Genomic DNA, 54,441 nt, shown 5'->3' on the forward strand with positions numbered 1-54,441 from the left:
GGCGCGGTCCGCCAACGGGTTCGCGGCGGCCCGGCGCCATCGGCCCAGGCACTCCAGGGCGCGCGCCCGCAGCTCCCCGTCCGAGGCGTCCCCTCCGGCCATCCCCAGCCGCTCCGCCGGCGTGTCGCCGCCTCCACCCACAAGGCGCCCCGCCTCGGCGGCAAGCCACGGTTCCACGGGCAGCCGGCCTCCGTGCACCCGGGCCGCGGTCCGCAGTTCCGGAAAGTCCTGGGCGTTGGCCCGGACGCGTTCGAGCGACTCGGCCAGCCGGATCGCTCCGGGGCGCGGGCGCGTCCGGAGCAGGGCCTCGATGCCGTCCAGGACCGCGCACGCCTTCAACCGGCTCCCCTGTGCCACGAAGCCGGCCGAAATGAGCTCCAGCAGGCCGGCCAGCCCGCTGCGCCGGGCGAGTTCGCGGGACAGCGGAAGCGGCCTGTCGGTTCCCCCGCGGATCAGGGCGGCGGCCAACCTGATGCCAAACAGGCCGAACCGTTCCAGGAGCCGGGCCCGCAGGTCCGGGTCCATATCCTCCGGCCCGTCCGAGCGGACGAACCGGTCCGCGGAGAGCAGAAGCCGCTCCCGCGCGCTTCGGTCGAGGCCGGCCAGTTGCACCAACGCACCGAATTCCTCCCGGTGCAGGGTGCGGGCCGCCCGGGCCAGCAGGCCGGCAACCGGGACCACCCCCAGGGCCAGGTCGCGCAGTGCGCCCCCGCGGGCATACTGTTCGGCACAGGCGCCCGCGGAGATGAGCGAGCCGATCCGGCCCGCGCCAATTTCGTCGGCCCGGGAAAGCACCACCAGGACGTTGGCGGCGCCGGCGCCGGGGGCGGCCGCATCCCGCAGCGCCCGCAAGTGGTCCAGGTCCGCCTCGCGCGGGTGGCGCATGAGGTACACGACGGCATCGGCCTCTGCGGCCACGCGCGGGGGAAAGGGAAGGCCGCCCGGTGCGGCGGGTTCGGGCAGGCCGGCGGGTTCAAGCGGGCGGGTGGGGTTCGGGTCCGGCGGCGAGGCCGGACCCGGGGTGTCGATCAGGGTCAGGGAGCGCAGCCCCTCCGCGGGCCACTCGATGACCAGGCGTTCCACCTCCTGCGCGGCCGGTCCGCCCAGGTCCACGACCAGCCGGCCGTCCCTTCGGTCCAGGCGCAGCGGGCGGGATTGGCCGGAAAAGGAATGGGCCGTGGCCCGGGGGGCGGGGCCATAGCGGTACCACACCACCAGGTGCGGGTGCCGGCGGGCCTCCTCCAGGGCGATCCCCTCGCCCACGATGGCGTTCAGCAGCGTGGTCTTGCCGGACTTGGCCAGCCCCGCCAGGGCAACCCTCACCGGCTCCCCCATCCGTTCGGCGTACCCGCGCAGCAGGGCGCACGCGGCCGGATCGTCCCGGTAGACCTCCAGCGTGTCCCGGATGAGCCCGCCCACCGCCGCCCTGACCGCGGCGTTCGTGCCTACCGCGTGCGTACCCGTTCCGTTCATGCCCGCCCCGCTCCGGCCCGCTCCGGCCCGCCGTGTTCCTGTGTGCCGTGTTCTTGGAGGCCCTGTTCCTGGAGGCCCCGTTCCGCTTCTTCCGTCCCGAGCCCCTGCGGCCCGTCCCCCGGGTTCGCGTCGGCCGCCGCCAGGCGGGCGTCCAGCGCGTCAAGGCGTCCCAGCCGGTCCCGGATCTGCCGGATGCGCCCGTCGCGTTCGGCGGCGAAGGTGGCCGCGGCCTCCTGGGCGGCGTGGGAGGAGTCGGTCAGGGACCGGTGGTGCTCTTCCGCGATGTCCGTGAAGTGGTCCCGGGTCTCGCGCTGGACCAGCCGGAGCCTGTCCTTGAGCTGCTTGCCCACCTGGAAGACGACGTCGTCGATGTGGCGGCGCACCAGGGTCTTGGCGTCGCCCTGGCGGCGCTTGAGGCGGGCCTGCCGGTCCTCCTGGTATCCCTTGGCCCCCAGCAGCACCCCGGCGCCCACGGAGATGGGGTTGATCAGCGGCATTCCGGCCAGTCCGGTGAGGAGGCCGAACATCAGGACACCTCCGTAGGAACCGCGCATGCCGATCAGCACCTTCTGGAAGAAGCCGACGTATCCGCGGTCCAGGTCGGGCACGGGGGCGACGGGGTCCAGCACGCTGCCCGTGTCGCCGACGCGCAGTTCCGGCAGGGCCACGCCGTCCGCGGCGAAATGCTCGGCCACCTCGCGGGCCAGCCACGCCGCGCGGCCGTCGGTCCACACGAAGGTGTCCGATACCGCCGCTGCGACCCGCTGCTGAAGCCACGCGGAGAAATCGGACCAGACGGGGCCGGGATCGCCCTGGTCGATCGCCGTTTCGGCTTCCCGCTGGATGTGCCGCAGCCGGTCCCGGAGGTCGTGCTCGAGGTCCGCGATCAGGTCGCCGACGCCGTCGTTGAGCGTGGTTTGCCACCGGGCCGAACGGCGGCGCAGTTCGTCGGCCCGCTGCCTGGCCGCCTCCAGCTCGGCAAGGCGCCGGGGCGTTCCGGACGGGTTCTCCAGGGCGTCCAGCTCGGTCCGCAGGGACAGCCGCAGCTGGTCGATGACGGACCGAAGGTCCTGGGCGGCCCGTCGCTGGCGGGTGCGCCGGGCCTTCCCGACCACCTCCCCGCGCAGGTATGCCACCAGCGGTCCGTATCCGGATTCGGCGTGCAGCTCGCTGTCCTGCAGCCGGGCCGCGTGCAGCCGCAGTTCGGCGGAGACGGGAAACAGGGGAATGGCCGGGTCAATGCGGTCCAGGTGGTCCCTGTCCGCGACGGCCACTTCGCGCCAGTGGGGATAGATGTCGGTCTTGGTCACCACGCAGGCTACGTGGGGCGTCAGCTGCAGCCCCTGGCGCAGGAACCGGAGCTCGGACTCGGTAAGTTCCTGCGAGGCATCGGTGACCAGCAGCATCGCGTCCGCGCTGCCCAGGGCGACCAGGGCCGCCAGCTCGTGGGCCGAATGCACGCCCCCCACGCCGGGAGAATCCACGATGACCAGTCCGTCGGCCAGGAGGTGGCGCGGGACCCGGACCTCGGCCCCCAGCAACCGCATGCGGTTTCCGGCGTTGCCCTTCGCGGACACATAGGTCCCGATCTCCTCCAGGCCCACGGGCCGGCGCTCGGCGGTGGCCGCTCCGTCCCCGAACGGGTCACCGTCCTGCGGGACCAGGACTGTCGCGGACGGGGTCTCCCCGTGGCGGACCACGGTGGGCACGGAGGTGGCCAGGACATCGTCCACCGGGCAGGCGGGGGCGTTGACCAGGGCGTTGACCAGTTGGCTCTTCCCCTGCTTGAACTCCCCGACCACGACCACGCGGACGTCCCGCTCCAGGAGCCTGCGGCGCGTGTTTTCCAGGCGGCGGCGCAGGTCCGGCCGGCCGGCCGGTTCCGCCTCGGCAATGCCGTCCCCGAGCAGGTCAACCAGTTCAGCCACGTTTCCTCCTTGCGCTTGCGGACAGGCCCCGCGGGGGCCTGTCCGGCGGGGCGGCGCCCCCGGCCGGACAGGCAGGGGCCCGCGGGCCCCTGCCCGGGCGGCTGGCGCCGGGGTGCTGTTCCCTACGGTGCGTCCACGCCGCCTGCCGCGGGCAGGTCCACGTCGAGGTCGACGTCGTTCTCCTGTACCACGACCGAATCGTCGATGTCGGTGAACTCGGGCTCGTAGCGTTCGATCTCCACGTTGACCGAGTTGTCCTCCACCTTCGTGCGCGAGGTGCCGGCGGTGACGTTGTTGTTGCTGCCTCCGGAATGCACCTCGGTCGAGGCATCGGTCCTGACGTCGGCCCTGGAGCTGCCGCTGACGGCTGCGGACCCGGCGCCGGAGGACGACGCCGAGTGGTCGCCCGAGGTCACCACCGATTCGTTGTCGAAGTTCTGGGTAACGTCGCCGTTGGCCCAAATGTTCTGGTTCACGGACTGGTCCGTGATCGTGTCGCGGTCATCGACCTTCGAGGTGTAGGAGTACTCGTTCACGATCCGGGTGATGTGCTCCACGGCGCGGTCGTAGTCGCCGCCGCTTCCCCCACTGCCCCCGCTCCCGCCGCTTCCTCCACTGCCCCCGCTGCCGCCGGCGCTGAAAGCACCAATGCCGCCGCCACCCCCACCGCCGCCGCCGCCGGCACCGCCGCCGCCCCAGCCAAGGTCGCTGACGCGCCCGCTCAGGTCGAAGTCGGACTCGGGGTCGTTGCCCTCGATCGTCGAGTCGTTGCCGCCGGTGTCATAGTCGCGGTCGAATGAGACATCGGAGAAGTCAACGAGGCTGGGCAGGACCGCGTCCACGTCGGAGGAGCAGACATTGCCCAGGCCGGCGGCACCAAGGGACCGGTCGGGGTCCTCCTGGAAGGCCTTCACGGCTCCCGGGTCCTTGAAAAGGTTCATCATGAAGTCGAGCAGAACGGTCGAAACGTTCGTCATGCGAGGCTCCTTCAGGCCGAAAATTCTTCGGATGTGCAGTCTGTCGGACAAGTGCCCGGCACCCCTAACCTATGCGGGCCACACCGGCCCCGCATCGGGACTCATCCCCTAATGGCGGATCCCCCTATAGGGGGTCCCGCCCCGCGGGCCGGGGGGAAACTGGGGGCACTTGAGGGGGCACTTGAGGGGCGCCAGGGGTTGACAGCTGCCCTCGGAAGTGCGCCGCGCAATGGGCCGCCGGGCTGCGTCGGGGAAAACCGGCGGGCACGGACGGCAGGGAATCGGGGACGTAACGGCACGCGCGGGACAGGGACCCGGAAAAGGGACCGGAAGGGGCGCCCTGGCAGGGGGTGGCCCGTCATCTGGCCCCAACAGGGGCGGCGTCCCCGCCCCCGGCCGCCGCCCCGGTTTCCCCGCCGTCAAGGACCAGCCGGAGCCGGGCCAGCAGTTCCGGGCGCGTGGCCGCCCCCAGCCGGTGCCGGATGCGGGCGATGTGGTGCTCCGCGGTGCGGGGAGAGATGAACATCGCCTCCCCGATCTCGCGGTAGGTCTTGCCCTGGAGGACCAGCCGGGCGACGTCCCGTTCCCGGGGGCTGAGCGCCGCCGCAGAGGGTGCCGGCCCGGCGGGCGCCTCCCGGGCAGGCTCTCCGCCGGCGGAGGCCCCGCCGGTGGACGCTCCCGATCCCCCGGGCGGGGGGGCTGCCGCAAAACCCTCTGCCGCCGCAGGGCCCTCTGCCGCCGCGTGGGCTCCGCGGCGCAGGTCCCGGGCGCAGGAGAGCAGCCGGTGCATGTCCCTGCGGTCATCCGCCCGGCCCGCGGCGTGTCCGGCCAGCCGCGCGCCCTCCCATGCCAGGCCGGCGCCGGCCAGGCCGTTCGCGGCGGATTCGACGGCGGCGGCGTCGACTTCCCCCGCCAGGACGGCGACCCAGGCCTTCCCCGCGGTGGCCAGCCGCGAAGCCAGCCGGGACACCGGCCCGTCCAGCGACGCGGCGCGGGCCAGCGCGGCGGCATGCGGGGCAAGGTCGTGCGGGCGTTCGGCCAGGAGCGCTGCCTGCATCGAATACCAGTGCAGCGGGACCGCCCACAGCGGCGGGTCTCCCAGCCGTCCCAGCACGGCCCAGGCTTCCTCCAGTTGCGGCTGCAACGGACCGTCGTCGCGCAACCGTGCGCCGGCTACCGCCAGCTCACCCAGCGGCAGGAGGCAGTAGAGATCCGCAACAACATGCATCTGGTGCTCCCGGGCCTTGCGCCAGGCGCGCACGAGGGCCGGGAGGTCGTCGGCGCGCCGGGCCAGGCCGACGGCGAGCGCGTGCAGGAACAGCTTGTCGCGGGGGGTCGCCGGATGGGCGCCCCCGGTGGCCTCGGCCATGAGGGCACGGGCCCGCTCCGGGCGGTCCAGCAGCATGTGGGACCACGCCTGCAGCAGCAGCATGCGGGGCCGGGCAGCCTTCCCTCCCTGTCCTCCGGCCAGTGCGGCGGCAAGGATCGATTCCGCCGTGCCGGGTTTTCCGCAGTGCAGGGCCACCAGGGCGGCCAGCACCGCGGGCAGTTCCGGCAGCGGCACCAGGGCGCCGGCGGCCGTGAGGGTGTCCGAGGCCCGGACCAGCGCCGACAGCGCCTCGGCGGCCCGTCCTTCCGCCGCGTCCAGGCAGCCCTGTCCCATCAGCGCCGCGGCCACGGAGTGGAGGGTGGGCGAACCGGACCGCACCGCGGTTTCCAGCATGCTCCGCGCCCCGGCCAGGTCCCCGACGCCGACCAGGGCCACGGCGGCCAGGGAGGAGGATTCCCCGGTCCTGGCCGGGCCCAGCCAGCGGTACGCGTCGGCGCCCCGGGCCAGCAGTCCGCGCCGGGACCATATGGCGGCGGCGGTGTTGGCCACCCGCTCCGCGTCCGGAGGACTGTCCAGGGCAAGGAGCCCGTCGACAATCCGCCCCGCCCCCTCCAGGTCTCCTCCCGCCAGTGCCGCCTGGGCCCGACGGGGTGCCAGGAGCACCCCGTCGGCACCGGCGGTTTTCGCTTCGTCGTACAGTTGCAGCGCGCGGGCGGGGTCGGTGCCCAGCACGCCGTCCCCCGCCTGCTCCAGGGCGCGGGCCACCCGGATATCCCGCACCCCGCTGCGGGCCAGGTCCCGGGCGACGCCCTCGAGGGCGCATCCGGTGGCCACGTAGCCATCAACCAGCGCCCGCTGGAGGCTGCGCAGCCGGAACCGCGGCATGGTGCCGATCAGGGCCTGGCGCACCAGCGGGATGAGGCGGCCGTCGGGCAGCAGCAGCCCGGCGGTACGGGCCTCGTCCACCAGTTCGTCAATGGTTTGGCCCGCGAAATCCGGCCATGGGGGTTCCACCTCGGCGGAGTCGAAGCCGGCGGCGAGCGAAAGGAGCACGTGGCGCAGGCCCTCATCGACCCTCTGCAGGTCGCGGCCGAGCTGCTCCGCCACGGCCTGCATCCCCTGGGGATCGAGCGCGACGGCGTCCCCGTCACCCAGGGCCGGCAGCGTCCGCGCGACCAGCCACGCCATGCCTCCGGTTTTGTCCAGCACGTCGGCCACCAGCGCCGGGGGCGCGGGGGCCCCGGTCACGGCCGCGATCCGGGCCTGGACCTCCCCGGGGCCCAGCGGGTCCAGGACCACCTGTGGCCGGTGCCGTTCAAGGGCCCGCACCAGCCTGTCCAGGGCCGGGGTGCGGGACGAGCTGCGGTAGGCGACCACAAGGTCGGCATGGTCGCCGTCGACCATCGACTGCAGGCGGCCCAGTTCCGTTTCGCCGAGCCGGTGGGCGTCATCGACCAGTACGGCCGACGGGACCGCATGTCCGGCAGGATCCGCGGGACTGGCAGGATACACGGCGGCGTGGTCGCGGCTGACGGGGATGCCGCGGGCCCGGTATGTCGCCTCCAGGCGGTCCAGCAGGGCGGTTTTGCCCGACCCTCCGGCACCTGCGATGCCGACCAGCAGACGTTCCTTGGGGCGCGCCGAGACGTCCGCGAACAGGGTGGCCGCATGCGTCCGGTCCAGTGGGCGCGCCGCGGCCATCGGATGGGTTTCCCGCTCCATGCCGGATCACGCCCCCGGCCGGGAGGCGCCGGACGCCGCGGTCATCCCCGTGCCGGCCGCGATCCGCTGCCGGGTCCGGGGCACGGGGATGTAGAGGACCCCGCCGGCCTCCACCGTCGGGGGGGCGGGGAGCAGCAGGCCAAGGTCGTCCGGATGGGGCCGGACCGCAGTTCCATGGACCCTCAAGACGCTGGCCACGACGGCCTCCGTGCCCACGCCGGCCTTGAGGTGGCCGGCCGCGGCCAGTGCTGCGCCCCGGGCGGTCACGGAGGCGGGATCGGCATCGGCCGCGACTGCCCCGGGAGCTTCTTCGGCGAGGATCCGCGCCGCGAGGGGAATGGCGGCCGTTCCCCCGGTGAGGATGACCGCAGCCAGGTCCCGGACGGACACCCTGGCCGAGCGCAGCGCCTGGCCCAGGATGTCCGCGGCCCCGCGCAGGAGGTTCCCGGCCAGTGCCTCGAACTCCTCCGGGGTGATCCGCACCTGCTTTCGCGCCCCGGGCAGGACCACCTTGACGGTGGCTTCGGCGCCTCCGGCGAGCGCCTCCTTGGCTGTGGCGCATTCGCGCCGAACCTGCGCCAGCGCGGACGCGACGCGGGGATCTCCGGTGTCCGGCTCCCCGGCCGGCCCGCCCAGCGCGTCGAGGACATGCGCGAACACGGCCTCGTCCAGCTCGGCGCCCAGGTCCCGGGCGGGGCCGCCGGAACGGCCCAGGGTCTCGAAGTCCGCGGCCCCGCGGTCCGTTCCCGCGCCCCTGCGCAGGACGGTGGCCTCAACGCTGCCGCCGAGGTTGCACACTGCCACCATGGCGCCCGGATCCAGCGGAGTCCCGGCGGCGTGGTGCAGCGCGGCCGCTTCCGGTTCGCTGAGCAGGAGCGCATGGGCCAGCCCTGCCTCCGCCAGCGCCCGCCGGGCGACCGACACCCGGTACCCGCCCCACCCGCGCGGGTGGGTCAGGGCCACCGCTGCCGCGGGAGCCCCCTCGCGGGCCTCCACGGTGGTGACCACCCAGCGGGCCAGCGCCGCGTACAGTTCCTCCGCCGGGACCAGGGCCTCCCCCACGGCCAGCGGGACCGAGTCCCCCACCCGGGCCTTGAATCCCCGGGCCAGGCGTTCCGGGCATTCCCAGCCCCGGGATTCGGCGGCATCCCCGGCCAGGACGCGGCCATCCGCGGCCAGGAACAGGGCGCTTGCGGCCCTGGGGGTGTGCACACCGAGGCCCAGCGGGGCGGGATCCTCCCCGCTGCCGGGCCGGAGAATCGCGGCTCCGGTAGAGCACGCGCCCAGGTCAATGCCAAGAACATATGTCACGTTTCCCCCAAGAAGTGACTTGAACCGCCGCCCGCACGAACCTGGCCGGGCGCGCTCAGGCTAGCATCCGGTTTCGCGCACCGGAATGGGTGCGGCTTCCCGGCCCTCTTCCTGCTGCCCGGGAAATACGGGCGCGCGGGTCTGCGCGGGGCGTGCCCTCACGGTACGGACCGGCGGGATTGCGCAGCGAACCGTGGAGTCCGGACCAGGCAGGATCGGCAGCGGCGCTGCCATGGGTGTCAGTTGTTCCGCGGACCGGAACGGCGCGCTTCGGGCACGGTTCCCGCGGCCCCGCGTACCGCGCTGCGCGGGGCAGGGGCGTTGCCCCGCACTGCCGCCTAGCCGCTAGTGTGGGTTTCACGACAAGGGCCCGGCAGGGCAGCATGTACCACCCACAGCGCATTGGTTTGGAGAGTTCATGGAAGTTTGGCCCGGCAACGCTTACCCACTGGGTGCCACCTACGACGGCACCGGCACTAACTTCGCCCTGTACAGCGAAGTCGCCGAAGCCGTTCAGTTGTGCCTGTTCGACGACGAGGGCAAGGAGACCCGGGTCGACCTCACCGAGGTCGACGGGTACGTCTGGCACTGCTACTTGCCCCAGATCATCCCCGGACAACGCTACGGCTACCGGGTCCACGGCCCGTACGATCCCGCCCAGGGCCTGCGGTGCAACCCCAACAAGCTGTTGCTGGATCCCTACGCCAAGGCCGTCGAAGGGCAGGTCAGCTGGGACCAGGCCCTGTTCGGCTACAACTTCGGGGACGAGGATTCCCGCAACGACGAGGATTCCGCGCCGCACATGATGCTTGGCGTCGTGGTGAGCCCGTTCTTCGACTGGGACGGGGACCGCAGCCCGCGCACCCCCTACCACCAGTCGGTCATCTACGAGGCGCACGTCAAGGGCCTGACGCAGATGCACCCCGAAATCCCCGAGGACCAGCGCGGCACCTACGCCGGCGTCGCCCACCCGGCCGTGATCGCGCACCTGCAAAAGCTCGGGGTCACGGCGATCGAACTGATGCCCGTTCACCAGTTCGTCAACGACTCGACCCTGCAGGACAAGGGGCTCTCCAACTACTGGGGATACAACACGATCGGCTTCTTCGCCCCGCAGAACACCTACAGCTCCACGGGCGACCAGGGCCAGCAGGTCCAGGAGTTCAAGGCGATGGTGCGCACGCTGCACCTGGCCGGGATCGAGGTCATCCTCGACGTGGTCTACAACCACACGGCGGAGGGAAACCACATGGGCCCCACGCTCTCCTTCCGCGGCATCGACAACGCGTCCTACTACCGGCTGATGGAGGAGGACAAGAAGTACTACATGGACTACACCGGCACCGGCAACTCGCTGAACGTCCGCAGTCCGCACTCGCTCCAGCTGCTCATGGACTCCCTGCGCTACTGGGTCACGGAGATGCACGTGGACGGGTTCCGCTTCGACCTCGCCTCCACCCTGGCCCGGGAGTTCTACGACGTCGACAAGCTCTCCACCTTCTTCGAACTCATCCAGCAGGATCCGGTCGTGTCCCAGGTCAAGCTCATCGCCGAACCCTGGGACATCGGGCCCGGCGGCTACCAGGTCGGCAACTTCCCGCCCCAGTGGACCGAATGGAACGGCAAGTACCGGGACACGGTGCGCGACTTCTGGCGCGGCGTGCCCTCCACCCTGGGCGAGTTCGCCTCCCGCATCACCGGCTCGGCGGACCTGTATGAGCACTCCGGGCGGCGCCCGGTGGCGTCGATCAACTTCGTCACGGCCCACGACGGCTTCACCCTGCGGGACCTGGTCTCCTACAACGAGAAGCACAACGAGGCCAACGGCGAGGACAACAACGACGGCGAGTCCCACAACCGCTCCTGGAACTGCGGGGCGGAGGGCCCCACGGACGATCCGGAGGTCCAGGCGCTGCGGGCCCGCCAGCAGCGCAACTTCATCGCCACGCTGCTGCTCTCCCAGGGCGTGCCGATGATCGCCCACGGGGACGAACTGGGCCGCACCCAGCTGGGCAACAACAACACCTACGCCCACGACTCGGAGCTGAGCTGGATCCACTGGGAGACGGCCGACCAGCCGCTGCTGGAGTTCACGGCCGCGGTGAGCAAGCTGCGGGCGGAACACCCGACCTTCCGCCGCCGCAGGTTCTTCGACGGGCGCCCCGTCGAGCACCCCGACGGCACCAAGCTTCCGGACATCGTCTGGCTCGGGGCCGACGGCAAGGCCATGAAGCCCGAGGACTGGGACGCGGACGTGGCCCTGTCGATCGGGGTCTTCCTCAATGGCCAGGGCATCGGCGGAACCGACTCCCGTGGCCAGCGCGTCACCGACCTGAACTTCCTGCTGTTCTTCAACCCCCACCATGAGGATGTCGAGTTCAGGCTCCCGGCCGAGAAGTACGGGGCCAAGTGGGAGCAGGTCATCGACACGGCCGGCAGCTACGCGGACTCCCCGGCGGTGGCGGCGGAGAGCGCGCTCACCGTGCGCGGCCGCTCGATGGTCGTGCTGCGGGCGGAGAACCAGGAGGAGGAGCCGGCGCCGGACCACTCGGTCGCGGCTTCGCTCGCGGCGCTGGCGGGGGCCAAGACGCGCGAGACGATGGTCTGACCGGCAGCGCCATGGACCGGGCAGCTGGAATGGAAACAACCGATTCGGGGGATCGAATGCATTCGCTCAACAAAACGCCGGTTTCGACCTACCGGCTGCAGATCAGGCCGTCTTTCACGCTGCATGACGCCGCCGACCTGGTTCCCTACCTCAGGGACCTGGGCGTGGACTGGCTCTACCTTTCACCGATCCTCACCGCGGAAAAGGGGTCCGACCACGGTTACGACGTCGTCGATCCCACCTCCGTGGACCCGGACCGGGGCGGGCGCGAGGGGCTGGTCCGCCTCTCCACCGCGGCCCACGCCGCGGGCATGGGCCTGCTCGTGGACATCGTGCCCAACCACATGGGGGTCGCCACGCCGCGCGCCAACAGCTGGTGGTGGTCGCTGCTGCGCGAGGGCCGCGCCTCGCGATACGCCGAGGCCTTCGACGTGGACTGGGACGCGGGACGGGGCAGGCTGCGCCTGCCCGTGCTGGGCGACGGGGATTCCGAGGAGTCCTCGCTGCGCCTGGTGCGGGACGACGACGGCGGATTCGAGCTGCACTACTTCGACCACGCCTTCCCGGTTGCCCCGGGCACCGCCGCGGACGGCGACGACCCCGCCGCCGTCCATGCCCGCCAGCACTACGAGCTGGTGAACTGGCGCCGGGCCGATGCGGAGTTGAACTACCGCCGCTTCTTCGGCGTCAATTCGCTGGCGGGGCTGCGCGTGGAGGTGGACTGGGTCTTCGACGAAGCCCACGCGGAGGTCAGGTCCTGGTTCGAGGACGGGCTGGTGGACGGGCTGCGCATCGACCACCCCGACGGCCTCGCGGACCCGGCGGGCTACCTGCGCCGGCTGCACGAGCTGACCGGCGGAGCCTACGTGCTGGTGGAGAAGATCCTCGAGCCCGGAGAGAAGCTCCCGCCCGACTGGGCCTGCGCGGGGACCACGGGCTATGACGCCCTCGCGGACGTCGACCGGCTCTTCGTGGACCCGCGGGGCCGCGAAGCGCTCAGCGACGTGGTGCCCGGGGATGACTCCTACCGGCAGATGATCCACGACACCAAGCGGGCCATCGCGGACGGACTGCTGCACTCCGAGGTCCAGCGGCTCACGCGCCTGGTCCCCGCGGACGCCGGGCTGGACCCCTCTTCCGCCGCCGACGCCCTGGCCGAGATCCTCAGCTGTTTCCCCGTCTACCGCAGCTACCTTCCGCACGGACGGGAGTACCTGGACCAGGCCGTGATCGCGGCCCGCGTGCACCGGCCCGACCTGGCCGAGGCGATCACGGTGCTGCATCCGCTGCTGGGACCGGCCGGGGACGCCGCGGCAACCGAACTGGCCGTGCGCTTCCAGCAGACCAGCGGCATGGTCATGGCCAAGGGCGTCGAGGACACAGCGTTCTACCGCTATACAAGGCTGACGTCCCTGAACGAGGTGGGGGCCGACCCCTCGGAGTTCGCGGTGGAGCCGTTCGAGCTGCACACCCGCTTCGCCGTGCGCCAGCTCGAACTGCCCGACTCGATGACGACCCTCTCCACCCACGACACCAAGCGCTCCGAGGACACGCGCGCACGGATCAGCGTGCTCAGCGAGGCGGCGGAGGCGTGGGCCGAGTTCCTGCCGCGGTTCGAAAGCAAGGTCCCCGTGGAAGACCTGGCCTTTGCCGACCTGCTGTGGCAGGCCGCGATCGGGGCCTGGCCGCTCAGCCGGGAACGGGCCCACGCCTACGCGGAAAAGGCCGCCCGCGAGGCCGGAAACAGCACCTCCTGGACGGACCCGAACACCGGGTTCGAGGAGGGCATGCACGCGGCAATCGACCAGGCCTTCGACGATCCGGCGGTCAACGAGGCGGTCTCCGCCATGGCGGCCGGCCTCGCTCCGGCCGGGCGGTCCAATTCGCTGGCCGCCAAGCTGGTCCAGCTGACCATGCCCGGCGTCCCCGACGTCTACCAGGGCACCGAGTTCTGGGACTACTCTCTCGTGGACCCCGACAACCGGCGCCCGGTGGACTTCGCGGCCCGTGCCGCCGCGCTCGCCGAGCTCGACGCCGGTGCGGCCCTGCCGCCGGTGGAGGCGGACGGGCGGGCCAAGCTGCTGCTGGTCAGCAGGGCGCTGCGGCTGCGACGCGGCCGCCCCGAGCTGTTCACCGGCTACGAGGCCGTGGCGGTGGAGGGAGAGGACGAACAGCACCTGTTCGGCTTTGACCGGGGCGGGGCCATCACCCTGGTGACCCGGCTTCCGCTGGGACTGGCGGAAGGCGGCGGCTGGCACGACACCGCCGCGCTGCTGGCCCCCGGATCCTACCGGGACGTGGTCACCGGCCGGCTGCTGGAAAGCGACGGACGGCTGTACGCCAGGGAGGTCTTCGCCGTCTACCCGGCGGCACTGCTGGTAAGGGAGGATGCGTAGCATGGATACCCGCTTCGACGTCTGGGCGCCGCGCGCCCGCACGGTGGAACTGGCCCTCGGCGGGGACCTCCTGCCGATGGAGGACCGCGGCGGAGGCTGGTGGCGGCCCGCCGCCGCAGTCCCCGCGGGCGAGGCCGACTACGGCTATGTGCTCGACGGCGGAGGGACGCCGCTGCCGGACCCGCGCTCGCGGCGCCAGCCCGACGGAGTCCACGGGCTCTCCCGCACCTTCGACCCCTCCGGGCACCAGTGGCAGGACAGCGGCTGGGTTTCCCCGGGCCTGGCCGGAGGGGCGATCTACGAGATGCACGTGGGCACCTTCACCCCGGAGGGCACCCTCGACGCCGCCGCGGCGCGGCTGGGTTACCTGGCGGACCTGGGCGTGCAGCATGTGGAACTGCTCCCGGTGAACGGCTTCAACGGCGTGCACAACTGGGGCTACGACGGCGTGCTCTGGTACACCGTGCACGAGGCCTACGGCGGGCCCGCCGCCTACCAGCGCTTCGTCGACGCGGCCCACCGGCACGGCCTGGGCGTGGTGCAGGATGTCGTCTACAACCACCTTGGCCCCAGCGGCAACTACCTGCCGCGCTTCGGCCCGTACCTGGTGGAGGGCAACGCCAACACCTGGGGCGACGCGGTCAACCTCGACAAGGAGGGATCGGACGAGGTCCGCGCCTACATCGTCGAGAACGCCCTGATGTGGATGCGCGACTACCACGTCGACGGGTTGCGTCTGGACGCCGTCCACGCCTTCCGCGACGAGCGGGCGGTGCACCTGCTGGAGGAGCTTGCCGCCGCCACCGACGAGTTGTCCGCGCGCAGCGGGCGGCCGCTGTTCCTGGTTGCCGAATCGGACCTGAACAACGACCGGCTGATCCATCCGCGCGACATCAACGGCCATGGCCTGGCCGGCCAGTGGAGCGACGACTTCCACCATGCGGTCCACTCCAACCTGACCGGCGAGGACGGGGGCTACTACACGGACTTCGCCTCCGTGGGTGCCCTGGCCAAGGTGCTGCGTGACGGTTTCTTCCACGACGGCAGCTATTCCTCGTTCCGGGGCCGCCACCACGGCCGCCCGGTCAACCACGCCCGCGTGGAGCCGCGCCAGCTGGTGGTCTGCACGCAAAACCACGACCAGATCGGCAACCGCGCCGCCGGGGACCGGATCACCGCCACCCTGGGCTTCGACCAGCTGGTCCAGGCTGCCGTGCTGAACCTGACCTCGCCCTTCACGCCCATGCTCTTCATGGGCGAGGAGTTCGCCGCGTCGACGCCGTGGGCGTTCTTCACCTCCCACCCCGAGCCCGAACTCGGCAAGGCCACCGCCGAGGGCCGGCTGCTGGAGTTCGAGCGGATGGGGTGGGACCCGGACCAGGTACCGGACCCCCAGGACCCGCAGACGTTCGAGCGCTCGAAGCTGAACTGGAGCGAGGCGGAACACGGCGACCACGCGCGGATGCTCGAGGTCTACCGGCGCCTGCTGAAACTGCGGGCCACCGAGCCGGACCTCGCGGCGACCCGCTGGCCCGACGCCGTCGAGCACCACGAGCAGGAGCGGTGGCTGTCCCTCCGCCGCGGCTCCCTGGCCATCCTGGCCAACCTTTCCGGGGACGAGCGGAAGGTCCCGCTGGGCGGGACCGCCGGGGAGGTGCTCTTCGGAACCGAAGGGATCGGCCACCCCGGGCCCGACGGCACGGACCTGGTGCTGCCTCCGGCCGGGGCCGCCGTCGTCCGCCTGGGCCGCGTGCGGCCGGATCAGGACTAATCCCGGGCAGGACTCAGCCCGGACAGGAGCAGGAAGAGGCGCCCGAACGGGGCCCCGGCCGCGGCGGCCGGGGCCCCGTTCGGTCCCCTGCTGGACCCCTGCCGGACCCGGGAACATCCGGGACCCGCAAGGCCGGAGGCCTCGAGGACCGGGAGCCTGGAAAACCCGGGCCCTAGAAGACCGGCAACCCGCCGGTGACACCCAGGACGGTGCCGCTGACATAGCTGGCCTCCCGGGGCGAGGCCAGGAACACGTAGGCGCCGGCGAGTTCGGCCGGCTGGCCGATCCTGCCCAGGGGCGTGTCGCGGCCCATCTTCGCCACGGCCTCGGGTTCCTTGGTCGCCGGCTGGAGGGGCGTCCACACAGGGCCGGGGGCCACCGCGTTCACCCGGATACCCTCGGGCCCCAACTCGGCGGCAAGGTTGGCGGTCACATTGTTCAGGGCGGCCTTGGTCGCGGCGTAATCCACCATCGTGACGGAGGGCTGGTAGGCCTGCAGCGACGTCGTATTGATGATGCAGTCCCCCCGGCCCAGGTGCCCTAAGGCGGCCCGCGTCACCCACAGCGTGCCGTAGAGGTTGGTGCGCACCGCCCGTTCCAGGTCCGCGGTGCGCAGCCCCTTCAGTCCGGCCTCCCCGCGTGCCCAGTGGTAGCCGGCGTTGTTGACCAGGATGTTCAGCCCGTCGAGCCCCTCCACCGCCGCCTCCACGATCCGTCCGCAGGCGTCCTCCTCGCGCAGGTCCCCGGGAACCAGCACGGCGGCGCGCCCGGCCTCTTCGATCCACCGCGCCGTGTCGCGGGCGTCCGGCTCTTCTTCGGGCAGGTAGTTGAGGGCGACGTCGGCGCCCTCCCGGGCGTAGGCGATCGCCACGGCCCTGCCGATGCCGGAGTCCCCTCCGGTCACCAGGGCTTTCAGTCCCGCCAGGCGGCCGTGCCCGGTCCAGGTCTCCTCGCCGTGGTCCGGCACCGGGTCCATGCGTCCGGTCAGGCCCGGCGGCTCCTGCTGCTGGGGGCGCATCCCCCCGTCTTCGGAGGCGAGGGCGGCGGCGCGGCGGGCAACGTCGGATTCCGGCATGGTGGGGCCTTTCCGTAGTCGGGTCGTACTCCAGCCCCCACCCTACGGACACGGGCCGGCCCTGTCAGGCGGCCCTGTCAGGCGGCCCTGCCAGGCCGCACCGCCAGGCCGCACCGCCTGGCGGCACTTTCAGGCCGCTCCGTCACTCCGCACCCCCGCACCGCCAGGCCGTTGGGTCCCCTGCCGCGGCACCCCCCCACTGCCGCGGCACGCCGGTGCGGCGTAGGGTGGGCATGTACTGCCGGAACCGGATCCGCAAGGACCCGCCAACCGAGGAGGACCCATGCACCACACCGACGGCGCCGACGGCAACCAGGACTTCGGGGAGCGCCCGGCCAGCCCCTCCGGCGACGGGACGGCCCGCGGCGAGGCCCCGCACCAGGAGGAGGAAGGGCAGATTCCCGTGGCCGGCAGCGAGGCCCTCGCCGAACGGATCGAGAAGGAGGCCGACGGCGACCGTGACGGGGACGGGGAACCGGACGGCCCGCGCAACGTGCCGTTCCCCGGCTAGCTGCCTGCCGCCGGGCGCCCGGCGCCCCGCCCCTGGTGCGCGGCCTCTGGTGCGCGGCCTCTGGTACCCGGCGCCCGGCCTCTGATACCCGGAGCCTGGGTGCGGGACGGGCCCGTCCGCAGCGTTTCCGGACGGCCTGGCCTTGCGTCCGGGGCTTTCCGGGTCCCTACTGATGGTGGGAGCGCTCACCGCCACCTTGCCTGGCGCCACGCCGGTGGTTTCCGGGTGCGGACCGGAACCCGGTGCCGCACGCAGGCTGTGGACGGGTCCGCGCCCTGCCGGGATCACGCCAAGGAGGAACGATGTTCGCTCGCGTCAGCACCTACACGACCAGCCCCGACAACCCGGGCACGCCCACCGAGGAAACCATTGGGCGGGTGCTGGAACTGCCCGGATGCCTGGGCCTCTACTACCTGAAGGGAAAGGACAGCCAGTCCCTGTCCATCACGTTGTGGGACACGGAGGACGACCTTGCCGGGAGCCGGGAACCGGCGAACGAGATCCGCTCCGAAACCGCCAGGGAACAACACATGCAGGTCCTGGGAGTGGAAGAATTCGAGGTCCTGGCCAGCCGCTTCCAGGACTAGGCGTCCCACACCACCACCTCCGGGACTGGAGCGTCCGGGCCGGCCCCGGCCGGCCCGGACGCTCCGTCACCCCGGACGCTCCGTCACCCCGGACGCTCCAGAGGCTCCGATCAGCGGAGATCGAAGCGGTCGAGCTCCATTACCTTCACCCACGCTGCCACGAAGTCGTTGACGAACTTCTCCCGGGCGTCGTCGCTCGCGTAGACCTCGGCCAGGGCCCGGAGCTGGGAGTTGGATCCGAAGACCAGGTCGACCGGCGTGGCGGTCCACTTCAGCTCGCCGGTGGCGACGTCGCTGATTTCATAGACGTTCCCTTCCGCCTCCGACGCCTTCCACCGGGTGCCCGGGGAGAGCAGGTTGACGAAGAAGTCGTTCGTCAGGACCTGCGGCCTGTCGGTGAGCACGCCGTGGGCGGAACCGCCGAAGTTGGTCCCGAGGGCCCGCATGCCGCCGAGGAGCACCGTCATCTCCGGCGCGGAGAGGTCCAGCAGGTACGCCTTGTCCAGCAGGAGGGTCTCCGGCTGGAGCTTCTCGCCGGGGCGCACGTAGTTGCGGAACCCGTCCGCCCGCGGCTGCAGGTACTTGACCGAATCGACGTCGGTTTGGTCCTGGGAGGCGTCCGTGCGGCCGGGGCGGAACGGCACGGTGACGGCGAAGCCGGCATCCCGCGCCGCCTTCTCCACCGCCGCGCAGCCGCCGAGGACGATCAGGTCCGCGAGCGACACCTTTTTGCCCCCGGTCTGGGCGGAGTTGAACTGCTGCTGCACCGCCTCGATGGCCTGCAGCGCGGTGGCCAGCTGCTCGGGCTCGTTAACCTCCCAGCCGCGCTGGGGTTCCAGCCGGATCCGTGCCCCGTTGGCTCCGCCGCGCCTGTCCGTCTTGCGGAACGTGGACGCCGCGGCCCACGCGGTGCCGGCGAGCTGGGAGACAGACAGGCCCGATTCCAGGAGCCGGGCCTTGAGCGAGGCGATGTCCTGCTCGTCGATCAGCTCGTGGTCGACTGCCGGGACGGGATCCTGCCAGAGCTGGGGCTCGGGGACCCACGGTCCGAGCAGGTGGGGGCCGACCGGACCCAGGTCGCGGTGCAGCAGCTTGTACCAGGCCTTAGCGAACGCGAGCGCGAACTCGTCCGGGTTTTCCAGGAAGCGCCGCGAAATCTTCTCATAGGTGGGGTCGACCCGCAGCGAGAGATCCGTGGTGAGCATCGTCGGCCGGTGCTTCTTCTCCGGGTCGTGGGCGTCCGGAACGATCCGCGGGGCGTCCTTCGCCACCCACTGGTGCGCGCCGGCGGGGCTCTTGACTAGCTCCCATTCATGCTCGAACAGGATCTCGAAGAAACGATTGCTCCACTGGGTCGGCTGGTCCGTCCATGTAACCTCGAGGCCGGAGGTGATCGTGTCCGGCCCCTTGCCGGTTCCGTAGCTGCTGAGCCAGCCCAGGCCCTGCGCCTCGAGGCCGGCGGCCTCCGGCTCGGGCCCGACGTGCGCGTCGGCCCCGGCGGCGCCATGGGTCTTGCCGAAGGTGTGGCCGCCGGCGATGAGCGCGACCGTCTCCTCGTCGTTCATCGCCATGCGCTTGAAGGTTTCCCGGATGAAGGCCGCGGCCGCGAGGGGGTCGGGATTGCCCATGGGTCCTTCGGGGTTGACGTAGATCAGGCCCATTTCGGTGGAGCCGACTTCCTCCGCCATCTGGCCTTCGCCAATGTAGCGCTCGTCGCCGAGCCAGGTGTCCTCCGGCCCCCAAAAAATCTCCTGGGGCTCCCACACGTCCTCCCGGCCGAAGGCGAAGCCGAAAGTCTTGAAGCCCATCGACTCAAGGGCGACGTTGCCTGCGAGGACAAGCAGGTCAGCCCAGGAGAGCTTTTGGCCGTACTTCTGCTTGACCGGCCACAGCAGTCGCCGGGCCTTGTCGAGGTTGGCGTTGTCCGGCCAACTGTTGAGCGGTGCGAAGCGCTGGCCGCCGTCCCCCGCACCCCCGCGCCCGTCGTGGACGCGGTAGGTACCGGCAGCGTGCCAGCTCATCCGGATCATCAGGCCCCCGTAGTGTCCGAAGTCCGCGGGCCACCAGTCCTGGGAGGTGGTCAGGATGCTGATGATGTCCTGCTTGAGCGCCTCGACGTCGAGGGACTGGAACGCCTCGCGGTAGTTGAACGTGGGGCCGAGCGGGTTGCCCGCCGGGTGGTGGTCGTGGAGGACGGAGAGGTCAAGCTGGTTCGGCCACCAGTCCGCGACGGTCCGCGGCCGGTGCGCCTTGGGTTGCGGCGAGTCAATTGCCGGGTTCTCGCTCTCGCTGCCGTGCGAGGTCACGCTGTCGTGGGCGATCGGGCATCCGCCCTCAACCTTGCGGTCCAAGCCCTGGGCGCTTCCCGGGGTGGGGGTCGGGGGATGCTCCTGGCGATCGGTCATGCGTTTCCTTCCCTATGGCCGAGGCCGCGGTCGGACTCGGGCAGCCGGTTCAACCCCTCTATTTGACCATGAGCGGACCCTTCAGGGAGAGCCCCCGGCACGAGTGGAACAGCCTTCCCCGCGTGAACCGGCCCACCGGTGCGGGACTCTGCCCCGGCGGCCACCGGGCCGGTTGTGCACCGGCCACCGAACGCCGGAGGACGCAGAAAGGCCCCGACCCCTTCCGGAGAAAGGGATCGGGGCCTGATCGTGCCCGAGGTGGGACTCGAACCCACACGATTTTCATCGCCGCATTTTGAGTGCGGTGCGTCTGCCAATTCCGCCACTCGGGCCTGCCCTGCTGCGCAACAAAACCCTAATCAGCCGGGGATCGGCGCGCAACTGCCCAAGCCCCGCAAACGTCACACTGCGGAGCTGCGCTGAACCACTCTACATGCCAGTAGTCTAAAGTCGGAAACACCGCACCACGCCCGCCCCCGGGCAGCACAGGAGAAACCCCATGACGGAATCCCCCGCCGCCCCCCGCCCCGCCCGCCGCGTGGTGGTCGCCGAGGACGAGACCCTGATCCGGCTGGACATCGTGGAGATCCTTGAAGGAGAGGGCTACGAGGTGGTCGCCGAGGCGGACAACGGCGAGAAGGCCGTGGCCCTGGCCCGCGAACACAAGCCCGACCTGGTCCTGATGGACGTGAAGATGCCCGTCATGGACGGAATTACTGCGGCCGAGGCCATTGTCAAGGAGCGCATCGCCCCCGTAGTGCTGCTGACCGCGTTCAGCCAGCGGGAACTGGTCGAGCGGGCCCGTGAGGCCGGGGCCATGGCGTACGTGGTCAAGCCCTTCACCCCCAACGACCTGATCCCGGCCATCGAGATCGCGGTCGCCCGCCACGAGGAGCTGCTGGCGCTGGAAATGGAGGTCGGGGACCTGCAGGAGCAGTTCGCCACCCGCAAGCTGGTCGAGCGCGCCAAGAGCGTGCTGACCACCCGGATGGGCCTGACGGAGCCGGAGGCCTTCCGCTGGATCCAGAAGACCTCCATGGACCGGCGCCTGAGCATGCGCGAGGTCGCCGAGACGATCATCAGCCAGGTCAAATAGGGCCAGGCCAAATAGGGCCAAGCCAAATAGGGGCAAGCCAACCCGGGCCGGCGCCCGGGGCTCCGGCCCGGATGCGACGGCGGCGGCCACCCTTCCGGGTGGCCGCCGCCGTTGCAGGCCGGGCCCTTCCTGCGCGCCCGGTGTACAGCTAAGCCCGCTCCCCGCGCATGCGCTGGACCATCTCCTCCAGTTCCTCCTCGTGGGTGCGCCAGGGCCCGACCTTCTCGCGGTCCGGCGTGTGGTGGCCCTCAAGCAGCTGGCCGGCGTCGGCCAGGTCGCCGACGCGGTGGATGCGCAGGCTGTTGGTGGATCCGGCGACCCCGGGCGGGGAGCCGGCGACGACGCACACCAGGTCGTTGACCGCCGCCAGTCCGCACTGCAGCAGTTCCCGGTCGACCTGCGCGATCATCTTGTCCGAGTGGTCCGCGTACTCCACCAGCCTCGGCTCGACGCCCCAGAACAGCGTCATGATGTTGTACGTGTGCTTTGAGGGCGTGAAGCCCAGCACCGGCTTGCGCGGCCGCAGCCGGGAGAGGCGGCGGGCGGAGTCCCCCGACTGGGTGAACGCCGCGATGTACCGGACGTCCAGTTCCTCGGAAATCTCCACCGCGGCACGCGTAATCGCCCCGCCCCGGGTCTTGGGCCGCGATCCCAGCGGCGGAATGCGCTGCAGGCCGTCGGCCTCGGTCGCCTCGATGATGCTGGCCATGGTCCTCACGGTCTCGACCGGGTAGGCCCCGACGCTGGTCTCGCCCGAGAGCATCACCGCGTCGGCACCGTCCAGCACGGCGTTGGCACAGTCGGAGGCCTCCGCACGGGTGGGCGTCGGGGACTCGATCATGGACTCGAGCACCTGGGTGGCCACGATCACCGGCTTGGCCCAGCGCCGGGCCATCTCGATGGCGTGTTTCTGGACCAGCGGCACCTGCTCCAGCGGCAACTCCACCCCGAGGTCGCCGCGGGCGACCATGATGGCGTCGAACGCGTCGATGATCTCCGGCAGCGCCTGCACCGCCTGGGGCTTCTCGATCTTGGCGATCACCGGCAGGCGCCGGCCCTCCTCGTCCATGATCTGGTGGACCCGGCCGATGTCGGTGGCGTTGCGCACGAAGGACAGCGCGACCATGTCGACGCCGGCTCGGATGGCCCAGCGCAGGTCGTGTTCGTCCTTCTCGCTCAGGGCCGGGACGTTGACGGCGACGCCGGGAAGGTTGATGCCCTTGTTGTTGGAGACCTCCCCACCCACGACGACCTCGGTCACGACCCGGGTGTCGTCCACCTCCACCGCCCGCAGGGAGACCTTGCCGTCATTGACGAGCAGGGTGTCGCCGGGGGCGACGTCCTGGGGCAGTCCCTTGAAGGTGGTCGAGCAGATCTCCCGGGTGCCCGGGACGTCCTCGGTGGTGATGGTGAAGCGGTCCCCGGCCTCCAGCATATGGGGACCGTCGCTGAAGCGCCCCAGGCGGATCTTGGGCCCCTGGAGGTCGGCGAACACGCCGACCGGCCGTCCCACTTCCTCCGCGGCCCGGCGGATGTTCGCCAGGGTGGCCGAATGGTGTGAATGTTCGCCGTGGCTCATGTTGAGCCGGGCAACGTCCACGCCGGCGGCGAGCACCGCCAGCGTCTTCTCGTAGCTTCCGATGGCAGGGCCGAAAGTGGCCACAATCTTTGCGCGTCTCACCGTCCCAGCCTAGTACCTGAGCGGCCCGCGCGGGGCTCCTCAGTCCAAGGCCATACCGCCGGTTTCGCCCGGCGGGAAGGCCGTCCGCCCCAAAAGCCCGGCGGCGAAGGCGCCTGCCGGTGCAGGGGCCTTCGCCGCCGGGCTGGGGGCGGGCCGGCCGGAGCCGGTCCGTGAATCCTCCGGCGCTCCTAGAGCATGCTGATGGAGCGGTCGGTCGGTGCCACCGGCGCCGGCAGGCGGGTCTCGCCCATCAGGTAGCGGTCCACGGCGGCGGCCGCCGCGCGTCCCTCGGCAATGGCCCACACGATCAGCGACTGGCCGCGCCCGGCGTCGCCGGCCACGAACACGCCCGGCGTGGCGGTCATGTAGTAGCCGTCGCGGACCACGTTGCCGCGGTCGTCGAACCCGACGCCGGCCTGGTCCGCCATGCCGGCCGGTTCCGGACCGGTGAAGCCCAGGGCCAGGAAGACCAGGTCCGCGGGGATGACGCGGTCGGTGCCGGCCTTGGGCACGCGGCGGCCGTCCGGCAGGTACTCGGTCTCGGCGACGCGGATGCCGGTCAGCTTCCCGTTCTCCCCGACGAACTCGACGGTGGAGGCGAGGTAGGTGCGCTCGCCGCCCTCCTCGTGCGCGCTGGCGACCTCGAAGAGGTTCGGGAACATCGGCCACGGCTGGTTCTGCGGACGCTCCGACGGGGGCTGCTTGCCGATGGCCAGCGTCGTCACGGACGCCGCCTGCTGGCGGTGCGCGGTGCCGATGCAGTCCGCACCGGTGTCGCCGCCGCCCAGGATCACCACGTGCTTGCCGCGGGCGTCGATCTGGTCCGGGACCTCGTCGCCGGCGACGGCGCGGTTGCCCTGCACCAGGTACTCCATGGCGAAGTGCACGCCCTCGAGCTCGCGGCCCGGAATGGGCAGGTCGCGCGGGACGGTGGCGCCGGTGGCGATCACGACGGCGTCATAGCGGCGGCGCAGCTGGTCCCAGGAAATGTCCTTGCCCAGTTCCACGTTGGTGCGGAAGCGCGTGCCCTCGGCCTTCATCTGGTCCAGGCGGCGCTCCAGCACCGACTTTTCCATCTTGAAGTCGGGGATGCCGTAGCGCAGCAGCCCGCCGATGCGGTCGTCGCGCTCGTACACGGCCACGGTGTGGCCGGCGCGGGTCAGCTGCTGGGCGGCGGCCAGCCCGGCCGGGCCGGAGCCGACGACGGCGATCGTCTGGTCCGTGTGCCGGTGCGGCAGCACCGGGGCCACGTTCCCGTCCTCGAACGCCTGGTCCGCGATGGAGACCTCGACCTGCTTGATCGTCACCGCGGGCTGGTTGATGCCCAGCACGCAGGAAGACTCGCAGGGCGCGGGGCAGAGCCGGCCCGTGAACTCGGGGAAGTTGTTGGTCGCGTGGAGGCGCTCGCTGGCCTCCCCCATGCGGTCCTTCCAGACCAGGTCGTTCCACTCCGGGATGAGGTTGCCCAGCGGGCAGCCCTGGTGGCAGAACGGGATGCCGCAGTCCATGCAGCGGCTGGCCTGCTTGGCCAGGGTGCCCTGCTCCTGGCGCTCATAGACCTCTTTCCAGTCCATGATGCGCACCGGGACGGGCCGGCGCGGCTGCGTCTGGCGTTCGCGTACGTTCAGGAATCCACGGGGATCAGCCACGGGTTGCCTCCAAAATGCGGTTCCAGACGGTGTCGCCGTCCAGGTCGAGTCCTTCTGCCTCGGCCTCCGCGCGGGTGCGCAGAACGGCCGCGTAGTCGCGCGGGAGCACCTTGGTGATGCGCGCGGCGGTGTCCTGGAAGTCCAGCAGCAGCGTGGCGGCCAGCGCGGAGCCGGTCTCCTCGCCGTGGCGGGCCAGCAGCCCGCGCACCAGTTCGAGGTCCTCGGCCGGCAGCGGCTGCAGCAGCAGCTCGCCCGACTCGAGGGCCTGCAGGTTCACGGCACTGCGCTCCAGGTCCAGCACGTAGGCGGTGCCGCCGGACATGCCGGCGCCGAAGTTGCGCCCGGTGGATCCCAGGATCAGCGCGGTGCCGCCGGTCATGTACTCCAGGCCGTGGTCGCCGATGCCTTCGACGACGGCGGTTGCCCCGGAGTTGCGCACCAGGAAGCGCTCGCCCACCTGGCCGCGCAGGAACATCTCGCCGCTGGTCGCCCCGTAGCCGATCACGTTGCCGGCGATCACGTTGCGCTCGGCGACGATCGAGCTGTTGCGGTGCGGGCGGACGATGATGCGTCCGCCGGAGAGGCCCTTGCCGACATAGTCGTTGGACTCGCCGAACAGGCGCAGCGTGATGCCGGCCGGCAGGAACGCGCCCAGGGACTGGCCGGCCTGGCCGGTCAGGGTGACGTCGATCGTGTCGGTGGCCAGCGTCTCAATGCCGAAGCGGCGGGTGACCTCGTGGCCGAGCATGGTGCCCACGGAGCGGTCGGTGTTCACCACGTCCAGGCTGATGCGCACCGGCTGGCGGTTCTCCAGCGCGTCCTGGCTCATCTCGATCAGCTTGTTGTCGAAGTGCAGCTCCAGCTCGTGGTTCTGCGAGGTGAGGTTGCGCAGCGGCGCCTCGCCTCCCTCGACCGTGGCGAAGATCGGCTCCAGGTTCAGGCCCTCGGACTTCCAGTGGTCGATCGCCGGCTGGCGGTCCAGCACCTCGGCGTGGCCGATGGCCTCGTCGAGGGTGCGGAAGCCCAGCTGCGCCAGGTACTCGCGCACTTCCTGGGCCAGGAACTCGAAGAAGTTCACCACGAACTCCGGCTTGCCGGAGAAACGGGCGCGCAGCTCGGGGTTCTGCGTGGCCACGCCGACCGGGCAGGTGTCCAGGTGGCAGACGCGCATCATGATGCAGCCCTCGACCACCAGCGGTGCGGTCGCGAAACCGTACTCCTCGGCGCCCAGCAGGGCGGCGATGACGACGTCGCGGCCGGTCTTCAGCTGGCCGTCGACCTGGACCACCACGCGGTCGCGCAGCCCGTTGAGCATCAGCGTCTGCTGGGTCTCGGCCAGGCCGAGCTCCCACGGCGCGCCGGCATGCTTGAGCGAGTTCAGCGGCGAGGCTCCGGTGCCGCCGTCGTGCCCGGAAACCAGCACGACGTCGGCCTTGGCCTTGGTCACGCCGGCAGCCACCGTGCCGATGCCGACCTCGGAGACCAGCTTGACGTGGATGCGGGCACGCGGGTTGGCGCGCTTGGCATCGTAGATCAGCTGCGCCAGGTCCTCGATCGAGTAGATGTCGTGGTGCGGCGGCGGGGAGATCAGTCCCACGCCCGGGGTGGAGTGACGGGTGCGGGCCACCCACGGGTACACCTTCTGGGCCATCAACTGGCCGCCCTCGCCGGGCTTGGCGCCCTGGGCCATCTTCAGCTGGATGTCCTCGGCGTTGGTCAGGTACAGGCTGGTGACGCCGAAGCGCCCGGAGGCAATCTGCTTGATGGCCGAGCGGCGCTCCGGATCCAGGAGGCGCTCGACGTCCTCGCCGCCCTCGCCGGTGTTGGACTTCGCGCCCAGCCGGTTCATTGCGATCGCGAGCGTCTCGTGCGCCTCTTGGGAGATCGAGCCGTAGCTCATGGCCCCGGTGGAGAAGCGCTTGACGATCGAGGAGACCGGCTCGACCTCCTCCAGCGGCACGGGCGGGCGCAGCCCGTCCTTGAAGCCGATCAGCCCGCGCAGGGTCATCAGGTCCTTCGCCTGCTCGTCCACGCCCTGGGTGTAGGCCTTGAAGATGTCGTACCGGCGCTCGCGCGTGGCGTGCTGCAGGCGGAACACCGTCTCCGGGTTGAACAGGTGCGGCGGGCCTTCGCGGCGCCACTGGTACTCGCCGCCGGTCTCGAGGACGCGGTGCGGCTCCGGGTTGCTGTCCGCCGGGTAGGCGGAGTCGTGGCGGGCCGCGGCCTCGGTGGCCAGCACCTCCAGCCCGACGCCGCCGAGCTGGGACTGGGCACCAGTGAAGTACTGGTCCACGAGCTGCTGGGACAGGCCCAGCGCCTCGAAGGTCTGCGCGCCGCAGTAGGAGGAGACCGTGGAGATGCCCATCTTGGACATGATCTTCAGGACGCCCTTGCCGAGGCCCTTGATCAGGTTGTAGTGGGCCTTCTCCGCCGTGATCTCGCCCAGCTCACCCTTGCGGGCCATGTCCTCGACGGTTTCCAGGGCCAGGTAGGGGTTGATGGCGGCGGCGCCGAAACCGATCAGCACCGCGACGTGGTGGACTTCGCGCACGTCGCCGGCCTCCACGATCAGGGAGGTCTTGGTGCGGTTGGCGCTCTTGAGCAGGTGATGGTGCACCGCGCTGGTCAGCAGCAGGGACGGGATCGGGGCCCACTGCGCGTTGGAGTCGCGGTCGGAGAGCACGATGTACTGCACGCCGCGGTTGATCGCCGCGGACACCTTCTCGCAGATCTCCTGCAGGCGCAGGCGCAGTTCCTCGGCGCCGCCGGCCGGACGGTACAGGCCGCGGACCTTCAGTGCGGCCTTGGTCCCTGCGGGGGTCTGGATGTTGGCGATCTTGGCGAGCTCGTCGTTGGTGATGACCGGGAATTCCAGTCCCACCTGCTGGGCCGTGACCTGGCCGAGGTCGAGCAGGTTGCCGCCCGGACCGATCGAGGTGTGCATGGACGTCACGAGTTCCTCGCGGATGGCGTCCAGCGGCGGGTTGGTCACCTGGGCGAACGACTGCACGAAGTAGTCGAAGAGCAGGCGCGGGCGCTTGGAGAGCACCGCGATCGGGGTGTCCGACCCCATGGCGCCCAGCGGCTCGGCCCCGGTCTTGGCCATCGGGGCGAGCAGGATGCGCAGTTCCTCGGCGGTGTAGCCGAAGGTCCGCTGGCGCTGCTGGATGGAGGCGGAGTTGTGCACCACGTGCTCGCGCTCCGGCAGGTCAGCCAGCTGGATCAGGTTCTGGTCCACCCACTCCTGCCAGGGGTTGGCGGCGGCGATCTCGGCCTTGATCTCGGCGTCCTCGATGATGCGGCCGGCCTCGGTGTCCACCAGGAACATCTTGCCCGGGGAGACGCGGCCCTTGCGGACGATCTTCTCCGGGGCGATGTCCACGACGCCGACCTCGGAGGCCATCACGACCAGTCCGTCGTCGGTGACCCAGAAACGCGCCGGGCGCAGGCCGTTGCGGTCAAGCACCGCGCCGACCTGCCGGCCGTCGGTGAAGGACACCGCTGCCGGCCCGTCCCACGGCTCCATCAGCATGGAGTGATACTGGTAGAAGGCGCGGCGGGCGGGGTCCATGGTGGCGTGGTTCTCCCACGCCTCCGGGATCATCATGGCGATCGCGTGGGTGATCGGGCGGCCCGAGAGCATCAGCAGCTCGGCGACCTCGTCAAAGGAGGCCGAGTCGGAGGCGCCGGGGGTGCAGATCGGGAAGAGCTCCTCCGGAACCTCGCCGAGCACCGGGCCGGCCAGCTGGGACTGGCGGGCGCGCATCCAGTTGCGGTTGCCCTTGACGGTGTTGATCTCGCCGTTGTGCGCGATGGTGCGGAACGGCTGGGCCAGCGGCCAGGACGGGAAGGTGTTGGTGGAGAAGCGCGAATGGACGATGCCCAGGCGGGTCTTGAACCGCGGGTCGGACAGGTCCGGGTAGAACGGCTCCAGCTGGGCGGTGGTGAGCATGCCCTTGTAGACCAGCGTCTTGGAAGACAGCGACGGGAAGTACACGCCGTGCTTGTTCTGGGTGCGCTTGCGCACGCGGAAGGCGCGGGCGTCGAGGTCCGCGGTGGCTCCGTCGGCCGGGGCCAGGAAGACCTGGACGAAGCGCGGCATGCAGGCACGGGCCATCGCGCCGACGATGTCGGCGTTGACGGGGACCTCGCGCCAGCCGAGGACCGTCAGGGACTCCTGCCCGGCGATGTCCTCGATGCCGGCGCGCGCGGCGGCATCGGACTCCTCGTCGTCGGGCAGGTAGGCGGTGCCGACGGCGTAGGAGCCGGCCGGCGGAAGGTCGAAGTCGACGACGGAGCGCAGGAACTCGTCCGGAACCTGGGTGAGGAGTCCGGCGCCGTCACCGGTGCCCTCGTCGGCGCCCACGGCGCCGCGGTGCTCCAGGTTGCGCAGGGCGGTCAGGGCCGCGTCGACGATGTCGTGGCCGGGCTCGCCGCGCAGGGTGGCAATGACGGCAAGGCCGCAGGCGTCCTTCTCATTTTCGGGGCTGTACAGGCCCGACGCTTCAGGCAGATGGGCGAAGCGGGTGAAGGGCGAGACGATTTCGTCGCCGGCTCCCCGCGAAGCAGTCCGCTGGTCTCCAGTCAGTGACATGGCGTCCTTTCTCCGTGTTGATGCTTATCGGAGGGGACGGCGCTGGCCCCGAGGAATCCGGTGCCGTCACCGGCGCGGATCCTTCAATCATGCACCCGCCTCCACCACGCCGGTTTGTTGCGTCGGGGGAACGGGCCGCCAGTATCGCGCCGGTCTCAGCGGCGGATCCACATGGCGGGGTCCACTTCATTGTGTGTGCAGCCGCCCCGAACTGGTGGGTCGGGGCCGGACTGGTGCTGAAGTCCGGCATGTGAATATGGTCGGGGCCGGACGACGTCGAATCAATAGAACACAATATCATTCCACTCCGGGCCTACCCGAGCCAAGGGGTGGTTCTTTACGCTTCCACAGGAAAATGTGTCGGCGGTGTTTCGCACGTGAACGGCGGGTTAAATGCGACTCACCGCCTCCAGTGTGACAGGTGAGGGATCCGCGGGGGACGCGCTTGTGACCAAACCCACGATCCGGGGGGCGGCGCGGGCAGAAGACCCGGCCCGGCGGTTCCGGGCCGGCCTGACAGCCAGGCCCCGTGTTCAGTCCAGGCCCAGCGGGCGCGCGCGGGCCACCGAGTCGACGTGCGGGTCGCCGGCCGCCCGCGTGAGATCCGCCTCGGACGCTTCCGCGGTGAAAAGCTCCTCGTCAACCCGGGTCCGCACCCGGAAGCCGTCCGGAACGTACCCGCCGGTGTTCACTTTGACGATGACGCGCACCGCCGGGGACCCTTCGCTGGGCCCGGAACGCTCCGGCCCCGGACCGCCGTCGTGGGGACCGCCGTCGTGGGGGGCGCCACGATGGGGCTCGTCGTCAAACCGCAGGACCTTCGGCACGCTTCCAGCGTACGCCGGGAGCGCGGCGCGCTACAGCAGCGCGAGCATTCCCGCGGCGGAAACCCGGCCGCTCCCGTACCGGTCGTCCCAGGCGCCCCCGGCCGGGGGCGGATCGGAACGGGCCGCCTGCACCACGATTGTCCTGATCTGCGCGGCCGTGAGCGGGCGGTTCCGCGCGGCCGCTTCGGCCAGGAGCAGGGCCACGCATCCGGTGACCGCCGGACTGGCCATGCTGGTGCCCGACATCCGCGTGTTCCCCGTTCCGGACCGTGAGGCGGCCGCCCGGACGTTGTGCCCGGGCGCGGAGACTTCCGGCTTCGGCCGGCCGTCCCGGGTGGGCCCGGCGCTGGAGAACCAGGACAGTGGCAGCGCCGGCTTGTGGGCGTCGTAGGAGCCGACCACGATCGTGTTGTGGCCGCAGGAAATGGAGCCGATGGTGTGGGTGTTGTCCAGCGGGGCCTCGAACGTCGACTGGCCCCTGTCGTCGCGCTCGATCCAGGCATGGAACGGGACCGGGTCCCCGGTCGCGGCGGTGAGGCGCAGGACCCACCGGCCCGGGGAGACACGGGGCGCGAGGAAGACCCCGATCGTGTTGTCCCCGTTGTTGGGGTCGGACAGCCGGTTGGCAGCGAAAAGGACCACCTGGCCCCCCTGCGATGCCGTGCCGCTTTCCCCGGGTTCAAGGATGCCCACGCTCTGGCCCTGGGGCGAGACCAGCTCCAGCCGCAGGGCGGCGGTTCCGGGGTACCACAGTTCCAGCTCGTTCTGGGTCTGGTCCCCGGGTGCGACCACCCAGGCGAGCTCATGGGAGCCCCCTGCGGGAACCGTCCCGGCGGCGTGGATGCCGTCCGCGTAGGAATTGGAGGCGGCAATGCAGACCGACCGGTTGGGGGCCTGGGCCAGCAGGCGGTCAATGCCCTGTTCGACCAGGGTCGATCCGTCGTGGGGCCCGCCGTTGGTCCCCAGGCTGACGTTGACGGCGCACGGTGTGGACCCGGCCTGCCGGAATACGAACGCCAGCGCCTCGAGAAGCTGGACCGAATCGCCGAAGTTGCTCCCCACCACCTGCGATCCGCTCCACGGGATATCGCTGTTGGCCACGTCGACGAAGATCAGATCGGCTTCCGGGGCCACGCCCGGCACGCCGGTTCCCCGGCCGTTGCCGGCGGCGATGTCCATCACGTGGGTGCCGTGGGCCGGTTCGGTGGGGTCCAGCCAGTAGTCCAGGGCGCCGTAGGGGTCCCCCGGGCCCACGAGCGCGGCATTGATGTCCTCCGCCGAATGGACCATGCCGTAGGCGAAGCCGGGCTCCCCCTGGCCCCGGGCGTTCTGGTCCCACAACCTGCGGATCCGCGTGCCGCCGTCGGCCGTGCGGAAGTTCTGGTGGGCGAAGTCGCAGCCGATGTCCACGATGCCGACCACCACGCCCTGCCCGCCCGGGGAGCTGCCCGGAGGCAGGTGCCCGGGTTGAGCCTGGATCTCCTCCACGGTTGCCGTCAGCTGGCGCGAAAGGTGCTGGGCGGCCTTGAGGCTGAGGACGAAGTCCCGGCTGCGGACATGGTGGAGCCTTTCCACCGGGATGCGCGCGGTCACGATGGCCGTCCCGTCCGCGGCCACCTCCCCCACGACCACTCCGGGGGTGACCTCGGACATGGCTTCGAACCCGGCGACGTCGCTGACCTTGGCGATCACGGCCACCTCGTCCGTTGCGGTGCTGGCCGTGGCCGGCTTGGACTGTCCGTGCTGGCGCCAGGCCAGCAGCCGCTGCAGGCGTACGTCCATGTCCACCGGCGCCGCGCCGCCCGGACCGCTGAGCGGGGTAAAGCTGAGGGGGGCCGAGTCGTCGGGAAGGGACTCGGAGTGGGGAGCACGGACCATTGTTTGCCAACTCCTTCAGGGTGGGTGCACCGTCGCCTCCCGCCAGCATGACGCAGGGCGGCGCCGTTGGCCATGGGGCCGGGCCCCTCCCCCGGCCCCTCCCCCGGCCCCGCCCCGGGTGCCGGGGCGGACCGGGGACCCCGCGGCGGCAGGAGGTTAAACGCGTGCCGCGGGCCCCGGGCTGGCGGGACCCGCGGCACGCGCGGAAGGAAGTGCGGCAGGCGCCGGGCCCTAGGGCCGGGCCGCCCCGGGACCGGGGTTCTCGGCCGCCGGCTCCGCGGGCATGGAACCCTGCACCGGGGTCGATCCGGATGGGGCCGATTCCGACGGAGCGGATTCTGACGGAGCCGATTCAGATGGAGCGCCTCCTGTCGGGGCCTCCGGCCGGGCCGGGGCATCCCCGGACGCCGGCTCCGCGGCGGCGCGGCCCTCCGTCGCAGCGGATTCCGCCGCGGAGGATTCTGCAGGGGAGCCGGGGGTGGCTGCCTCCACGGGACGGCGGCCGGGAAGGTAGACCTCCTCCAGTCCGCGACCGCGGTAGCGGACCAGGCAGAAAGCCAGGGCCGCCAGCGAAACGATGATCAGCAGGAGGCTGGTCCACACGTTCAGGCGCTGGGTGACCCCGAGCAGGGTGATCCATTCGGCGTCGTCGATGCGCAGGGCCTCAATCCAGATGCGCCCCACCGTGTAGTAGGCCACGTAGGACCACAGCATGGCGCCGTGGCGCAGGCGGAACCGCCGGTCGATCAGCAGCAGCAGGGCGACGCCGAACAGGTTCCACAGGCATTCGTAGAGGAACGTCGGGTGGAACAGGGTGCCGGCGGCGACGCTGGCCGGGAAGTTCGGACTGGTCGCGTCGATCTCCAGGCCCCACGGCAGCGTGGTCGGGGCGCCGAAAAGCTCCTGGTTGAACCAGTTGCCCCAGCGGCCGATCGCCTGGGCCAGCAGCACCCCCGGCGCCGCGGCGTCGGCGAAGGCGCTGAGCCGCACCCCGGCGCGCCGGCAGCCGATCCATGCGCCGACGGCGCCGAGCGCCACCGCGCCCCAGATGCCGAGGCCTCCGCGCCAGATCTGCCAGGTGAGGCCCAGGTCGCCGGAGCCGTCGAAGCCGGGCCCGAAGTACGCGTCCGGGGAGGAGAGGATGTGGTAGAGCCGGCCGCCGATGATGCCGAACGGAATCGCCCAGATGACGATGTCCCAGACCACCCCGTCCGGGCCGCCCTTGGCCTTCCAGCGCCGGTTGGTCAGCCACAGGGCCGCCGCGATGCCGGCCAGGATGCACAGCGCGTACGCGTGGACCGTCAGCGGGCCCAGGACGATCTTGGACCATTCGGGGGGCGGGCTGGGGATCGAGGCCGGCACCTGCACGGGCAGCTGCCCCAGGACGCCGGAAACGGCGGCCAGGTTCATGCCCCCGCCTTCGCCCGGCCGGACAGCTCGGCCGCGAGGCGGCCGACCGCCTCCACGCCGCCGTCGCGCAGCGCCGCCACCAGGGCGGTGCCCACGATCACGCCGTCGGCGTAGGATCCGATTTCCCGCACGTGCTCGGCCGTGGAGACGCCCAGGCCCACGCAGGCGCGCTCGGCGCCGGCGGCGTGGGCCGCGGCCACCACGGATTCGGCGGCGGAGGAGACCTGGTCGCGGGCGCCGGTGACGCCCATGACGGACACGCAGTAGACGAAGCCGCGGCTGGCCTCGACGGTGGCCTTCATGCGCTCGGGGGTGGAACTGGGGGCCACCAGGAAGACGCGGTCCAGCCCGTACCTGTCGGAGGCCTCGAACCACTCGGCGGCCTCGTCCGGAATCAGGTCCGGGGTGATCAGCCCCGCCCCGCCGGCCTCGGCGAGGCGGCGGGCGAACTCATCGACGCCCAGCCGCATGACCGGGTTCCAGTAGGTCATGACCAGGACCGCGGCGTCGCAGCGCTCGGTAATGCCGCGCACCACGTCGAAGACCTGGGAGACGCGGAAGCCGTCGGCGAGGGCCTGCACGGTGGCGGCCTGGATGACGGAGCCGTCCATGACCGGGTCCGAGTAGGGGATGCCGACCTCGATGATGTCGGCACCGTTCTCGGCCATGGCGACGGCGGCGTCGATGGTGGTCTGCACGTCGGGGAACCCTGCGGGCAGGTAGCACACCAGGGCCGGGCGGCCCTCGGCACGGGCGCGTTCGATCGCGGCTGCGGACTTGCTGATGATGTCGGTGCTGCTCACAGTTGCTCTCCTTCGGAACCGATCTCCGCTTCCGGGCTGTCCTCTGGAAGCAGGTTGAACCATTCGGCCGCGGTTGCCACGTCCTTGTCTCCGCGGCCGGAGAGGTTGGCGATGATAATGGTTTCCTCCGGCACGGCACCGGCCTCCACCTTGCGCTTGGCCAGGCGCAGCGCGCCTGCCAGGGCGTGGGAGGACTCGATGGCGGGGATGATGCCCTCGGTGCGGCACAGCAGGCGGAACGCGTCCATGGCCTCGGTGTCGGTGACCGGCTCGTACTTCACGCGCCCGATGTCGGAGAGGTGGGAATGCTCCGGACCCACGCCCGGGTAGTCCAGCCCGGCGGAGATGGAGTGGGACTCGATCGTCTGCCCGTCCTCGTCCTGCATCAGGTAGGAGCGGGCGCCGTGCAGCACGCCCGGCCGGCCCAGGGTGATGGTGGCCGCGTGGCGCGGGGTGTCCACGCCCTCTCCCCCGGCCTCGAAGCCGTACAGCTCCACGGACGGGTCGTCGAGGAAGCCGTGGAAGATGCCGATCGCGTTGGATCCGCCGCCGATGCAGGCGCACACCGCGTCGGGCAGCCGGCCGGTCTGGGCCAGGGCCTGCTCGCGGGCCTCCTCGCCAATGACCTCGTGGAAGTAGCGGACCATGGCGGGGAACGGGTGGGCGCCGGCGGCGGTGCCCAGCAGGTAGTGGGTGTTCTCCACGTTGGCGACCCAGTCCCGAAGCGCCTCGTTAATGGCGTCCTTGAGGGTGCGCGAGCCCGCGGTGACCGGGATCACGGTGGCTCCGAGGAGCTCCATGCGGGCCACGTTCAGCGCCTGCCGGCGGGTGTCCTCCTCGCCCATGTAGACCACGCACTCCATGCCGAACAGCGCGGCCGCGGTCGCGCTGGCCACGCCGTGCTGGCCGGCGCCGGTCTCGGCGATCAGGCGGGTCTTGCCCATGCGCCTGGCCAGCAGGGCCTGGCCCAGGACGTTGTTGATCTTGTGGGATCCGGTGTGGTTGAGGTCCTCGCGCTTGAGGAAGATGCGCACGCCCCCGGCGTGCTCGGAGAAGCGCTTGGCCTCGGTCAGCAGCGAGGGCCGGCCGGAGTAGTTGCGGTTGAGTTCCTGCACCTGGGCCACGAACTCCGGGTCGTTCCTGGCGTCGTTGAAGGTGGCCTCCAACTCGTCGAGGGCCGCAATGAGAGACTCCGGCATCCAACGGCCGCCGTACTGGCCGAAGTATGGGCCGGGGGCGTTGCGCAGGCTGGTGCCGCCGGCCAGGAAGGCATCGGCCGCGTCCTTCCCCTGCTCGGGCTGTTGGGCTGGGGTCTCGGTCATGGGCCGTCCTGTCTTGCTGGAAGGGGCTGCTTGCTGGAAGGTGCCGGGTGCCCGAAGGTCCGGCGGCCGGGAGGCCCCGGGGCACGGGTGCGCCCGGAGCCTCCCGTGCTCAGGCGGTGCGTGCGGGGCGGGCGGCGGTTCCCGCCCCGATGAAGGCGCGCAGGGTAGCGACGGGGTCGTTGTCCTTGACCAGGGCCTCGCCGACCAGGATGGCGTCCGCCCCGTGCGAGCCGTATTCGGCCACGTCGCGAACGTCCCGGACGCCCGATTCGGCGATAATGACCGCCGCCTCGGGGATCCGCCCCGCAAGCCGGGCAAAGTTTCCGCGGTCCACCTCAAGGGTCTTGAGGTTGCGCACGTTCACCCCGATGATGCGGGCGCCGGCGGCAACGGCCCGGTCGACCTCCTCCTCGGTGTGCGTCTCCACGAGGGCCTCCATGCCCAGTTCGCGGGTCAGTGCCAGGAACGAGGCAAGTGTCGCGTCATCGAGCGCGGCCACGATCAGCAGGACCAGGTCCGCGCCGTGGGCGCGCGCTTCCCAGATCTGGTACGCGTCGACCGTGAAGTCCTTGCGCAGCAGCGGGATGTCGACGGCCGCGCGCACGGCGTCGAAGTCGGCCAGCGAGCCGCCGAAGCGGCGCTGCTCGGTGAGCACGGAGATCACGGCCGCCCCGCCCTCCACGTAGCGGGCGGCCAGTACCGCCGGCTCCGGAATCTCGGCCAGGGCCCCCTTGGAGGGGCTCTTGCGCTTGACCTCGGAGATAACGCGCAGGACAGTGTCGCGGCCGGTGCCGTCCGGGGTGCCGCCCAGGGCCGCGAACGCGTCGCGTGCCGGGGCGGCGGCGAGGGCGAGCCTGCGGATCTCGGCGTCGCCGACCGCCCCGCGGCGCTGCTGAAGGTCTTCGCGGACCCCGACGATGATGTCGTCGAGTACCGTCACCCCTAGTGTTCCCTGCGCTTGGTCTTGCTGCCCCCGACGCCGTAGCCGACGGCCCTCAGGATGCCGCCGACGACGAGGCCGAGGCCGATCACGCCAAGGCCGGCCACGAAAATGGAGACGCTGGCCAGGGTGTAGCCGATGCAGGAAACCAGGGTGCCGATGAGCATGATGCCGACGGCGCTCCACGCGGCGATGCTGTTGCCGTGGCCGGCCGGCTCGGCGTGCATCGGGTCGAGGGCGGGGGCGTTGTTCGCGGCAGTGTTGGTTGCCATGTCGGGTACTCCTCATCACGTCGTTGGCCCGCGGCGTGCGCCCCGGGCAGAACTTCTTACATTCTGCCACTGATTCCGTGGCAGGACCGCCATGTTGCGGCCGGGCGGGTCAGCCCGTCGGGTCCTCGCCGCGGGAAAGGCTGTCCCATCCGTCAATCTCGTCCAGCGGCCCGTCGGCAGGGGGCCGGGCCGCGCCTCCGGAGCGCGTTCCGCCTTCAGACTGCAGGGTGCCTTCGGACTGTGGGGTGCCTTCGGGCAGGGCAGCACCGGGGGGCTGCGCCGTTCCGGAAGCCGCCGCGTACTTGCGCCCGCCCTTCCAGCCGCGGCCGGCGGCAAACAGCGCCATGCCGGCCAGGGCCATCCAGGCCCCGGCGGCGGCGGCGATCCACGGCCACGCCAGGACGGTGTAGGCGCCGGCGACCGTGGGGGTGCCGGTGGCGTTGCCCACCGCCCCGGCCGCGGCGCCCTGCGGGTCCAGGGCCGCGCCCGCGGAGGCGGCGGCGATCCCGGCGCCGGCGGCGATGAGCAGCACGGCGATGATCCGCCGGGCCACGGGGCCGGCGATTGCGGCGGCCACGGCCCCGGCGAGGGCGACCACGGCCAGGGCCGCCACCGCCGTGGCCGCCTCCGATCCGGCGACGTCGATCTGGGGGATGCGCACGGACGCGGCGTCGGGGACCACGCGGATCCAGGTCCGCGTGGTGGTGGACAGGGCCACCACGGCGCCCAGCAGAGCGGCAAGGAGCACGTTGCGGCGGGAAGCCAGCGGGCGGGCCCCTCCCCTGCCTCCGGGGGGGCTGCTCACGGGGTGGTCCCGGCGGCCGGACGCATGCTGGCTGCCGCCCAGACGGCGCGCATCGGGGCGGCGGACTTGTTGACGGTCTCCAGCGCCTCCGCGTCCAGGTCCGAGTCGGCGACGATGCCGCCACCGGCCTGCACGTAGGCCCGCCCGTCCTTGAGCAGGGCCGAGCGGATGGCAATGGCCATGTCCATGTCCCCGGCGAAGTCCAGGTAGCCGACCACGCCGCCGTAGACGCCCCGACGGTGCGGTTCGACTTCGTCGAGCAGGCGCAGGGCCCGCGGCTTCGGGGCACCGGAGAGGGTTCCGGCCGGGAATGTCGCGGCGAGCACGTCATAGGCGGTGGCGTCGTCGCGCAGGTGGCCCACCACGTTGGACACCAGGTGCATGATGTGGCTGAAGCGCTCCACCTCCATGAACTGGGTGACCTCGACGGAGCCGGGCACGCACACCTTGGAGAGGTCGTTGCGGGCCAGGTCCACCAGCATCAGGTGCTCGGCCCTCTCCTTCTCGTCGGCCAGCAGGCTGTGCTCGTGCGCCTGGTCCTCGTCGTGGGTGGTCCCGCGGGGGCGGGAGCCGGCGATGGGGTGGGTGACCACGTCGCGTCCGTTGACGGTGACCAGCGCCTCCGGCGACGAGCCCACGATCGAGTAGCTGCCGCCTTCGGCGTCCTCGAGCGTGAACAGGTACATGTAGGGGCTGGGGTTGGTGGCGCGCAGGATGCGGTAGACGTCCAGCGGATCGGCGTCCGTCTCCAGCTCGAAGCGGCGGGAGATCACGACCTGGAAGACCTCGCCGTCCACGATGGCCTCCTTGCCGCGGAGCACCGCCTGCCGGTAGGACCCTTCGTCCCAGCTGTGCGTGACCGCGGACATGAGTTCCCCGGTGGGCACGTCGGTGCCGGAATAGGTGGAGACGCGGCCGGCAGCCGGGGCCTCCAGCGCCTCCAGCATCTTCCGTACCCGCTCCACGGCGTGGAAGTAGGCGCCGTCGACGCCGGCCTCCAGGCCGTTGTGGTTGATCGCGTTGGAGATGAGGGTGACGGTGCCGTCGGTGTTGTCGTGCACCGCCATGTCCCCGACCAGGTTCATGGCCAGCTCCGGCAGGCCGAGGTCGTCCCGCGGCGGGTCGGGCAGCTTCTCCCAGCGGCGCACGGCCTCCCAGCCCACGAACCCGACCATGCCGGAGGTGAACGGCGGCAGGCCCTCGAGCGGTTCGGTGCGCAGCATCGAGACGGTCTCCCGCAGCACCTCCACCGGATTGCCCGTGGTGGGCAACCCGGCCGGCGGGGTGCCCAGCCAGTGCGCCTCTCCGTTGCGGGTGGTCAGCGTGGCGGGCGCTCCCGTGCCGATGAAGGAGTAACGGCTCCAGACTCCGCCCGCGGCGGCGCTTTCCATCAGGAACGTTCCGGGGCGGCCTGCCGCCAGCCGGGTGTACAGCGCGATGGGGGTCAGCGAGTCCGCCAGGACGCGGATCGAGACCGGGATGACGCGGCGGGTGCGGGCAAGTTCGCGGAATCCCTCGAGCGTGGGGGTGACGACCCCAAGTGCATGCATTGGTGGCGGCTCTCTTGGTTTGACCCTGTCCGGGTGCGGCTCTGTGTGGGTGTATCTCTGTGCGCGGCCCCCGGCGGGGCGGCCGGCCCTCCGGGGCTGCTAGGCCCCGGGCATACCGACGGCGGCAGCCAGGTCGCGGCCGTCGAAACAGGTACGGGTGCCGGTGTGGCAGGCGGCGCCGACCTGGTCCACGCGCACCAGCAGGGCGTCGCCGTCGCAGTCCAGGGCGACCGACTTGACCAGCTGGATGTGTCCGGAGGTGTCCCCCTTGCGCCAGTACTCCCGCCGCGAGCGCGAGTAGAAGGTGACGCGCCCGGTGGTGAGGGTCCGGTGCAGGGCCTCCTCGTCCATCCAGCCGAGCATCAGCACCTCCCCGGTGTCGTGCTGCTGGCAGATTGCGGCCACGAGGCCGGCCGAGTCCTTCTTGAGGCGCGCGGCGATCCGCGGGTCCAGGGCCGAAGCGGTGGAGGCCGAAGCGGTGGAGGCCTGAGCGGCCTGATCGGTGGCGGGGGCTGGGTTTTCGGACATCGCTAGCCAGTCTAGTGGGTCGGGCCCGGTGCGTCGGGCCGCGCGGCACGCGGTGCTACGGCGCAGCGCCTCCGTTGGGCGTGCGATGCGTGCTAGGTTGCCAGCGTGATGCGTTTCGTGCACCCTTCCCGCGAAGTCCTGGCCGAGGTGCTCCTGGCCGCCGGCCCCGACCAGCCCACCCTGTGTGCCGGCTGGCGGACCCGTCACCTCGCCGCGCACCTGGTGCTGCGCGAGCACGGCCTGCTGGCCGCGGGGATTGTCGCCAGGCCGCTGGCCGCCCGGTTCGGGCGCGCCGTCGCAGCCCTTGCGGCGCAGTCGGCCGGCACGGCATCCTATGCGGCCCTGGTGGCGCGCTTCCGCGCCGGCCCGCCACGTTTCTCTCCCCTGGCGCTGCCGGCCCTGGGCGAGGCGGCCAACCTGGTGGAGTTCTTCGTGCACACCGAGGACGTGCGCCGGGCCAGCGAGCGGTGGGCCCCGCGCGTGTTGGACGACGAGTACTCCGAGGCCCTGTGGCACGCCCTGGTGCGCGCCTCCGGCCTGCTCTACCGGCGCAGCCCCGTGGGGGTCATCCTGGTCCGTCCCGACGGGGTGCGCCACGTGGCCAAGCGGGCGGCGTCGGCTGTGGCGGTCGTCGGGGACCCGGCGGAGCTGCTGATGCACGCGTTCGGAAGGCGCGGCCACGCCCTGGTGACCTTTGAGGGAACCGCCCAGGCCGTCGAGCGGCTGGCCGGCGACGCGCCGGCCGGTGCCGCGGGCCCCCGCCACCGCAAGGGATAGCCCCCCGGGGAACCGTCCCGGGCCGGGCGGACCCTACGGGGTGAGTTCGCGGGTGCGGTAGTGGTACTGCGTGGCGGTGCTGAACCCCAGCGAATGGGAGAGCACGATCGCCCCGACGCGGGCCTCGCGCACCTGCAGCCACACGCCGGACAGGTCCCGCCGGGCGGCCTCGGAGAGCAGCGTCTCCAGGATCCGCCGGGCATGGCCGCGGCGGCGGGTTTCGGCGCGGGTCACCACGCAGGAGAGGCCGCCGAACCCGCCGACGAGGGCCATCCGGGCGATCGACTCGACGCGCCCGTCCACGCGCAGGGATGCGTACACGGCCGGCGCGCCCAGGAGGATCCGGCGCAGCACCGCCTGCTCCTCCTTGGTGCCCGGACCTTCCTCCCGCAGGTAGACCTCCAGCCACTCCGGGCCCGGTTCCGGGTCCAGTTCCACGCGGGCATCCGCCTCGACGCCGGCGAAGCGCTGGAGCTCGAGTCCGTCCATGACCTGGACCAGCGTCGGGCTTCCGGTCCGGTAACCCTTCATGGCCAGCAGCCCGTCCAGGTCCGCGGGCTGCGTGGCGGGGCTGATCTGGAAGCTCGCGTCGAGCCAGCGCTCGGCACTGCGGCGCTCGACCTCGGCCACGGCGGCCTCCAGGTTCCCCGGAGCCGCGAGCGGCAGCACCGAATTGGCGCGCAGGGTCACCCCGGCGGCGAAGCGCAGGGTCCAGCCGTCCACGGCGCCGCGTTCGATCGAGGGCCAGGCCTCCGCCATCAGGCGGTGCAGGTGGGTGGGGTCAGCGAACAGGGAAACCAGCCTCCTTGATGGCCCTCTTCACCCGCGCAATCATGTCCACGGGGCCGAAGTGGAAAATGGATGCGGCGAGCACGGCGTCGGCGCCGGCGGCGATGGCCGGCGGGAAGTCCTCGGGCTTGCCGGCACCGCCTGAGGCGATCAGCGGGACCTTCACCGCGGCGCGGACGGCGCGGATCATCTCCAGGTCGAAGCCCTCCTTGGTGCCGTCGGCGTCGATGGAGTTCAGCAGGATCTCCCCCACCCCGCGCTCGGCGGCCTCCCGTGCCCAGGCGACCGCGTCGGTGCCGGTGCCGGTGCGGCCTCCGTGGGTGGTGACCTCGAAGCCGGACGGGCAGCCCGGGTCCGTGGTGCGGCGCGCGTCCAGGGAGAGCACCAAAACCTGCGAGCCGAAGCGTTCGGTGATCTCGTTGATCACCTCCGGACGGGCGACGGCGGCGGTGTTGATCGAGGCCTTGTCGGCACCGGCGCGCAGCAGCCGGTCCACGTCGGCCGCGGCGCGGACGCCTCCGCCGACGGTCAGCGGGATGAAGACCTCCTCGGCGGTGCGCGCCACCACGTCGAAGGTGGTCTCGCGGTTGCCCGAGGACGCGGTGACGTCGAGGAAGGTGATTTCGTCGGCCCCGGCGGCGTTGTAGCGCTTGGCCAGTTCCACCGGGTCGCCGGCATCGCGCAGGCCCTCGAAGTTGATGCCCTTGACCACGCGGCCGGCATCGACGTCGAGGCAGGGGATGACGCGGATCGCGACTGTCATGACCGGCTCCTTAGATGCGGCAGGCGTGGATGGTGCTGACCAGGATGGCGCGGGCGCCCAGGTCGTAGAGGTCGTCCATCACGCGGTTGGTGGTGCTCTTGCGCACCATCGAGCGCACCGCGACCCAGTCGGAGTCCTTCAGCGGGGAGACTGTCGGGGATTCGAGGCCGGGCGTGATCTCGCAGGCGGCCTCGACCAGCTCGCGGGGCACGTCGTAGTCGACCATCACGTACTGGCGGGCCACCAGGACGCCCTGCAGGCGGCGCAGCAGCACCTCCAGCCCGGCAGGGGCCTGGCCGGCCCGGCCGATCACCACGGCCTCGGAGCGCAGGATCGGCTCCCCGAAGATTTCCATGCCGGCGGCCTTGAGGGTGTTGCCGGTCTCGACGACGTCGGCGATCGCGTCCGCCACGCCCAGGCGCACGGAGGACTCCACGGCACCGTCCAGGCGGACCACCGTGGCCTCGATGCCCTGCTCGGCGAGGTAGCCGCGCAGCAGGCCGTCGTAGCTGGTGGCGATGCGGCGGCCGGCGAGTTCCCCGAGGGAGGAGAAGTCGCCCACCGGGCCGGCGAAGCGGAAGGTGGAGGCCCCGATGCCCAGCGGCAGCAGCTCCTCGACGTCCCCGTTCACCTCGGCGTCCATGTACAGGTCGCGGCCGGTGATGCCCACGTCCAGGATGCCGCGGCCGACGTACACGGCGATGTCGCGGGGGCGCAGGTAGAAGAACTCGATCTCGTTGTCCGGGTCCACCATCACCAGCTCGCGGCTGTCGCGGCGCTGGCGGTATCCGGCCTCGGTCAGCATGGCGGAGGCGGCTTCGGACAGGGAGCCCTTGTTGGGCACGGCAACTCGCAGCATGGTGCGGCTCTTTTCTGGTTCTGGGGGATGCGGGGCAGGACGTGGACAGGCGAAAGCCGCCGGCGCTCGCGGGCGCAGGCGGCTAGAGGTGCTTGTAGACGTCCTGCAGGCTCAGGCCCTTGGCCAGCATCAGAACCTGCAGGTGGTAGAGCAGCTGGGAGATCTCCTCGGCCGCGGCCTCGTCGGACTCGTACTCGGCCGCCATCCAGACCTCGGCGGCTTCCTCCACGATCTTCTTGCCGATGCCGTGGACCCCCGAATCGAGTTCCGCGACGGTGCGGGAGCCCGCCGGGCGGGCCTCGGCCTTTTCGGCCAGTTCGGAGAAGAGGGTGTCAAAGCTTTTCACCATCCAAGGGTATCGGTTGCCCCCACGGCGGCGGGCAACGGCCGCCCCATTGTGACGAAGCACACCACACCGGCCCCGGAGATGACGGCGGCGGCGCGGCGCTTTCCCTGCGGAAGGTGCCGCGCCGCCGCCGTGCCGGGGCCAAGCCTTACCGGCCGGCCAGGACCAGCGCGGTCTGCAGGGCCGCGGCCATGGCCTCGTGGCCCTTGTCCTCGGAGGAACCGGCGCCGCCGTTGTGGCCGGCGAGGCCCGCGCGGTCCAGCGCCTGGTCCTCGGTGTCGCAGGTGAGCAGCCCGAAGCCGACCGGGGTGCCGGTGCGCACGGAGACGTCCGTGAGCCCGGCGGTGGCGCCCTGGCAGACGAAGTCGAAGTGCGGGGTCCCGCCGCGGATGACGACGCCGAGGGCGACCACCGCGTCGTAGGCGGGGGCAAGCCGGGCGGCGGCGACGGGCAGTTCGAACGCGCCCGGCACGCGCACGACCTCCGGGGTGGCAATGCCGGCGTCGGCGGCCGCGCGCAGCGCGCCGGCCACCAGCCCGTCCATGACCTCCTGGTGCCAGCTGGCGGCGACGACCACGGCCTTCAGGCCGGCCTCTCCGGCGGCCGCGAGTTCGGCTGCGCCGACGGAGGGTGCTCCGTGTCCACTCATGTTTTCCGTCTCCTTATTCGGGGGTGCCGGCGCCGAAGGCGGCCGGATCGATGCTGTGGCTCATGCGGTCCACCTTGGTGCGCAGGTAGCGCTCGTTTTCGGGGCGGGCGTCGATGGCGCTGGAGATCACCCCGGCAACCTCGATGCCGGCCTGCTGGAGCCACCGGCTCTTGAGCGGGTTGTTGGTGATCAGGCGGATCCGCTCCAGGCCCAGGCTGTGCAGGATCGCGGCGGCCGCGTCGTACCGGCGCGCGTCCACGGGCAGCCCCAGCTGCTCGTTGGCCTCGACCGTGTCGGCGCCGCCGTCCTGCAGCGCGTAGGCACGGATCTTGTTGGCCAGGCCGATCCCCCGGCCCTCGTGGCCGCGCAGGTAGACCACCGTGCCGCCCTCGGCGGCAATGGCCCTGAGCGCCGAGTCCAGCTGCTCGCCGCAGTCGCAGCGGTAGGAGCCGAAGATGTCCCCGGTGAGGCATTCGGAGTGCAGGCGCACCAGCGGGGAGGCGTGCACCGAGGGCATGGACAGGGTGAAGTGCTCGTCCCCGCTGGCCCGGTCGGTCCAGGCCTGCACGGCAAAGGTGCCGTGGGCGGTGGGCAGCTGCACCACGGGCCCGCCCAGGACGGCCGCCGGCGCGGTCGGCTCCGGGGCAAGGGCGCCGGCATCGGCCAGGTGCGCGGCCAGGTCCTCGATGCTGACCAGCGGGATCTCCCACTGGCTGGCGAACTCGCGCAGTGCGGGCAGGCGCATCATGGTGCCGTCATCGTGGACGAGTTCGGCGATCACGCCCACCGGCTCCAGGCCGGCGAGCCGGCACAGGTCCACCGAGGCCTCGGTGTGTCCGCGGCGGGCCAGTACCCCGCCCTCGACCGAGCGCAGCGGGAAAATGTGGCCCGGGCGGGTGATGTGGGCGGAATTGGACCCGGGGTCGGCAAGCAGGCGGGCGGTGGTGGCGCGGTCCGCGCCGCTGATCCCTGTGGTCACGCCGGCAGCGGCGTCGCAGGAGACGGTGTAGGCGGTGCCCTTGGCGTCCTGGTTGTCCGTCACCATCGGCGGCAGGCCCAGGGCGTCGGCGCGGTTGCCGGGCATCGGGCAGCAGATCACGCCGGAGGTGTAGCGCACCGTCCAGCCCATGAGCTCGGGGGTGGCGAACTCGGCGGCGAAGACGATGTCGCCTTCGTTTTCGCGGTCCTCGTCGTCAACGACGACGACGGGGCGGCCCGCGGCGATGGCCGCGATGGCGTCTTCGATGGGGTCCAGCAGGCTCATCGCGCATCCTCTCCGGCAAAGGCGGCCAGGCGCTCGGCGTACTTGGCCAGGACGTCCACTTCCAGGTTGACCGGGTCGCCCGGGGCACGCAGGCCCAGGACGGTGTCGCGCAGGGTGGTCGGGATCAGGCCGACCTCGAACCACTGCTCCGGCTCGGAGGCCGCGGAGACGTCGGTGACCGTCAGCGAGGTGCCGTCGATGGCGATCGAGCCCTTCCGCGCCACGTACCGGGCCAGGTCCCGCGGGATGGAGAAGCGCAGGCGCTCCCAGTTGCCCAGGTCCTCGCGCTCGAGGAGGGCCCCGACGCCGTCGACGTGCCCCTGGACGACGTGGCCGTCCAGGCGGCCGCCGGCGGGGACGCAGCGTTCCAGGTTGACCGTGTCTCCCACCTGGAGCGCGCCCGTGGTGGAGTGGCGCAGGGTCTCGCCCATGACGTCGATCTCGACGCTGTCCCCCTCGAAAGCGGTCGCGGTGAGGCAGACGCCGTTGACGGCGATGGAGCCGCCCAGGCCCAGGTCCGCCGCGTGCCCGGGGGCGGAGACGGTCAGGACGACGGCGTCGCCCCCGCCGGCGGGGCGGATCGCTTCGACGCGGCCGAGGCCGGTGATGATGCCGGTGAACATAATGCTCAGTTCCTTTCTTCCGCGCGGACAGGCGCGGGGTGCGCCGGGGCGGGCGCTGGTTCGAGATGGAGCAGGACGTCGTCGCCGAGGCGCTGGTGCGCGGGACCGCCGGCATCGTCCAGCCGCCAGCGGCGGGCATCGGCGAGGGTGCCGATGCCCAGGTCCCCGACCGCGGGGCGGCCCGCCCCGAGGAAAAGCGGGGCCTGGTACAGCCACAGCTCGTCAACGAGGTCCGCGGCCAGGAAGGCGGTGGCGATGGCGGCCCCGCCCTCGATCATGACGTGGTCGGTGCCCTCGGCGGCCAGGGCCGCCAGGGCCTCGGAAGGGTCTCGGGTGGCCAGGTGCACCCAGTTGCCGTCCCCGCGCACGGCGGCGTCCGCGGGAACCTCGCGCCGGCCCATGACCACGCGGCGGGGCTGCCGCGCGGCGGCGGTACCGTCGGGGTTTCGGGCCGTCAGGCGCGGATTGTCGGCGAGCACGGTGCCGGTGCCGGCGAGGATGGCCTCGGCGCGGGCACGCACGCCATGGCTGTGCGCCCGGGCGGCGGGGCCGGTGATCCACTGGCTGGTGCCGTCGGCGGCGGCGATGCGCCCGTCCAGGGTCTGGGCCAAATGCAGGGTGGTGAAGGGCCGCTGGGCGGAGCGGGCGGCGAACCAGCGGTGGTTCAGTTCGCGGGCGCGCTCCCCCAGCAGCCCGGCGCGGACCCCGATGCCGCGGGCGGCGAGGAACTGCGCCCCTCCGCCGGCACGGTCGGTGCCGTCGGCGGTGGCATAGACGAGGCGGCCGATCCCTGCCGCGGCAATCGCCCCGGCGCAGGGGCCGGTGCGGCCGGTGTGGTTGCACGGCTCAAGCGTGACGACCATGGTCAGCTGCGCCGCTTCGGCCGGGTCCACCGGGCCGAGGGCGGCCAGTGCGGCGGCCTCCGCGTGCGGGGTGCCGGCGCCGCGGTGGTGCCCGACGGCGCGCACGGCACCGTCCGGCCCCAGCACCACGGCCCCCACCAGCGGGTTGGCGCCACGCACGCCGCGGCCGGCCTCGGCCAGCGCCAGCTCCATGGCGGAGCGCTCGGCATCAGTGAAGGCGGCATCGGTAAAGGCAGCATCGGTAAAGGCGGTGTCCGTGGCGGCGGTGCCGTGTGCCGGGGCGCGGGCGGGTGCGCGGTCGGCCGGCATCAGCGCACCGCCCGTGCCGCGTGGGCACCGGCCCCCGGGCCGGCGGCGGGGCCGGCCATGACCGCCAGGGCGGCAGTGGTGTTGACAGCTTCAATGAGCCACCGCAGGGATTTCAAGCGTTCCTCCTCGTGAGCCGCGGCGGCTCCGGGGGTTACGACAGTGCGGCAGGCCCGGCCGGGCATCCCCAAAGGATGCGCCAGGCAGGCTGAGCTACCCTGTACGTGCTTCTCCCATCCAGACTTTACTGTCGGTACCGGAATTCCACCGGCTCAGCCGTGGTGCCAAGGGCACCTCGGGTCGCGGACTGTCACCGCCGGTTCGGAATTTCACCGACCCCGGAGCACGTTCTGTAGTTGTACTTTCATTCAACCACATGTTCGGTGGCGCCCGGCGTTGCCTGTGCCACATTGCGCAACGTTTCGACCGCCGCCGCGGGGTCCCCGGTGCCGTAGACGCTGGAGCCGGCCACGAACACGTCGGCCCCGGCCTCGGCGGCGCGCAGGATCGTGTCCCGGGTGATGCCGCCGTCGACCTGCAGGGCGATCGGCAGCCCGGTTCCCTCGATCGCGGCGCGGGCGCGGCGGATCTTCGGCAGCACCAGGTCCAGGAACGCCTGGCCGCCGAAGCCCGGCTCCACCGTCATGAGCAGCAGCATGTCCAGTTCGGGAAGCATGTCCAGGTACGGCTCGACGGGAGTCGCCGGGCGCAGGGCCAGGGACGCCTTCGACCCGCGGGCACGCAGCTCGCGGGCCAGCTTCACCGGCGCCGCCGAGGCCTCCGCGTGGAAGGTTACCGACGAAGCGCCGGCGTCGGCGTAGCCCGGGGCCCAGCGGTCCACCTCGGAGATCATCAGGTGCACGTCCAGGGGAAGCGGACTGACCTCCCCGATGCGCCGGACGACCGGCAGCCCCAGGGTCAGGTTGGGAACGAAGTGGTTGTCCATCACGTCCACGTGCACGGCGTCGGCGGTGGCGATCCGGTGCAGCTCCGCCTCCAGGTTGGCGAAGTCGGCCGAAAGGATGCTGGGGTGGATGCGGCAGGAGCGCATGGGTCAGTCCTCCGTAGCGGGGATGCCGGGGGCCCCCTTGGTGAGCAGGGCAAGGAACATGGCGTCGGTGCGGTGCACGTGGGGCCACAGCTGGACGGTGTTTCCCGGTTCGACGCCGTTTCCCGGTTCCGCGCTGCTTTCCGGTTCCGCGCTGCCGCCCTGCGGGCGGCGGGCATCGAGCGGATGCGCGGCCCCGAGGGTGCCGCCCAGGCAGACCGCATCCGCCGCGGCCCCGGTGTCCAGCAGCCGCGCGTCCGGGTGGCGCCTGAGCGCGTCCTCGACGACGGCGCGGGTCTCGGCCGGGTGCGGCGAGCAGGTGACGTACGCGAGGACGCCGCCGGGACGCAGCGCGGACAGCGCGGCGTCCAGCAGCTCGCCCTGCAGGATGGTCAGTTCGGCGATGTCCTGGGGTGACTTGCGCCAGCGGGATTCGGGGCGGCGGCGCAGGGCGCCGAGTCCACTGCAGGGGGCATCCACCATGATGCGGTCGAAGCGTCCGGCATTGTCGGCGTTACCGTAGTCCCGGCCATCCTCGACGGTCAGGATCCAGTGCTCTTCGGGGACGGCCTGGAGCGCCCTGCGCACCAGCTCGGCGCGGTGCGGCGTGGGCTCGTTGGCGGTCAGCGTGGCCCCGCGCCGGGCCGCGACGGCGGCCAGCAGGGCGGCCTTGCCGCCGGGGCCGGCGCACAGGTCGAGCCATACGGAGTCGCGTCCTCCCCCGGGCAGCTCGGCATTGGCCAGCGCCCAGGCCACCAGCTGGGACCCCGCGTCCTGGACGCGGGTGGTGCCGCCCCGCACGGACTCCAGCCGGGCCACGTCACCGCCGGCGTAGTAGGCCGACCCCGGGACCAGGGTCCCCGGCTCCGCGCCCTGGGCCAGCGCCTCGTCGAGGGAACCCAGGCCCGGCAGGGCGACCAGGTTGACCACGGGGGCCTGGTTGTCGGCGGCGAGCAGGTCCTCGATCTCGTCCGCGCGGCGGCCGTGGGCGGCCAGCGACTGGCGCAGCGCGCGCACGATCCACTCCGGGTGGCTGTGCTCCAGCGCGGAGCGGGAGACGCCGTCTTCCAGGTCCTCCAGCAGCTCGGCGACCCATTCGTCGCGGTCGCGGGCGGCGACCTTGCGCAGCACCGCGTTGATCAGCCCGGAGGGGCCGGCGCCGATGACGGCCCGGGCCAGGCCCACGGTCTCGTCCAGTGCCGCATGGGTGGGCACGCGCATGGACAGCAGCTGGTGCGTGCCCAGCCTCAGGGCGTCCAGCACGGCCCCGTCCAGCTGCGGCAGCGGCCTGTCCACGCAGCGGGCCAGCACAGCGTCGTAAAGGCCCTGCTCGCGCAGGGCGCCATAGGCCAGTTCGGTGGCGAAGGCGGCGTCGCGCCTGTCCAGCCGGCTCTCGCGGATGCGGGCCGGGAGCACCAGGTTCGCGTAGGCGTCCTCCTCGGCCACCGCGCGCAGGACCTCGAAGGCCACCAGGCGCGCGGGGTCGGCCCGGCGTTTGCGCTGGGAGGGGGCAGCGACGCTGAACCGGCGCTCCCCCGCGGCCCCGCGGTTGCGCTGGCGCCCCTGCTCGTTGCGGCGTCCGCCGCCATTTCCGCGTTCGCTCATGCGAACACCACCTTCGTTTCGCCGCCGAGCCCGCGGGCCCAGTCGGAAGCGTCCATCGTCTTTTTGCCGGCCGGCTGGACCGCGCCCAGCTCCACCGGGTGGGATCCCGTGCCCACCAGCACGCGCGGGCGCTTGCCCGGCAGGACCGCCACGTGGCCCGGTTCCAGGGCCGGGGTGTCCGTGCGGGGCACCACGGGGCCAAGCTTGAAGCGCTGGCCCTCCAGGGTGGTCCATGCCCCCGGTTCGGGGGTGGTGCCGTTGATCCTCCGGCGCACGGCCAGGGCAGGCACGGTCCAGTCGACGCGGCCGTCCTCCAGGCCCAGCTTGGGGGCCAGCGAAACCTCCCCGGCCTGCGGCACCGCCACCAGCCTCCCGGCGTCGATGCCGGAGAGCGTCTGCGAAAGCAGCACGGAGCCGCTTTGGGCCAGGCGGGCCAGCAGCCCGCCGGCGGTGTCGTCCGGGCCAATGGCCTCGGTCAGCTGGCCGTAGACGGGCCCGGTGTCCAGCCCCTCCTCCAGCAGGAACGTCACGGCACCGGTGATGTCGTCGCCGTGGATCACGGCGTGCTGGACGGGGGCGGCGCCGCGCCAGGCGGGCAGCAGGGAGAAGTGCAGGTTGATCCAGCCGTGGCGCGGGATCCCCAGCGCGGCCGGCGGGACGAGCCCGCCGTAGGCGACGATCGCGGCCACGTCGGGGCCGGCGGCGCGGATGGCCTCCCGGGCGGCGGCGTCGATGCGGTTGGCCCGGATGACGGGCAGCCCCAGTTCGGCGGCGCGCGCCGCGACCGGCGAGGGCCGGAGCACCCGCTTGCGTCCCACCGGGGCGTCCTCGCGGGTGAGCACGGCCACCACGTCGAAGCCGTCCGCGACGAGCCGGTCCAGCGACGGGACGGCCACCTCCGGCGTTCCGGCGAACAGGACCCTCACAGCGCGGTCCCGAACGCGGAGCCCAGGCTCTTGGCGCGGGTGGCGACGGTGGTCTGGGCCACGCGGTTGTAGCCGGCGTTGCGGATCTTGCGCAAGGCGTCCTTCTTGTCCTCGCCCCGGAGGCGGTCGATGTAGAGGATGCCGTCGAGGTGGTCCGTCTCGTGCTGCAGGCACCGGGCCAGGAAGCCCTCGCCCTCGACCACCACGGGATTGCCGTCGACGTCGACCCCGGTGGCGCGGGTCCAGCGCCGGCGCGGCACGGGGTAGCCCAGGCCCGGGATGGACAGGCACCCCTCGATGCGGTCAGCCTGGAAGTCCTCGCTCAGTTCCAGCACCGGGTTCACGATGTGTCCGCGCCGGCCCTCGATCTGGAAGGTGAATACGCGCAGGCCGACGCCGACCTGCGGGGCGGCCAGCCCGGCGCCCTCCACGTCCTCCATGGTCTCGTCCATGTCGCGGACCAGCTTGTGCAGTTCGGGACCGAAATCGGTCACTTCTTCGGCCCGCGTGCGAAGGACCGGGTCCCCCATGATGCGGATTGCCAGGACGGCCATCGGCAAAGCTCCCCTCCCGCCGGCCCGGCCGGCAATGTGCTGTGGATTCCTGAAGCTCCGCCCCCTGGGCCGGGAGCGGGCATTCATCCATTCTACTGCGGAGGCGGGGACCGGGTCGGGGCCGCCTCAGCCGGCCGGCGGAGGCGGCGGACCGACCGGGCGCAGCGGCACGCCGGCTTCCTGCACCTTCAGCCCGGAGGCCCAGACCTGCCGCAGGGCCCAAAAGCGGCTCCAGTAGGCGGGCAGGACGGCGGGGTCCACCATCATCGGCTGGACCTCCGTTTCGCCGATCGCCACCCCCAGCAGCATCGGGTCCGTGCCGTAGGGCCACGGCTTCCAGGTCCCGGCGGCGGGATCGACCAGCATCTCTTCGGCCTTGCATCCGGCGGCCAGCTGCATCACCACCTTGGGGTCCAGCGCCTTGACGCGGCCCTCGCGGTCGGTGCCCTTGGTCTTGTAGTCGATCAGGCACAGCCGTCCGCCGATCTCCGCCACCAAATCCAGGGTTCCGGCGTAGCCGACGCTGTGGTTCCACACGGTGACCTCCGCGGCCAGCGGGACCACGCGGTAGGTTTCCCACCACTGGTCGAACCGGGCCGCGAAGGCCCCCTCCCCGTGCCCCTCCAGGGCCGCGCGCGCCGCCGGGGCCTCGTGGGGGCGGCCCAGCGCGGCCAGGGCGACCTGCTCGCAGTAGTGGTGGACCCGGTCCCCGCGCGCGGCCGCGGCGTCCCGGTAGGCGTCCGCGGCCCCCGAGGCCTGGCGCGCGACGGCGCGCAGCTTGGCCGGGTCTCCCACGGCGGCGGCGAGGCGTTCGTCCTGGACGGCGGCGGTCGCGGCCATGTGCCCGATCCACCCGCCCATGCCCGCATCGGCCTGGGCGATGACGGTGGTGATGGAGGGAACCTCCGGCGTGCCGCCGATGCGGCGCGAGTACATGCGCCCGAAGGGGGTCTGATGGGCCAGGGCGGGGGAAGTCATGCCTCCGATTCTGGCACGCTTCCCTGACGGCCTGTCCCCGTTTCCGGGCTGACCTGCGGGAGCGTGAGGGCGCGGACGGGGGTTGCCGGAACGCGCCGGCCGGGGGCCGGGCGCGGCCCGTTTTGCACTTGGACGATTCGTCGTATAGAGTCTTCACTCGTTGGAACGCACGGAAGCGGTTCGGAAACGAAGCGCAAAGCCTGCGGAAACCACACGCGGACATAGCTCAGTTGGCTAGAGCGCCACCTTGCCAAGGTGGAGGTCGCGGGTTCGAATCCCGTTGTCCGCTCGCAAGTCACTGGATGTGGCCGGTTCGCCGGTCCAGCCGGGAACGGTTTACCGTTTCAGGCCACGGTGGGGTGGCCGAGAGGCGAGGCAGCGGCCTGCAAAGCCGTATACGCGGGTTCGAATCCCGTCCCCACCTCGCATAAGGTATGCTTGCAGCCTTGAATGGAACGGTCCGGGCCTCAGCCCTGGACGGAGTGCATTCACAGGCGCGATTGGCGCAGCGGTAGCGCGCTTCCCTGACACGGAAGAGGTCACTGGTTCGATCCCAGTATCGCGCACGGAGAATCCCCCACGCGGGGAGTTCCTCTTGCGGACATAGCTCAGTTGGCTAGAGCGCCACCTTGCCAAGGTGGAGGTCGCGGGTTCGAATCCCGTTGTCCGCTCCAAGGACATTCCGGCCCCGGCCGGCATGGAATTGACGGCTTGCGGGGCTGCTCCAGGGCAGTCCATAGGGCAGGCGCGATTGGCGCAGCGGTAGCGCGCTTCCCTGACACGGAAGAGGTCACTGGTTCGATCCCAGTATCGCGCACGGAGAATCCCCCACGCGGGGAGTTCCTCTTGCGGACATAGCTCAGTTGGCTAGAGCGCCACCTTGCCAAGGTGGAGGTCGCGGGTTCGAATCCCGTTGTCCGCTCCATGTGCTTCCGCGAAGCATGCAGAAAGGCCCCCGGTTCGCCGGGGGCCTTTCGTGTTTGGTCCGCCGGAGAACCGCATCCGTTTCCCCGCACCCCCTGTTGCGGCCCTGCGCGGCCCCCTACCATGGATTGCGGACGGGAGCGGTCGCGGCTCCCCGGACGAAAGGAGGTGCCTGTTTGTCTATCATTGACGCGCTCAAGGGCAAGACCGAGGAGCTCAAGGACAGGGCCACCCGAGCGACGCGCGCAGGCGCGGACAGGGCACAGCATGTCGTTGAGAGGGCCGGCGGTTTCGCCGGCGGGGCCGGTGGCAATTTCTCCGGCCACGTCGGGAACGCCCGGCAGGCCGCCCACGGCCTGGCGGACAGGGTCGGACGCAACGGCGCAGGACCCGCGTCGGCATAGTCTTCGGCCGCCCGGGCCTTAGGGTCCCAGGGCACGGCAAGCGGGTGCCGGTCCCGCCGCGAGGCGGCACCGGCACCCGTCGTCGTGTGCGGGGACTCTCCGCGTGCGGGCCGCTTCCTGCAGGGTTGCTTCCTGCAGGGCTTTCCTACAGGGCCGCTTCGCCCTTCTGGCCTTCGCGGGCCAGTGCGGTGAGGCGGGAGACCGCGCGGAAGTACTTCTTCATGTAGCCCCCGGACATCATCTCCGGGGTGAACAGCTCGCTGAACGGCTTGCCGCTGGCCACGATGGGGACGTCCTTGTCGTAGAGGCGGTCGGCCAGCACCACGAAGCGCAGCGCGACGGCCTGCTCGGTGATGGTGTCCACGTTATGCAGCACCAGCGCGTCGATGCCGGCGATCAGCTGGCGGTACCGGCTCGGGTGCACGCCCGCGAGGTGCTTGACCAGGTCGCCGAAGTTGTCGACCGCCAGGACCTTACCGTCGTAGCGGGTGCGCGCGAAGTCCAGCAGCTCCGCGTCGGCCACGGGTTCCGGGGCGGCCGGCAGGCCGCGGTGGCGGAAGTCCTCGCCGTCGATGCGCACCACGTCGAACTGGTCGGAGAGCACCTTGATCTCCCGCTGGAAGTCGACGGCGGCGAAACGGCCCTCGCCCAGGGAGCCGGGCAGCGTGTTGGAGGTGGCGGCAATCTTCACCCCGGCGTCGGCAAGTTCGCGCATCAGCCGCGACATCAGGACGGTGTCGCCCGGGTCGTCGAGCTCAAACTCGTCGATGCAGACCAGCTTGTAGCCGCTGAGGACCTCGACCGTCTTCCGGAAGGACAGTGCGCCCACCAGGTTGGTGTACTCCACGAACGTGCCGATGGCCTTGGGGCCGGGGGCGGCGTGCCAGAGCGAGGACAGCAGGTGGGTCTTGCCCACTCCGAATCCCCCGTCCAGGTAGATACCGGCACGCTTGGGCTTGGACTTGCCGAAGAGCTTGCCGAACAGTCCCCCCTCGGGCTGGCCCACCCGGGAGGCGAAGGTGCGCAGCCGGTGCACCGCCTCGGCCTGGGAGGGCTGTTTCGGGTCCGGACGGTAGCTGTCGAAGGACACCTCGTCAAAGCGCGGCGACGGATGGAACCCGGCAAGCAGTTCGTCGATGGACACGTGGGGCGTCCGCTGGGTCAGGTGCTGGATCGTGGCCACGGTTAAGCGTTGGTTCCTTCGCGTGCGGGGGATGGTGGTGCGGGGCGCCCGGCGCCCCGCACCACCTTACGCCTCCGCACGCCCCCGCGCCGTACCGGCCCCCCCCCCACGACGGCCGGACAACCCGGGGC

42 protein-coding genes, 7 tRNA genes and 1 riboswitch (1 of these 50 cut by a window edge) are annotated in these 54,441 nt (G+C 71.7%); of the genes, 14 read left to right on the top strand and 35 right to left on the bottom strand.

What is annotated here, in order from left to right; all coding sequences use genetic code 11:
- The 5 genes from NCCP_RS15000 to NCCP_RS09685 form a co-directional block, all read right to left on the bottom strand.
- A protein-coding gene (locus NCCP_RS15000) for a GTPase family protein (protein WP_172627361.1) crosses the window boundary here: on the bottom strand, positions 1-1,473 show its 5' portion. It extends 162 nt beyond the left edge of the window; 1,473 of the gene's 1,635 nt are visible here — the first part of the coding sequence; it begins with the start codon at positions 1,471-1,473; its stop codon lies beyond the left edge, outside the window.
- The gene (locus tag NCCP_RS09670) at positions 1,470-3,401 is read right to left on the bottom strand and encodes a dynamin family protein (protein ID WP_149957047.1); all 1,932 of its coding nucleotides are present in this window, start codon (positions 3,399-3,401) and stop codon (positions 1,470-1,472) included. Before NCCP_RS09670 ends, NCCP_RS15000 begins: the two co-directional genes overlap by 4 nt.
- 122 nt (positions 3,402-3,523) lie before the next feature.
- The gene (locus NCCP_RS09675; protein ID WP_149957048.1) at positions 3,524-4,378 is read right to left on the bottom strand and encodes an IniB N-terminal domain-containing protein; all 855 of its coding nucleotides are present in this window, start codon (positions 4,376-4,378) and stop codon (positions 3,524-3,526) included.
- Positions 4,379-4,736: 358 nt separating this feature from the next.
- Complete coding sequence (locus NCCP_RS09680; RefSeq protein WP_225873776.1) at positions 4,737-7,409, bottom strand: LuxR C-terminal-related transcriptional regulator; 2,673 nt, start codon at positions 7,407-7,409, stop codon at positions 4,737-4,739.
- Positions 7,410-7,436: 27 nt separating this feature from the next.
- Entirely contained in the window at positions 7,437-8,741 is a 1,305-nt protein-coding gene (locus tag NCCP_RS09685) for an Hsp70 family protein (RefSeq protein WP_149957049.1), read from the bottom strand.
- A gap of 418 nt (positions 8,742-9,159) precedes the next feature.
- On the opposite strand from NCCP_RS09685, the gene glgX reads away from it, so the two are divergent.
- The 3 genes from glgX to treZ are packed head-to-tail and all read left to right on the top strand — an operon-like array spanning position 9,160 to position 15,516.
- A complete protein-coding gene (gene glgX / locus NCCP_RS09690; protein WP_149957050.1) occupies positions 9,160-11,349 on the top strand; it encodes a glycogen debranching protein GlgX in 2,190 nt (729 codons plus the stop codon).
- Between the two features lie 56 nt (positions 11,350-11,405).
- The gene (gene treY, locus NCCP_RS09695) at positions 11,406-13,745 is read left to right on the top strand and encodes a malto-oligosyltrehalose synthase (RefSeq protein WP_149957051.1); all 2,340 of its coding nucleotides are present in this window, start codon (positions 11,406-11,408) and stop codon (positions 13,743-13,745) included.
- A gap of 1 nt (position 13,746) precedes the next feature.
- Positions 13,747-15,516, top strand: a complete 1,770-nt coding sequence (gene treZ / locus NCCP_RS09700) for a malto-oligosyltrehalose trehalohydrolase (RefSeq protein WP_149957052.1) — start codon at positions 13,747-13,749, stop codon at positions 15,514-15,516.
- Positions 15,517-15,688: 172 nt separating this feature from the next.
- Here the strand turns inward: treZ and NCCP_RS09705 are convergent, their stop codons facing one another.
- Positions 15,689-16,591, bottom strand: a complete 903-nt coding sequence (locus NCCP_RS09705) for an SDR family oxidoreductase (protein WP_149957053.1) — start codon at positions 16,589-16,591, stop codon at positions 15,689-15,691.
- 283 nt (positions 16,592-16,874) lie between these two features.
- On the opposite strand from NCCP_RS09705, the gene NCCP_RS09710 reads away from it, so the two are divergent.
- Both NCCP_RS09710 and NCCP_RS09715 read left to right on the top strand, forming a co-directional pair.
- A complete protein-coding gene (locus tag NCCP_RS09710; RefSeq protein ID WP_149957054.1) occupies positions 16,875-17,102 on the top strand; it encodes a hypothetical protein in 228 nt (75 codons plus the stop codon).
- Positions 17,103-17,404: 302 nt separating this feature from the next.
- Entirely contained in the window at positions 17,405-17,689 is a 285-nt protein-coding gene (locus NCCP_RS09715; RefSeq protein ID WP_149957055.1) for a hypothetical protein, read from the top strand.
- A gap of 110 nt (positions 17,690-17,799) precedes the next feature.
- Here NCCP_RS09715 and katG read toward each other — a convergent pair whose 3' ends face one another.
- A complete protein-coding gene (katG, locus tag NCCP_RS09720; RefSeq protein WP_149957056.1) occupies positions 17,800-20,094 on the bottom strand; it encodes a catalase/peroxidase HPI in 2,295 nt (764 codons plus the stop codon).
- Between the two features lie 250 nt (positions 20,095-20,344).
- A tRNA-Leu gene (locus NCCP_RS09725) sits at positions 20,345-20,426 on the bottom strand.
- Positions 20,427-20,593: 167 nt separating this feature from the next.
- Between NCCP_RS09725 and NCCP_RS09730 the strand changes: the two genes are divergently transcribed.
- Positions 20,594-21,190: an ANTAR domain-containing response regulator gene (locus tag NCCP_RS09730; protein ID WP_149957057.1), complete on the top strand. Its 597-nt coding sequence runs from the start codon at positions 20,594-20,596 to the stop codon at positions 21,188-21,190.
- A gap of 148 nt (positions 21,191-21,338) precedes the next feature.
- Here the strand turns inward: NCCP_RS09730 and pyk are convergent, their stop codons facing one another.
- From pyk to hisI, 13 genes are all read right to left on the bottom strand, one after another.
- The gene (gene pyk / locus NCCP_RS09735; protein WP_149957058.1) at positions 21,339-22,871 is read right to left on the bottom strand and encodes a pyruvate kinase; all 1,533 of its coding nucleotides are present in this window, start codon (positions 22,869-22,871) and stop codon (positions 21,339-21,341) included.
- 188 nt (positions 22,872-23,059) lie between these two features.
- On the bottom strand, positions 23,060-24,520 hold the full coding sequence (locus tag NCCP_RS09740) for a glutamate synthase subunit beta (protein WP_149957059.1): 1,461 nt from the start codon (positions 24,518-24,520) through the stop codon (positions 23,060-23,062).
- Entirely contained in the window at positions 24,513-29,114 is a 4,602-nt protein-coding gene (gene gltB / locus NCCP_RS09745; protein ID WP_149957060.1) for a glutamate synthase large subunit, read from the bottom strand. Before gltB ends, NCCP_RS09740 begins: the two co-directional genes overlap by 8 nt.
- A 533-nt stretch (positions 29,115-29,647) precedes the next feature.
- A complete protein-coding gene (locus NCCP_RS09750; protein ID WP_149957061.1) occupies positions 29,648-29,941 on the bottom strand; it encodes a hypothetical protein in 294 nt (97 codons plus the stop codon).
- Positions 29,942-29,971: 30 nt separating this feature from the next.
- On the bottom strand, positions 29,972-31,819 hold the full coding sequence (locus NCCP_RS09755) for a S8 family serine peptidase (protein WP_149957062.1): 1,848 nt from the start codon (positions 31,817-31,819) through the stop codon (positions 29,972-29,974).
- Between the two features lie 231 nt (positions 31,820-32,050).
- The gene (gene lgt / locus NCCP_RS09760) at positions 32,051-33,229 is read right to left on the bottom strand and encodes a prolipoprotein diacylglyceryl transferase (protein ID WP_149957063.1); all 1,179 of its coding nucleotides are present in this window, start codon (positions 33,227-33,229) and stop codon (positions 32,051-32,053) included.
- Positions 33,226-34,032 (bottom strand): tryptophan synthase subunit alpha, encoded by an 807-nt coding sequence (trpA, locus tag NCCP_RS09765; RefSeq protein WP_225873777.1) that lies wholly within the window; start codon positions 34,030-34,032, stop codon positions 33,226-33,228. Before trpA ends, lgt begins: the two co-directional genes overlap by 4 nt.
- Complete coding sequence (trpB, locus tag NCCP_RS09770) at positions 34,029-35,354, bottom strand: tryptophan synthase subunit beta (RefSeq protein WP_149957065.1); 1,326 nt, start codon at positions 35,352-35,354, stop codon at positions 34,029-34,031. Before trpB ends, trpA begins: the two co-directional genes overlap by 4 nt.
- A 109-nt stretch (positions 35,355-35,463) precedes the next feature.
- Entirely contained in the window at positions 35,464-36,294 is an 831-nt protein-coding gene (gene trpC / locus NCCP_RS09775; protein ID WP_149957066.1) for an indole-3-glycerol phosphate synthase TrpC, read from the bottom strand.
- 2 nt (positions 36,295-36,296) lie between these two features.
- A complete protein-coding gene (locus tag NCCP_RS09780; RefSeq protein ID WP_225873778.1) occupies positions 36,297-36,566 on the bottom strand; it encodes an HGxxPAAW family protein in 270 nt (89 codons plus the stop codon).
- A 109-nt stretch (positions 36,567-36,675) separates the two neighbouring features.
- A complete protein-coding gene (locus tag NCCP_RS09785) occupies positions 36,676-37,371 on the bottom strand; it encodes a Trp biosynthesis-associated membrane protein (RefSeq protein ID WP_172627362.1) in 696 nt (231 codons plus the stop codon).
- Positions 37,368-38,921 carry an anthranilate synthase component I gene (locus tag NCCP_RS09790; protein ID WP_149957068.1) on the bottom strand — a complete coding sequence of 518 codons (1,554 nt, stop codon included), beginning with the start codon at positions 38,919-38,921 and terminating at the stop codon, positions 37,368-37,370. The genes NCCP_RS09785 and NCCP_RS09790 overlap by 4 nt, the downstream gene beginning before the upstream one ends.
- 99 nt (positions 38,922-39,020) lie before the next feature.
- Positions 39,021-39,449 (bottom strand): phosphoribosyl-AMP cyclohydrolase, encoded by a 429-nt coding sequence (gene hisI / locus NCCP_RS09795; protein ID WP_149957069.1) that lies wholly within the window; start codon positions 39,447-39,449, stop codon positions 39,021-39,023.
- A 108-nt stretch (positions 39,450-39,557) separates the two neighbouring features.
- Between hisI and NCCP_RS09800 the strand changes: the two genes are divergently transcribed.
- A complete protein-coding gene (locus NCCP_RS09800; protein ID WP_149957134.1) occupies positions 39,558-40,226 on the top strand; it encodes a TIGR03085 family metal-binding protein in 669 nt (222 codons plus the stop codon).
- A 33-nt stretch (positions 40,227-40,259) separates the two neighbouring features.
- On the opposite strand, the gene NCCP_RS09805 is transcribed toward NCCP_RS09800, so the two are convergent.
- The 13 genes from NCCP_RS09805 to NCCP_RS09865 all read right to left on the bottom strand — a co-directional run bounded on the left by NCCP_RS09805 (position 40,260) and on the right by NCCP_RS09865 (position 51,799).
- Positions 40,260-40,985 (bottom strand): GNAT family N-acetyltransferase, encoded by a 726-nt coding sequence (locus NCCP_RS09805; protein WP_149957070.1) that lies wholly within the window; start codon positions 40,983-40,985, stop codon positions 40,260-40,262.
- 22 nt (positions 40,986-41,007) lie between these two features.
- The gene (gene hisF, locus NCCP_RS09810) at positions 41,008-41,778 is read right to left on the bottom strand and encodes an imidazole glycerol phosphate synthase subunit HisF (RefSeq protein ID WP_149957071.1); all 771 of its coding nucleotides are present in this window, start codon (positions 41,776-41,778) and stop codon (positions 41,008-41,010) included.
- A gap of 10 nt (positions 41,779-41,788) precedes the next feature.
- Positions 41,789-42,637 (bottom strand): ATP phosphoribosyltransferase, encoded by an 849-nt coding sequence (gene hisG, locus NCCP_RS09815; RefSeq protein ID WP_149957072.1) that lies wholly within the window; start codon positions 42,635-42,637, stop codon positions 41,789-41,791.
- A gap of 82 nt (positions 42,638-42,719) precedes the next feature.
- Positions 42,720-42,983 carry a phosphoribosyl-ATP diphosphatase gene (locus tag NCCP_RS09820; RefSeq protein ID WP_149957073.1) on the bottom strand — a complete coding sequence of 88 codons (264 nt, stop codon included), beginning with the start codon at positions 42,981-42,983 and terminating at the stop codon, positions 42,720-42,722.
- Between the two features lie 148 nt (positions 42,984-43,131).
- A complete protein-coding gene (gene ribH, locus NCCP_RS09825; RefSeq protein ID WP_149957074.1) occupies positions 43,132-43,632 on the bottom strand; it encodes a 6,7-dimethyl-8-ribityllumazine synthase in 501 nt (166 codons plus the stop codon).
- A 13-nt stretch (positions 43,633-43,645) separates the two neighbouring features.
- Positions 43,646-44,896: a 3,4-dihydroxy-2-butanone-4-phosphate synthase gene (gene ribB / locus NCCP_RS09830; RefSeq protein WP_149957075.1), complete on the bottom strand. Its 1,251-nt coding sequence runs from the start codon at positions 44,894-44,896 to the stop codon at positions 43,646-43,648.
- Positions 44,893-45,519: a riboflavin synthase gene (locus NCCP_RS09835; protein WP_149957076.1), complete on the bottom strand. Its 627-nt coding sequence runs from the start codon at positions 45,517-45,519 to the stop codon at positions 44,893-44,895. The genes ribB and NCCP_RS09835 overlap by 4 nt, the downstream gene beginning before the upstream one ends.
- Positions 45,520-45,524: 5 nt before the next feature.
- Positions 45,525-46,691, bottom strand: a complete 1,167-nt coding sequence (gene ribD, locus NCCP_RS09840) for a bifunctional diaminohydroxyphosphoribosylaminopyrimidine deaminase/5-amino-6-(5-phosphoribosylamino)uracil reductase RibD (RefSeq protein WP_149957077.1) — start codon at positions 46,689-46,691, stop codon at positions 45,525-45,527.
- 218 nt (positions 46,692-46,909) lie between these two features.
- Positions 46,910-47,038: riboswitch (FMN riboswitch) on the bottom strand.
- A 14-nt stretch (positions 47,039-47,052) separates the two neighbouring features.
- Positions 47,053-47,739 carry a ribulose-phosphate 3-epimerase gene (gene rpe / locus NCCP_RS09845; RefSeq protein ID WP_149957078.1) on the bottom strand — a complete coding sequence of 229 codons (687 nt, stop codon included), beginning with the start codon at positions 47,737-47,739 and terminating at the stop codon, positions 47,053-47,055.
- Between the two features lie 3 nt (positions 47,740-47,742).
- Positions 47,743-49,341, bottom strand: a complete 1,599-nt coding sequence (locus NCCP_RS09850) for an RsmB/NOP family class I SAM-dependent RNA methyltransferase (RefSeq protein ID WP_149957079.1) — start codon at positions 49,339-49,341, stop codon at positions 47,743-47,745.
- Complete coding sequence (locus tag NCCP_RS09855) at positions 49,338-50,267, bottom strand: methionyl-tRNA formyltransferase (protein WP_149957080.1); 930 nt, start codon at positions 50,265-50,267, stop codon at positions 49,338-49,340. Before NCCP_RS09855 ends, NCCP_RS09850 begins: the two co-directional genes overlap by 4 nt.
- Entirely contained in the window at positions 50,264-50,821 is a 558-nt protein-coding gene (gene def, locus NCCP_RS09860; protein ID WP_149957081.1) for a peptide deformylase, read from the bottom strand. Before def ends, NCCP_RS09855 begins: the two co-directional genes overlap by 4 nt.
- Positions 50,822-50,947: 126 nt before the next feature.
- A complete protein-coding gene (locus NCCP_RS09865) occupies positions 50,948-51,799 on the bottom strand; it encodes a cytochrome (protein ID WP_149957082.1) in 852 nt (283 codons plus the stop codon).
- 215 nt (positions 51,800-52,014) lie between these two features.
- Here NCCP_RS09865 and NCCP_RS09870 point away from each other — a divergent pair.
- The 7 genes from NCCP_RS09870 (at position 52,015) to NCCP_RS09900 (ending at position 53,127) form a co-directional block, all read left to right on the top strand.
- Positions 52,015-52,088: transfer RNA gene (locus tag NCCP_RS09870), tRNA-Gly, on the top strand.
- 64 nt (positions 52,089-52,152) lie between these two features.
- Positions 52,153-52,223 (top strand) — tRNA-Cys (locus NCCP_RS09875).
- A gap of 70 nt (positions 52,224-52,293) precedes the next feature.
- Positions 52,294-52,365 (top strand) — tRNA-Val (locus NCCP_RS09880).
- A gap of 31 nt (positions 52,366-52,396) precedes the next feature.
- Positions 52,397-52,473 (top strand) — tRNA-Gly (locus tag NCCP_RS09885).
- A gap of 71 nt (positions 52,474-52,544) precedes the next feature.
- Positions 52,545-52,616: transfer RNA gene (locus NCCP_RS09890), tRNA-Val, on the top strand.
- Between the two features lie 31 nt (positions 52,617-52,647).
- Positions 52,648-52,724 (top strand) — tRNA-Gly (locus NCCP_RS09895).
- A 175-nt stretch (positions 52,725-52,899) separates the two neighbouring features.
- Complete coding sequence (locus tag NCCP_RS09900) at positions 52,900-53,127, top strand: hypothetical protein (protein ID WP_149957083.1); 228 nt, start codon at positions 52,900-52,902, stop codon at positions 53,125-53,127.
- A gap of 145 nt (positions 53,128-53,272) precedes the next feature.
- Here NCCP_RS09900 and zapE read toward each other — a convergent pair whose 3' ends face one another.
- Positions 53,273-54,310, bottom strand: coding sequence for a cell division protein ZapE (gene zapE / locus NCCP_RS09905; RefSeq protein ID WP_149957084.1), 1,038 nt, complete (start codon positions 54,308-54,310; stop codon positions 53,273-53,275).
- Positions 54,311-54,441: the final 131 nt, after the last annotated feature.

Source organism: Zafaria cholistanensis (assembly GCF_008580665.1).
GTDB classification, from domain to species: Bacteria; Actinomycetota; Actinomycetes; order Actinomycetales; family Micrococcaceae; genus Zafaria; species Zafaria cholistanensis.

Coding starts and splice junctions, on each gene's coding strand:
- lgt (WP_149957063.1), bottom strand. CDS start 33,229: ATGAACCTGGCCGCCGTTTCCGGCGTCCTGGGGCAGCTGCCCGTGCAG.
- NCCP_RS09715 (WP_149957055.1), top strand. CDS start 17,405: ATGTTCGCTCGCGTCAGCACCTACACGACCAGCCCCGACAACCCGGGC.
- NCCP_RS09800 (WP_149957134.1), top strand. CDS start 39,558: ATGCGTTTCGTGCACCCTTCCCGCGAAGTCCTGGCCGAGGTGCTCCTG.
- hisI (WP_149957069.1), bottom strand. CDS start 39,449: ATGTCCGAAAACCCAGCCCCCGCCACCGATCAGGCCGCTCAGGCCTCC.
- gltB (WP_149957060.1), bottom strand. CDS start 29,114: ATGTCACTGACTGGAGACCAGCGGACTGCTTCGCGGGGAGCCGGCGAC.
- NCCP_RS09705 (WP_149957053.1), bottom strand. CDS start 16,591: ATGCCGGAATCCGACGTTGCCCGCCGCGCCGCCGCCCTCGCCTCCGAA.
- NCCP_RS09780 (WP_225873778.1), bottom strand. CDS start 36,566: ATGGCAACCAACACTGCCGCGAACAACGCCCCCGCCCTCGACCCGATG.
- hisG (WP_149957072.1), bottom strand. CDS start 42,637: ATGCTGCGAGTTGCCGTGCCCAACAAGGGCTCCCTGTCCGAAGCCGCC.
- NCCP_RS09730 (WP_149957057.1), top strand. CDS start 20,594: ATGACGGAATCCCCCGCCGCCCCCCGCCCCGCCCGCCGCGTGGTGGTC.
- glgX (WP_149957050.1), top strand. CDS start 9,160: ATGGAAGTTTGGCCCGGCAACGCTTACCCACTGGGTGCCACCTACGAC.
- treY (WP_149957051.1), top strand. CDS start 11,406: ATGCATTCGCTCAACAAAACGCCGGTTTCGACCTACCGGCTGCAGATC.
- katG (WP_149957056.1), bottom strand. CDS start 20,094: ATGACCGATCGCCAGGAGCATCCCCCGACCCCCACCCCGGGAAGCGCC.
- NCCP_RS09805 (WP_149957070.1), bottom strand. CDS start 40,985: ATGGCGGAGGCCTGGCCCTCGATCGAACGCGGCGCCGTGGACGGCTGG.
- NCCP_RS09710 (WP_149957054.1), top strand. CDS start 16,875: ATGCACCACACCGACGGCGCCGACGGCAACCAGGACTTCGGGGAGCGC.
- NCCP_RS09835 (WP_149957076.1), bottom strand. CDS start 45,519: ATGTTCACCGGCATCATCACCGGCCTCGGCCGCGTCGAAGCGATCCGC.
- rpe (WP_149957078.1), bottom strand. CDS start 47,739: ATGCGCTCCTGCCGCATCCACCCCAGCATCCTTTCGGCCGACTTCGCC.
- treZ (WP_149957052.1), top strand. CDS start 13,747: ATGGATACCCGCTTCGACGTCTGGGCGCCGCGCGCCCGCACGGTGGAA.
- NCCP_RS09790 (WP_149957068.1), bottom strand. CDS start 38,921: ATGCATGCACTTGGGGTCGTCACCCCCACGCTCGAGGGATTCCGCGAA.
- NCCP_RS09755 (WP_149957062.1), bottom strand. CDS start 31,819: ATGGTCCGTGCTCCCCACTCCGAGTCCCTTCCCGACGACTCGGCCCCC.
- NCCP_RS09675 (WP_149957048.1), bottom strand. CDS start 4,378: ATGACGAACGTTTCGACCGTTCTGCTCGACTTCATGATGAACCTTTTC.
- NCCP_RS09865 (WP_149957082.1), bottom strand. CDS start 51,799: ATGACTTCCCCCGCCCTGGCCCATCAGACCCCCTTCGGGCGCATGTAC.
- hisF (WP_149957071.1), bottom strand. CDS start 41,778: ATGACAGTCGCGATCCGCGTCATCCCCTGCCTCGACGTCGATGCCGGC.
- ribH (WP_149957074.1), bottom strand. CDS start 43,632: ATGAGTGGACACGGAGCACCCTCCGTCGGCGCAGCCGAACTCGCGGCC.
- ribD (WP_149957077.1), bottom strand. CDS start 46,691: ATGCCGGCCGACCGCGCACCCGCCCGCGCCCCGGCACACGGCACCGCC.
- ribB (WP_149957075.1), bottom strand. CDS start 44,896: ATGAGCCTGCTGGACCCCATCGAAGACGCCATCGCGGCCATCGCCGCG.
- trpB (WP_149957065.1), bottom strand. CDS start 35,354: ATGACCGAGACCCCAGCCCAACAGCCCGAGCAGGGGAAGGACGCGGCC.
- NCCP_RS09680 (WP_225873776.1), bottom strand. CDS start 7,409: ATGGCCGCGGCGCGCCCACTGGACCGGACGCATGCGGCCACCCTGTTC.
- def (WP_149957081.1), bottom strand. CDS start 50,821: ATGGCCGTCCTGGCAATCCGCATCATGGGGGACCCGGTCCTTCGCACG.
- NCCP_RS09850 (WP_149957079.1), bottom strand. CDS start 49,341: ATGAGCGAACGCGGAAATGGCGGCGGACGCCGCAACGAGCAGGGGCGC.